This window comes from Chryseobacterium piperi (genome assembly GCF_002285635.2).
Lineage (GTDB): Bacteria > Bacteroidota > Bacteroidia > Flavobacteriales > Weeksellaceae > Chryseobacterium > Chryseobacterium piperi.
Genome location: NZ_CP023049.2, coordinates 4,383,025 through 4,440,695 on the forward strand (window position 1 = coordinate 4,383,025; position 57,671 = coordinate 4,440,695).

Annotated in this window: 55 protein-coding genes, 1 pseudogene and 1 riboswitch (1 of these 57 running past the window's edge); of the genes and pseudogenes, 22 read left to right on the forward strand and 34 right to left on the reverse strand. The window is 35.0% G+C overall.

The annotated features are described in order from the left end of the window. The 4 genes from CJF12_RS19225 to CJF12_RS19240 all read left to right on the forward strand — a co-directional run. A protein-coding gene (locus CJF12_RS19225; RefSeq protein ID WP_034685741.1) for an Mrp/NBP35 family ATP-binding protein crosses the window boundary here: on the forward strand, nt 1-465 show its 3' portion. The gene continues 645 nt to the left of window position 1, outside the view; the window shows 465 of its 1,110 coding nt (coding positions 646-1,110); the start codon falls outside the window, past its left edge; its stop codon occupies nt 463-465. Between the two features lie 46 nt (nt 466-511). After that, complete coding sequence (locus CJF12_RS19230) at nt 512-760, forward strand: NifU family protein (RefSeq protein WP_051887327.1); 249 nt, start codon at nt 512-514, stop codon at nt 758-760. A gap of 388 nt (nt 761-1,148) precedes the next feature. After that, on the forward strand, nt 1,149-1,394 hold the full coding sequence (locus tag CJF12_RS19235) for a hypothetical protein (protein ID WP_034685739.1): 246 nt from the start codon (nt 1,149-1,151) through the stop codon (nt 1,392-1,394). 5 nt (nt 1,395-1,399) lie between these two features. Then, entirely contained in the window at nt 1,400-2,014 is a 615-nt protein-coding gene (locus CJF12_RS19240; protein WP_034685736.1) for a response regulator transcription factor, read from the forward strand. A gap of 60 nt (nt 2,015-2,074) precedes the next feature. On the opposite strand, the gene CJF12_RS19245 is transcribed toward CJF12_RS19240, so the two are convergent. The 9 genes from CJF12_RS19245 to CJF12_RS19280 all read right to left on the reverse strand — a co-directional run bounded on the left by CJF12_RS19245 (nt 2,075) and on the right by CJF12_RS19280 (nt 14,307). Beyond that, nucleotides 2,075-5,110, reverse strand: coding sequence for a choice-of-anchor I family protein (locus tag CJF12_RS19245; RefSeq protein WP_034685735.1), 3,036 nt, complete (start codon nt 5,108-5,110; stop codon nt 2,075-2,077). A 169-nt stretch (nt 5,111-5,279) separates the two neighbouring features. Next, entirely contained in the window at nt 5,280-5,423 is a 144-nt protein-coding gene (locus tag CJF12_RS19995; RefSeq protein ID WP_157759875.1) for a hypothetical protein, read from the reverse strand. Between the two features lie 5 nt (nt 5,424-5,428). Next, nucleotides 5,429-6,088, reverse strand: coding sequence for an NAD-dependent epimerase/dehydratase family protein (locus CJF12_RS19250; RefSeq protein WP_034685733.1), 660 nt, complete (start codon nt 6,086-6,088; stop codon nt 5,429-5,431). Between the two features lie 297 nt (nt 6,089-6,385). Then, nucleotides 6,386-7,270: a Ppx/GppA phosphatase family protein gene (locus CJF12_RS19255; RefSeq protein ID WP_034685731.1), complete on the reverse strand. Its 885-nt coding sequence runs from the start codon at nt 7,268-7,270 to the stop codon at nt 6,386-6,388. Then, nucleotides 7,267-9,339: a polyphosphate kinase 1 gene (ppk1, locus tag CJF12_RS19260; RefSeq protein WP_034685729.1), complete on the reverse strand. Its 2,073-nt coding sequence runs from the start codon at nt 9,337-9,339 to the stop codon at nt 7,267-7,269. Before ppk1 ends, CJF12_RS19255 begins: the two co-directional genes overlap by 4 nt. A 204-nt stretch (nt 9,340-9,543) precedes the next feature. Then, entirely contained in the window at nt 9,544-11,481 is a 1,938-nt protein-coding gene (locus tag CJF12_RS19265; protein WP_034685727.1) for a hypothetical protein, read from the reverse strand. 579 nt (nt 11,482-12,060) lie between these two features. After that, the gene (locus CJF12_RS19270; RefSeq protein WP_131329554.1) at nt 12,061-12,570 is read right to left on the reverse strand and encodes a hypothetical protein; all 510 of its coding nucleotides are present in this window, start codon (nt 12,568-12,570) and stop codon (nt 12,061-12,063) included. 31 nt (nt 12,571-12,601) lie between these two features. Then, complete coding sequence (locus CJF12_RS19275; protein WP_034685725.1) at nt 12,602-13,030, reverse strand: hypothetical protein; 429 nt, start codon at nt 13,028-13,030, stop codon at nt 12,602-12,604. Further along, nucleotides 13,015-14,307: a hypothetical protein gene (locus CJF12_RS19280; RefSeq protein WP_034685723.1), complete on the reverse strand. Its 1,293-nt coding sequence runs from the start codon at nt 14,305-14,307 to the stop codon at nt 13,015-13,017. Before CJF12_RS19280 ends, CJF12_RS19275 begins: the two co-directional genes overlap by 16 nt. An 893-nt stretch (nt 14,308-15,200) precedes the next feature. Here CJF12_RS19280 and dnaK point away from each other — a divergent pair. Then, the gene (gene dnaK / locus CJF12_RS19285; RefSeq protein ID WP_034685722.1) at nt 15,201-17,096 is read left to right on the forward strand and encodes a molecular chaperone DnaK; all 1,896 of its coding nucleotides are present in this window, start codon (nt 15,201-15,203) and stop codon (nt 17,094-17,096) included. Nucleotides 17,097-17,177: 81 nt separating this feature from the next. Here dnaK and CJF12_RS19290 read toward each other — a convergent pair whose 3' ends face one another. Both CJF12_RS19290 and CJF12_RS19300 read right to left on the reverse strand, forming a co-directional pair. Next, nucleotides 17,178-17,531, reverse strand: a complete 354-nt coding sequence (locus tag CJF12_RS19290; RefSeq protein ID WP_034685720.1) for a cupin domain-containing protein — start codon at nt 17,529-17,531, stop codon at nt 17,178-17,180. A gap of 522 nt (nt 17,532-18,053) precedes the next feature. Further along, nucleotides 18,054-18,842, reverse strand: a complete 789-nt coding sequence (locus CJF12_RS19300) for a helix-turn-helix domain-containing protein (protein ID WP_034685717.1) — start codon at nt 18,840-18,842, stop codon at nt 18,054-18,056. 353 nt (nt 18,843-19,195) lie between these two features. On the opposite strand from CJF12_RS19300, the gene CJF12_RS19305 reads away from it, so the two are divergent. Together CJF12_RS19305 and CJF12_RS19310 are read left to right on the forward strand one after the other, a co-directional pair. After that, nucleotides 19,196-22,315: a M60 family metallopeptidase gene (locus CJF12_RS19305; RefSeq protein WP_084675662.1), complete on the forward strand. Its 3,120-nt coding sequence runs from the start codon at nt 19,196-19,198 to the stop codon at nt 22,313-22,315. Between the two features lie 108 nt (nt 22,316-22,423). Further along, complete coding sequence (locus CJF12_RS19310) at nt 22,424-22,945, forward strand: thioredoxin family protein (protein ID WP_034685712.1); 522 nt, start codon at nt 22,424-22,426, stop codon at nt 22,943-22,945. A gap of 61 nt (nt 22,946-23,006) precedes the next feature. On the opposite strand, the gene CJF12_RS19315 is transcribed toward CJF12_RS19310, so the two are convergent. The 4 genes from CJF12_RS19315 to CJF12_RS20050 all read right to left on the reverse strand — a co-directional run bounded on the left by CJF12_RS19315 (nt 23,007) and on the right by CJF12_RS20050 (nt 24,267). After that, nucleotides 23,007-23,420 carry a DUF7674 family protein gene (locus tag CJF12_RS19315; RefSeq protein ID WP_034685709.1) on the reverse strand — a complete coding sequence of 138 codons (414 nt, stop codon included), beginning with the start codon at nt 23,418-23,420 and terminating at the stop codon, nt 23,007-23,009. A 53-nt stretch (nt 23,421-23,473) separates the two neighbouring features. Beyond that, the gene (locus tag CJF12_RS20375; RefSeq protein ID WP_262483417.1) at nt 23,474-23,605 is read right to left on the reverse strand and encodes a hypothetical protein; all 132 of its coding nucleotides are present in this window, start codon (nt 23,603-23,605) and stop codon (nt 23,474-23,476) included. Nucleotides 23,606-23,738: 133 nt separating this feature from the next. After that, a complete protein-coding gene (locus CJF12_RS19320; RefSeq protein ID WP_034685705.1) occupies nt 23,739-24,095 on the reverse strand; it encodes a DUF7674 family protein in 357 nt (118 codons plus the stop codon). A gap of 7 nt (nt 24,096-24,102) precedes the next feature. Then, the gene (locus CJF12_RS20050) at nt 24,103-24,267 is read right to left on the reverse strand and encodes a hypothetical protein (protein ID WP_165569119.1); all 165 of its coding nucleotides are present in this window, start codon (nt 24,265-24,267) and stop codon (nt 24,103-24,105) included. Between the two features lie 205 nt (nt 24,268-24,472). On the opposite strand from CJF12_RS20050, the gene CJF12_RS19325 reads away from it, so the two are divergent. Next, the gene (locus tag CJF12_RS19325) at nt 24,473-25,486 is read left to right on the forward strand and encodes a nucleoid-associated protein (RefSeq protein WP_034685703.1); all 1,014 of its coding nucleotides are present in this window, start codon (nt 24,473-24,475) and stop codon (nt 25,484-25,486) included. 224 nt (nt 25,487-25,710) lie between these two features. Here CJF12_RS19325 and CJF12_RS19330 read toward each other — a convergent pair whose 3' ends face one another. The 6 genes from CJF12_RS19330 to CJF12_RS19355 all read right to left on the reverse strand — a co-directional run bounded on the left by CJF12_RS19330 (nt 25,711) and on the right by CJF12_RS19355 (nt 33,181). Then, nucleotides 25,711-27,048, reverse strand: a complete 1,338-nt coding sequence (locus CJF12_RS19330) for an IS1182 family transposase (protein ID WP_095591046.1) — start codon at nt 27,046-27,048, stop codon at nt 25,711-25,713. A 158-nt stretch (nt 27,049-27,206) separates the two neighbouring features. Further along, nucleotides 27,207-27,956: a succinate dehydrogenase/fumarate reductase iron-sulfur subunit gene (locus CJF12_RS19335; protein WP_034687103.1), complete on the reverse strand. Its 750-nt coding sequence runs from the start codon at nt 27,954-27,956 to the stop codon at nt 27,207-27,209. Between the two features lie 11 nt (nt 27,957-27,967). Next, nucleotides 27,968-29,884 (reverse strand): fumarate reductase/succinate dehydrogenase flavoprotein subunit, encoded by a 1,917-nt coding sequence (locus tag CJF12_RS19340; protein WP_034687110.1) that lies wholly within the window; start codon nt 29,882-29,884, stop codon nt 27,968-27,970. A 12-nt stretch (nt 29,885-29,896) separates the two neighbouring features. Then, nucleotides 29,897-30,553, reverse strand: coding sequence for a succinate dehydrogenase cytochrome b subunit (locus CJF12_RS19345; RefSeq protein ID WP_034687100.1), 657 nt, complete (start codon nt 30,551-30,553; stop codon nt 29,897-29,899). A gap of 17 nt (nt 30,554-30,570) precedes the next feature. Continuing rightward, on the reverse strand, nt 30,571-32,001 hold the full coding sequence (locus tag CJF12_RS19350; RefSeq protein ID WP_034687098.1) for an anion permease: 1,431 nt from the start codon (nt 31,999-32,001) through the stop codon (nt 30,571-30,573). A gap of 22 nt (nt 32,002-32,023) precedes the next feature. Then, a complete protein-coding gene (locus CJF12_RS19355) occupies nt 32,024-33,181 on the reverse strand; it encodes a porin (protein ID WP_034687096.1) in 1,158 nt (385 codons plus the stop codon). Nucleotides 33,182-33,643: 462 nt separating this feature from the next. Here CJF12_RS19355 and CJF12_RS19360 point away from each other — a divergent pair, with 462 nt between their 5' ends. The 3 genes from CJF12_RS19360 (at nt 33,644) to CJF12_RS19370 (ending at nt 37,476) form a co-directional block, all read left to right on the forward strand. Then, a complete protein-coding gene (locus CJF12_RS19360) occupies nt 33,644-35,833 on the forward strand; it encodes an ATP-binding protein (protein WP_034687094.1) in 2,190 nt (729 codons plus the stop codon). A gap of 26 nt (nt 35,834-35,859) precedes the next feature. Next, nucleotides 35,860-36,411 (forward strand): biliverdin-producing heme oxygenase, encoded by a 552-nt coding sequence (locus CJF12_RS19365; RefSeq protein WP_034687092.1) that lies wholly within the window; start codon nt 35,860-35,862, stop codon nt 36,409-36,411. 138 nt (nt 36,412-36,549) lie between these two features. After that, the gene (locus tag CJF12_RS19370; protein WP_034687090.1) at nt 36,550-37,476 is read left to right on the forward strand and encodes a malate dehydrogenase; all 927 of its coding nucleotides are present in this window, start codon (nt 36,550-36,552) and stop codon (nt 37,474-37,476) included. A 74-nt stretch (nt 37,477-37,550) separates the two neighbouring features. On the opposite strand, the gene CJF12_RS19375 is transcribed toward CJF12_RS19370, so the two are convergent. From CJF12_RS19375 to CJF12_RS19390, 4 genes are all read right to left on the reverse strand, one after another. After that, nucleotides 37,551-37,967: a VOC family protein gene (locus CJF12_RS19375; protein WP_034687088.1), complete on the reverse strand. Its 417-nt coding sequence runs from the start codon at nt 37,965-37,967 to the stop codon at nt 37,551-37,553. 137 nt (nt 37,968-38,104) lie between these two features. After that, entirely contained in the window at nt 38,105-39,019 is a 915-nt protein-coding gene (locus CJF12_RS19380; protein WP_034687086.1) for an alpha/beta fold hydrolase, read from the reverse strand. Between the two features lie 87 nt (nt 39,020-39,106). After that, nucleotides 39,107-39,658, reverse strand: coding sequence for a hypothetical protein (locus tag CJF12_RS19385; protein WP_034687085.1), 552 nt, complete (start codon nt 39,656-39,658; stop codon nt 39,107-39,109). Nucleotides 39,659-40,024: 366 nt separating this feature from the next. Continuing rightward, nucleotides 40,025-40,435 carry a DoxX family protein gene (locus CJF12_RS19390; protein ID WP_034687082.1) on the reverse strand — a complete coding sequence of 137 codons (411 nt, stop codon included), beginning with the start codon at nt 40,433-40,435 and terminating at the stop codon, nt 40,025-40,027. A gap of 117 nt (nt 40,436-40,552) precedes the next feature. On the opposite strand from CJF12_RS19390, the gene CJF12_RS19395 reads away from it, so the two are divergent. Continuing rightward, nucleotides 40,553-40,894 (forward strand): winged helix-turn-helix transcriptional regulator, encoded by a 342-nt coding sequence (locus CJF12_RS19395; RefSeq protein WP_034687079.1) that lies wholly within the window; start codon nt 40,553-40,555, stop codon nt 40,892-40,894. A gap of 8 nt (nt 40,895-40,902) precedes the next feature. On the opposite strand, the gene CJF12_RS19400 is transcribed toward CJF12_RS19395, so the two are convergent. Then, nucleotides 40,903-41,442, reverse strand: a complete 540-nt coding sequence (locus tag CJF12_RS19400) for a GNAT family N-acetyltransferase (protein WP_034687078.1) — start codon at nt 41,440-41,442, stop codon at nt 40,903-40,905. Nucleotides 41,443-41,612: 170 nt separating this feature from the next. Between CJF12_RS19400 and pafA the strand changes: the two genes are divergently transcribed. Continuing rightward, on the forward strand, nt 41,613-43,259 hold the full coding sequence (pafA, locus tag CJF12_RS19405) for an alkaline phosphatase PafA (protein ID WP_034687076.1): 1,647 nt from the start codon (nt 41,613-41,615) through the stop codon (nt 43,257-43,259). An 84-nt stretch (nt 43,260-43,343) separates the two neighbouring features. Here the strand turns inward: pafA and CJF12_RS19410 are convergent, their stop codons facing one another. From CJF12_RS19410 to CJF12_RS19435, 6 genes are all read right to left on the reverse strand, one after another. Further along, nucleotides 43,344-43,670: a barstar family protein gene (locus tag CJF12_RS19410; RefSeq protein WP_034687072.1), complete on the reverse strand. Its 327-nt coding sequence runs from the start codon at nt 43,668-43,670 to the stop codon at nt 43,344-43,346. Further along, the gene (locus tag CJF12_RS19415) at nt 43,667-44,281 is read right to left on the reverse strand and encodes a matrixin family metalloprotease (protein ID WP_034687071.1); all 615 of its coding nucleotides are present in this window, start codon (nt 44,279-44,281) and stop codon (nt 43,667-43,669) included. Before CJF12_RS19415 ends, CJF12_RS19410 begins: the two co-directional genes overlap by 4 nt. Next, a complete protein-coding gene (locus tag CJF12_RS19420; protein ID WP_084675681.1) occupies nt 44,268-44,771 on the reverse strand; it encodes a ribonuclease domain-containing protein in 504 nt (167 codons plus the stop codon). Before CJF12_RS19420 ends, CJF12_RS19415 begins: the two co-directional genes overlap by 14 nt. Before the next feature lie 82 nt (nt 44,772-44,853). After that, nucleotides 44,854-45,645 carry an NAD(+) synthase gene (gene nadE / locus CJF12_RS19425; protein WP_034687069.1) on the reverse strand — a complete coding sequence of 264 codons (792 nt, stop codon included), beginning with the start codon at nt 45,643-45,645 and terminating at the stop codon, nt 44,854-44,856. Nucleotides 45,646-45,656: 11 nt separating this feature from the next. Then, complete coding sequence (locus CJF12_RS19430) at nt 45,657-46,184, reverse strand: GNAT family N-acetyltransferase (protein WP_034687066.1); 528 nt, start codon at nt 46,182-46,184, stop codon at nt 45,657-45,659. After that, nucleotides 46,184-46,714, reverse strand: a complete 531-nt coding sequence (locus tag CJF12_RS19435) for a GNAT family N-acetyltransferase (RefSeq protein WP_034687064.1) — start codon at nt 46,712-46,714, stop codon at nt 46,184-46,186. The genes CJF12_RS19430 and CJF12_RS19435 overlap by 1 nt, the downstream gene beginning before the upstream one ends. Before the next feature lie 157 nt (nt 46,715-46,871). Here CJF12_RS19435 and gldB point away from each other — a divergent pair, with 157 nt between their 5' ends. The 9 genes and pseudogenes from gldB to CJF12_RS19480 all read left to right on the forward strand — a co-directional run bounded on the left by gldB (nt 46,872) and on the right by CJF12_RS19480 (nt 54,215). Continuing rightward, nucleotides 46,872-47,858 carry a gliding motility lipoprotein GldB gene (gene gldB, locus CJF12_RS19440; RefSeq protein WP_034687062.1) on the forward strand — a complete coding sequence of 329 codons (987 nt, stop codon included), beginning with the start codon at nt 46,872-46,874 and terminating at the stop codon, nt 47,856-47,858. 181 nt (nt 47,859-48,039) lie between these two features. Continuing rightward, on the forward strand, nt 48,040-48,366 hold the full coding sequence (gene gldC, locus CJF12_RS19445; protein ID WP_034687059.1) for a gliding motility protein GldC: 327 nt from the start codon (nt 48,040-48,042) through the stop codon (nt 48,364-48,366). A gap of 94 nt (nt 48,367-48,460) precedes the next feature. Continuing rightward, a complete protein-coding gene (locus CJF12_RS19450; protein ID WP_034687056.1) occupies nt 48,461-49,600 on the forward strand; it encodes a cystathionine gamma-synthase in 1,140 nt (379 codons plus the stop codon). A gap of 23 nt (nt 49,601-49,623) precedes the next feature. Continuing rightward, nucleotides 49,624-50,103: a nuclear transport factor 2 family protein gene (locus CJF12_RS19455; RefSeq protein ID WP_034687054.1), complete on the forward strand. Its 480-nt coding sequence runs from the start codon at nt 49,624-49,626 to the stop codon at nt 50,101-50,103. Nucleotides 50,104-50,114: 11 nt separating this feature from the next. Continuing rightward, on the forward strand, nt 50,115-50,567 hold the full coding sequence (locus CJF12_RS19460; RefSeq protein ID WP_034687052.1) for a GNAT family N-acetyltransferase: 453 nt from the start codon (nt 50,115-50,117) through the stop codon (nt 50,565-50,567). Between the two features lie 109 nt (nt 50,568-50,676). Then, nucleotides 50,677-51,183, forward strand: coding sequence for a DinB family protein (locus CJF12_RS19465; RefSeq protein WP_034687050.1), 507 nt, complete (start codon nt 50,677-50,679; stop codon nt 51,181-51,183). Nucleotides 51,184-51,408: 225 nt separating this feature from the next. Beyond that, nucleotides 51,409-51,830: pseudogene (gene tnpA, locus CJF12_RS19470) on the forward strand (IS200/IS605 family transposase). Nucleotides 51,831-52,107: 277 nt separating this feature from the next. Further along, nucleotides 52,108-52,656 carry an L-threonylcarbamoyladenylate synthase gene (locus tag CJF12_RS19475; protein ID WP_034687048.1) on the forward strand — a complete coding sequence of 183 codons (549 nt, stop codon included), beginning with the start codon at nt 52,108-52,110 and terminating at the stop codon, nt 52,654-52,656. Between the two features lie 140 nt (nt 52,657-52,796). Further along, nucleotides 52,797-54,215, forward strand: coding sequence for a CCA tRNA nucleotidyltransferase (locus CJF12_RS19480; protein WP_034687045.1), 1,419 nt, complete (start codon nt 52,797-52,799; stop codon nt 54,213-54,215). 162 nt (nt 54,216-54,377) lie between these two features. Here the strand turns inward: CJF12_RS19480 and CJF12_RS19485 are convergent, their stop codons facing one another. Together CJF12_RS19485 and CJF12_RS19490 are read right to left on the reverse strand one after the other, a co-directional pair. Then, entirely contained in the window at nt 54,378-55,418 is a 1,041-nt protein-coding gene (locus tag CJF12_RS19485) for a YncE family protein (protein ID WP_034687043.1), read from the reverse strand. Between the two features lie 11 nt (nt 55,419-55,429). Then, on the reverse strand, nt 55,430-57,277 hold the full coding sequence (locus CJF12_RS19490) for a TonB-dependent receptor plug domain-containing protein (protein ID WP_051887377.1): 1,848 nt from the start codon (nt 57,275-57,277) through the stop codon (nt 55,430-55,432). 32 nt (nt 57,278-57,309) lie between these two features. After that, nucleotides 57,310-57,486: riboswitch (cobalamin riboswitch) on the reverse strand. Nucleotides 57,487-57,671: the final 185 nt, after the last annotated feature.

Sequence of the window (57,671 nt, forward strand, 5' to 3'; positions counted from 1 at the left end):
GATATCCACTTATCCATTATTCAGGAAGTACCTGTAACTGGAGCCGTGATTGTAAGTACTCCACAACATGTAGCTTTAGCAGATGTGAGAAAAGGAATTGCGATGTTCCAAATGGAAAGTATTAATATTCCGGTTCTTGGATTAATCGAAAATATGGCGTATTTTACACCGGAAGAATTACCGGATAATAAATATTATATCTTTGGAAACCAGGGAGCACAATATTTGGCAGAAGACCTTGGAATTCCGGTACTGGGAGAGATTCCGCTGATCCAGAGCATAAGAGAAGCTGGAGACGTTGGAAGACCTGCCGCATTACAGGAAGGTTCGAAAATTGCTGAAATTTATACGGAAACAGCACGTAAAATGGTAGAAAGTCTTGTAGAAAGAAATAAACATCTTCCTCCGACAGAAGCTGTAAAAATTACAACAATGGCCGGATGCTCACCAAAAGCTAAAAAATAATATTTCAAATTAGATTTTTGAATAAACCGAATTGAACTGAAAAAATATGGAAACAAATATAACACACGAAGATACTGTAACAAGAGTAATGGAGGCTTTAGAAAGTATTCGTCCGTTTTTGAATAAAGATGGAGGGGATATTGAGCTTATTGATGTGAAAGATAGCTCGGTTTATGTAAAACTTTTAGGAAACTGTTCCGGATGTTCTTTGAATTTTTCAACCCTTAAACTGGGAGTGGAAAATACAATCAAACAACACGCTCCGGAAATATCAAAGGTAATAAGCGTAGAGTAGAAAGATAATTGTATTATAATAATTAAGACAGGTTTTTGAAACCTGTCTTTTTTTGTGATTTATATCTAAGTTAGAAACTGTGAAAAAATTAGAATTAATATTAAATTCATATAGAAATAATTCTATGTTTTTGTGAGTTTTATTAGTGTTACTTTTGTAAAAAATTTATTTACAACACTATATGATGTTTCCTTCCCTTCGACTATTTTTTTTCTTTTCATATCTTGATGTATGCAACCCTTCAATTTGGAATGAGGCCGAAGATGAAACTATTCATAATAGTGTAAGGGGAGTAGCAGATTTTATAAGATCACATGATCTCCATAAATACAAAACTATATAATTTAACGACTAAATACAATTAAAAAACAGGTGTAAGATATTATCAATGCAAAAGTGTAAAGAAACGTACAAGACTATCGAAATTACCGATCCAGGTTATGAATTTCCCCAAATACAGGTCAACTATTATAAAAATAAGGTAAAAAGGCTTTATAATAAAGAAATTTCTTTTGAAAAATACGGTCTCGGCCTACATGTTGTATTGAATTTTATGATAAAAATCGGAAGAGGAATTGCTTTCCGTAAGAAAGAGTCCAGCGAATTTCTTGTGGAAATTATGATTAAAAACTAAGAACTATGAAAAGAATACTCATTGCAGATGACCATTATATTGTGAGAACGGGGACGGCACTGCTGTTGGAATCAAAACTTCAATATCCTTGTGAAATAGATTTCGCTGAAAATTATATTGAAACAAAGGATAAAGTTTCTAAAAAACAATATGATCTGGTGATTCTCGACATTGATATGCCTGACAGTGTTTTTAAAGCGATGGTGAAGGAGCTTAAAAAGAAACAAGCTCAGCTTAAAATCATGATATTTTCCATTTATGATGAAAGTGTCGGAATACAATATATAGAAGAAGGGGCGGAAGGATTTCTTAATAAAGGAGCTTCGGAATTGGAAATTCTGAGAGGGATTACGGCAATATTTGAAGAAGGATATTATTATCCTTCAAAGATGGTTAGTAAACTTTTGGCTCATTCTAAAGATACCCATACGGTAGAAAAGCTTTCTAAAAGAGAATTTCAGATATTTAAACTTTTGGCCGAAGGAAACGGCAATATTGAGATTTCCAATATTTTAGACCTTAGAATGTCTACGATAAGTACCTATAAAAAGAAAATTTTTGAAAAACTGCAGGTTAAGAATGTGGTTGACCTGGTACGTATATATGATGATATGCACTAAAGAGAATAAAAAAAGCTTCAGGAATTCCTGAAGCTTTTTCGATCATTATAGATCAATATTTTATTTTACAATAAGCCTTTTGATTAAGCCTTCAGAAGTTTTAATAAGATAAACTCCTGTAGAAAGTCTCGAAGTATCTATTGTCAAAGCTTTTTTCTCTTTTCCAATTAATTTTCCTGACATATCATACAATTCATATCCCTGCTCTCTGTTAAAGTACAAAGGATTTCCTTTTGCAACCGGATTAGGGAATACATTGAACGTACCTTTCTCAGTATTTACTTCACCTGTTCCTAAAGTAGATTGTGCTATTTCATACATGGATAAGGTTCCACTTACTTCATTGGCAACAATGACATACCCTTTTCCAGTCGTTGTGTTTTCAGGGGCTATATAAATAACACCTTCAGGTCCGTTATCACCTCCGTACGCAGAAGTGGTGCGAGAGTTTTTATAATCGGTGAATGTTACATTATTTGGATCAGTAATATTATATACCATAACCCCTCCGGTTCTTTCCAGCGTGATAAATGCATAGGTTTGGCCGTTAATTGTGCCTAATGCAACACCTTCCGGTTCAGGTCCTTTTGCACGGCTTCTGTTTTTGGCTCCGTTAGACGCATTGTCTGCATTGAAAATTAAAGGATGATTAGCTGCTATATACCTCTCAAACTGATCACCGCTATCATATACTAGTTGTTTTGTATCTGCATTGAAAATGGAGAAGGAACGGGCTCCCAGAGCATTGATCTCTTCATATTCTGAATCTCCGTCAGTGTTTCCGTTGACAGTTGTTACCCTGAATCTTCCCAGATTATGAGAAGCCTTTAATATAGATGAATTAGGGAATATGGTGTTATCTAAAGTATAGCCGTTGGCCCCTACTGTTGTTCTTTCACTAAAGCCCGGCAGATCTTTTTCATCTCCTTCATTAGCAGTAACAATATAATGGGTATTCCCAATTTTGTAATTTTGTATGGCATCAGGAATATAAAATGCTTTTACAGGCCAGTTGGCAATTAAAATTTCTCCGTTGTTATCTGAAGCGTCAAATCCGTTTCCTGGCAGGCTCATATCTTTTTTACCCAATCCCCAGATGCTTGTAATTGTTTTTGTTGCAAGGTTAACCTCAGCAATTGCATTATTTTCCTGAAGAGTTACCCATGCCTTTTGGCTGTCTGAACTCACTGTAACATATTCTAGCTCGAGATCCTGAGCGAGTGTACTTGTGGCTTTTACCTTTCTTAACCCTGTTGTGAGCAATGCTGCTTCCTGGGAGTTAAAGCCAGTGAAATCTAGAGTAGTAACATGACCTTGTGTAAGATTGCTAACACCTCCCGAAATATCAATAATGCTTATGGATCCCTCAGGATCTATGGTGTAAGCATCATTAGGCTCACCTTCGTTGGCTGTGATTACTTTTGTTCCGTCCGGAGTGAATGTAATCATGTCGGGCAAAGCACCTACCGTTACCTGTTTCAGAAAGTTTCCATTAATATCAAAGAATATGACTGAACCATTTTGCTGTGGATTAGTATTAGGGGAAGCAACAGCTAAAATCTCATTTTTTACGGCAATGCTGGTGATACCTCCATAAGGTGCCATATTAACGGTTTTCGTAACAACGGGAGTTGTTGGATTACTGAAATCAATGATATCAAATACATCTGTTATTGAACTGATTGTAAACAGCTTTTGGCTCGTAGGATCGTGAACGACGATTTCTGTAGAGCTATTATTGTTACCTGAAGGATCAAAGCTTCCGATATAATTCAACTGAATTTGATTAGAAGGAACCGGAGCCGGTTTGTCATTGTCTACAATGTAAACTGTTGAAGAATGATCGCCACTGATGGTAGCACCTGCTGGGTTCTCAAGACTTAATACAAAATATTCAGCTTGCTGCTCCTGCTGGGTATCATCAATAATCGGAATGTTAACGGTATATGTAGTATTGTTTGGCGTTATATTAATGGTTTGATTACTGAAAGTAAAATCATTGTGATCAGCAGTGCTGAAAGGAGCCGATTTTACCACTAGATTGACACTTGAGGTTGAAGGGTTGCTTACATTAATTTTGAAAGCCAGATTGCCTGCATTTTCGTTGACTTTAATAAAGTTTTTATCTAAAGAAATTGTTGTTCCTACTGTAGTGAAAGTACTTGAAGTATTTGTGGTAATAGCGTTGTCGCTAAAATCTTCTATCAAGTTCGGCTTTAGGGCTAAATAATATGTTTGATTAGGAGTGAGGCCTGAAGCGGGAATTACTGAAATGGTATTGTTGGTGAAAGTTGTTGTAAAGGGAACTTGAGTACCTGTAGAACTCCCTAAACGAAGTTCAACAAGATTTTGTGCATTAGAATCGTTGATTGCTGAATTATCTATTAACCTCACATTTTCATTAAATAAAATGGTAGGATTGATTGTTGTAGAAGCATCATTTGTATTATTGGTGGGAAGGTAGGCAATGGAAGGTGGAGTAGTGTCTACGGTCCCTGACGTCGTTGCATCAACTGTAAAGTTATCAAAACGATTATTTCCTACATTTCCTCCTGATCCTGTTGAAAACTCCACTTTTAATTTAAAATTGGGATTGTTGGAAACGCCGGAAATATTTGAAAAATCAAACGTAATCAATTGTGGATTTCCATCTTGTGGAGTTACTGTTTGATACGTAGTAAAAGTTGTTCCGTCTGTAGAGTATGACCAGGTTTGTGTTCCTGCTCCGGACCCTGACCTTCTGGTAGTGAATTTTACAACTACATTCTGATATCCTGTTGTAGGCAAGGAGAATTGCAACCCACCTCCAATAGGATTATTAAACCTCAGATGAGTTCCTGACGGATCTCCATTTCTTGCGTTGAGATTTTCTATATTAAAGTTTTGTCCGGTTCCTCCGGATGCATCTATTGTACTGGTTCCTCCTGCAATAGCTGTAAGTGAGCCATTGATTAAAGTAGAGGTAGGTGTTGTAATCGTTGTCTGAGAAGCATTATTATTAAAATTCCAATAATGGATAAGTGTCTGGCTGAAAAAACTGCCATGAAGAAAAAAGGCAGCAATCACAGACCCTTTAAAAAAATAGTTTTTGATCATTTTTACTTGAGTTAGATTTATGCAAAAATGAACCTTCTAATTTCTAAATATTTTACGGGAATCTTAATAAATGTTTAACAATCTGTAATACATCATTCGATCATATTTCGTTTACAGTTTGATAGTTATCAGTAATTCCTTGTTAAGGAAAACAGGATAAAGTAGTTTTTTACAATTTCTTTACGGCCTTTTGTTGAATCAAATGTTTCTTTGTCATCGTTTTTTCTAATGGATGTTTTTGGGTATACAGAAACCCTGAAATTGCAGTTAATACCAATAGTACAAAAATGACAAGGACGATTCTTTTTAACATTTCTCTCATTTTGCCAGGTTTTTAATATCACGAATTTCTAAAACAGAGGATGGATATCCTTTCAAAACAGCATTTACCATTGCTTTCCCCACTTCATGTAATGTGAGCGATTTGGATGGTAAAAATATGGGAAAAAACCATATAAAAGGTTTGAAGAACCACTTGACATGGACCTGACCCTCAACAGGTTTCATAAACCCCGGACGAAAGTTATAAGTCCCTTTAAATCCTAATTTTTTTAAAACGTTTTCAGTCCTTCCTTTTACTCTTGCCCACATTACCTTTCCGCTTTCAGTACTGTCGGTTTGTGCTCCGGAAACATAAGTAAAAACCATGTCCGGATTCTGATTCAGTACAACTTGTGCAAAGTGGATTGTAGTATCATAGGTAATTCTCGTATAATCATCTTCCTTCATTCCCACACTGCTGATTCCTGCGCAGAAAAAACAAGCGTCATAACCCTTGAGGTTTTCATCATCTTTATTAAGCTTGAGAAAGTCTGAAACAATATACTCTTTTAAACGAGGGTGGATTCTTCCTGATGGTTTTCTGCTTACACTGAGAACTTCAGAGACATTAGGATTTTCAAGACATTCCAATAGAACACCTTCTCCTACCATTCCTGTAACTCCTGTGATGATTATTTTGATTGGGTTTAAGCTCATGTTTTCCAAGTTATACTTTTATAACGATTCGGCACTTAAAATTACTTTAAAAAAAATTAACTTTTTAAAATATTTTAAATAATTGGGTTGGTTTTTATCTTAACATAAAGGATAATGTATCAATATTTGTCGATATAGCGCTTCTTTTTTAGGAAAATGAATTGTTTAAAAATAATGTTAATTTAAGTTCATTTTAATAAATAGATTCTGTGTTGGTCTGTCTGAATGTTTAAAGTGAAATAAAAAACCAGCTGTGTTAATAGCTGGTTGTATCGTATGGATTATTCTTTATATGAGTTATTTCTGTTCCTGAAGCTGGCTGTAAATATTGTGGATTAAACCATCAGCAACAGATATTTTGGGAACAAAAATTCTGTTGATATCAGACCAGTCCATTACATTATTGAAAATTTTCAACGCATGAACCAAAACATCTGCTCTGTCTTCTCTCAGGTTGTGTTTGGTCATTCTTTCATCTACACTTAACTCATGGAACTCTTTGTGCACTTTTTTAAGATGGGAGAGTGTCATAGGTTTACCATCTTTTGTTTTACTCATTGAGAAAACTTTATTGATATTCCCTCCTGATCCAATAGCAACAATCGGTTTTTTACTGATGATATTTTTTTTAACCTCCTGCTTCATTTCATACCAATTGTCTGGAGTCACAAGATTATTCAAAAGCCGGATAGTTCCGATATTGAATGACTTTTCATATACCATTTTATCATTCTCGTAAAAAGTAAGCTCTGTAGAACCACCACCTACGTCTATGTAGAGATAGGCGAATTCTTTATCCAGTCCTTCTGCTACGTGATTTTCATAGATCAGGGTAGCTTCTTCATCCCCGGAAATAATTTCAATATTAATCCCGGAAGTTTCTTTCACCTGCTTGATGATGTCCTGGCCGTTTTTAGCATCTCGCATGGCACTGGTGGCACAAGCTCTATAATGATCTACTTTATAGATTTTCATTAAGTCGCTGAAAATTTTCATGGAATCAATGACCATTTTTTCTCTTTCTTTCCCAATTTCACCCAGGGTGAATACATCCATTCCCAGCCTTAAAGGGATTCTTAAAAGATTGAGCTTAATGAATTCCGGCTGTTTATTGTTGATTTTTACTTCATTGATTAAAAGTCTTGCTGCATTACTTCCTATATCTATTGCTGCAATTTTCATTTGGTAGTTGTTTTGGCTTTTAAATATTTATACGTTTCAATTTGAGAACGGCATTCCTGTTTGTCATTTCTTACATATTCGTTGCTCAGTTTTTTATCCAGGATTCTGGCTTTTACATTATCCTTCAATTGTATATCAAGAATATCTTTCAGCTCTTTTTTTAATTCCTTGTCGGTAATTTTAGCTGCTGCTTCAATCCTGTAATCAAGATTTCTGGTCATCCAGTCTGCAGAAGAAATATACAGATCTTCTGAACCTTTATTATAAAAATACATTACTCTTGCATGTTCCAGATATTCATCAACAATACTTATGGCTTTTATTTTTTCTTTGAAATCTTTTTGATTCACCGCACAGTAAATTCCTCTTACAATCATTTTTATGACGACTCCGGCTTGTGCAGCATCATATAGTTTTGTAATTAAAGCACGGTCACTCACAGAATTGGCCTTGACAATAATTTCAGCTTTTCTTCCTGCTTTCGCTTCCTCTATTTCTTTGTCAATATGGTGAACAATTTTTTCACGCATAAATTGAGGACAGACTAAGAGACTTTTGCAGGTTTTGAGAACAGAGATATAATCCTCTTTAGGCTTTTTCAAAACATTAAATACTTTATTGATGTCAGCCATAATGCCGCGATCTGCCGTCATTAAAAGGTGGTCACCATAAATTCTTGCTGTTTTTTCATTAAAGTTACCTGTACTCACAAAACCATATTGAATAGTTTTATTATGAGCCCTCTTCTTAATCACACAAAGCTTGGCATGAACTTTTTTATCCGGAATTCCTACTAAAACAGTAATTCCTTCCGGTTCCAGCATTTCCTTCCATTCCAAGTTGGATTCTTCATCAAATCTTGCCTGAAGCTCAAGCATTACCGTTACTTCTTTGCCATTTCTGGCGGCATAAATAAGGGCATTGATTATTTTTGAGCTGCTCGCCAGACGATAAGCCGTAATCTGTATTGATTTTACATCGGGATCCATTGCTGCTTCACGAAGAAGATCAATGACAGGATTGTATTTATGATAAGGAAAGGTAAGTAAAACATCATTCTTCAGAATAACATCAGTTATTCTTTCTCCATGTTCAAAAGCCTGATGGGTGAAAGAAGTTCTTTCCGCTGGTCTGGTATAGGTCTCAAAAACATCCGGAAAATCCATAAAATGTTTGAAGTTATGTATTTTTCCTCCCGGAATAATGCTGTCTTTTTTGGTCAGATTCAACTTTCGGATAAGTAATTCCAATAGCGCCTTGTCCATATCTTTATCAAAGACAAATCGTGTAGGTTTTCCTTTTCTACGGTTTTTAAGCCCTTTTTCTATTTTTTCAGCGAAATTGGTTCTGATATCATTATCCAAGTCCATTTCAGCATCTTTCGTTACTTTAAAAGCGTTCGCTGCAAATTCGTCATATCCGAAATAAGAGAAGATGTGAGGCAAATTAAAAGTAATGACATCCTCCAACAGCATCACGTTTTTTTCCTGTGGATCTTCTGTAGGTAAAAGAACAAACCGGCCAACAAATCTTGAAGGAATTTCTATAATAGCATAGTTACTCTGATACTGCCAGTCCTTTTTTCTCATGGCAACCCCCAGATAAAGACTTTTGTCTCTTAAATAAGGCATTGAGGTATTTTCGTGAAGCAAAATAGGAATGACATTAGATTCGACTACTTCGTCAAAATATTTTCTTACGAATTCTTTTTGTACTGCCGTTAAGTTTTTTGAGGTTTTTATGGAAACCTTATGTTCTGCCATTTCCCCCTGAATTTTTTTCCAGGTTTTGTCAAAGTTTTGCTGCTGTCTGATGACAATTTCATTGATACGCTGTAAGATTTTGGACGGGGGTTGGTAAAAAGATTCGGCAATTACTTTTTCCTTAAAATCCATGGCACGCTTTAATCCGGCTACACGTACTCTGAAAAATTCATCAAGATTATTAGAGAAGATTCCCAGAAAACGTATTCTTAAATGTAAGGGTACCTTTTCGTCCATGGCTTCCTGTAAAACCCTTTCATTAAAAGCTAACCATGTAATATCCCTTGGATTAAAATGTACTGACATATTTGTGCGTAAAATTTATCAAAAATAATGATTAATAAATATCTAATATCTATAAATTAGGTTAAAGTTTAATTAATAAATAATAGATGGGTTTTGAAACCTTTGTAGGTTAGTATTGGGATATCTTATATAGAAAAGAAGGCTGTCAGCAAATGACAACCTTCTTATTTTAATATTCAAAACAGTGATCTGTAAAATAATTATTTATTCTTTAGACAGCACATATTCTATGGCTTTCTGGAATATATTACAGAATAGTTTTGAATTATTATTTTGGGTGCAGCTGCTGTTTCCTCCGTAAAAACCGTCTGGCGAACTTCTGTTGATATACCAGTTAATATCTCCAATAATAATAAGATTATCATTAATAATACCAGTAGGTCTTCCTCCATCGGTATCCATAAAACGTGATGCAGAAGAAGGAGATGAGATTGCGCCTATATAACGATTAAATATAATTGTAGATCCTGATGGGATATTTCCAAAAACGCCATTTGTAGGGCCTATATTGGTAGCGGATATCCTGGCATTTCTATTGTTTGGAGTACTTTGAAAGGAGTATCCTGCAAAGCTTGAGAATGGAAAAAATCCAGAGCCACCATCAGCACCAAGGTAAAAGAATTTTTTCTTTTCGGCTATCTTTTGAGCTAGAATATTTCTTTTAGATTGAGGGAAATTTCTATTTGTAATATACCCCACCCATATAATATCTGCATTATCTATAGCATTACGGAAAGCCTGATCACTACTGTTTCTTACGTCGATGGTTGTATAGTTGAAACCTTGTACTTTTACCGATCCTGAAGGGCCAAAGTTAGCCGTGTTATTAAGTTTTGATCTGGCTGTACTGGTATAAGAATCTGTAGATAAATTTGATCTCCAAGCATCTGGTGTGATAGAAAGTATTGTCATTCTTCTGGCAGTTTTAGCCTGTACCATAATGTCGAAAGTACAGCTCTGCCCACCAAGATTAACAGTAAAGCTAGCGGTGCCCGATGTGTTGGGTGTGCCGGTAATATTGAATGTAATACTACCATTACCATTAGCAAGGGTTCCGGCTGGAGCTGTTGCAGTAAGGCCTGTCACACCTGTTGAAGCGATATTTATAGCTCCGTAAGGCCTTCCGTTTCCTCCTGTATAATTAACTACTTTAGTACCATTGCTTGTTGTACCTACGGTATATGTTCCTGTTAATGCTCCCCTAGAACAATCTAAGGTTGCTACAATAGGGCGATTGTTTCCTACGGTTACCGTAAAAGTACAAGATTTGCCACCAAGATTAACGGTAAAGCTGGCGGTACCCAATGTGTTGGGTGTACCGGTAATATTCAATGTAATACTACCATTACCATTAGCAAGGGTTCCGGCCGGAGCTGTTGCAGTAAGGCCTGTCACACCTGTTGAAGCGATACTTACAGCTCCGTAAGGCCTTCCGTTTCCTCCTGTATAATTAACTACTTTAGTGCCATTGCTTGCTGTACCTTCGGTATATGTTCCTGTTAATGTTCCCCTAGAACAATCTAAGGTTGCTACAACAGGGCCATTGTTTCCTACGGTTACCGTAAAAGTACAAGATTTGCCACCAAGATTAACAGTAAAGCTGGCGGTACCCGATGTGTTGGGTGTGCCGGTAATATTCAATGTAATACTTCCATTTCCATTGGCAAATGTTCCTGCAGGTGCTGAAGCTGTAAGTCCGGTTACACCTGTAGATGCAATGCTTATGGCTCCATAAGCCTGTCCATTTCCTCCAGTATAGTTAATAACCTTCGTTCCATTACTGGCTGTACCTTGGGTATATGTTCCTGTTAATGCTCCGTTGGCGCAATCTAATGTAGTTAATGGAATAACAGTGGTACCATCACAACTATCACAAAGACAATTAGACCAGCCCGTTGATTTAAATACTTTGACACAATCAGCTGTAGAGTCAAAGATCATAGTTCCTATGGCAACACTTCCTCCCATTGGATTTTTTATACTATCCTGACTGGCATTAGTTGGCAATACCAATCCATGTTTGTTCGTTGTAGGTCTGTTGATGTCAAGGGCTCCTCTGGGATTTGCGGTTCCCATACCTATTTGAGCGTTCACTGCTCCAAGCCATAGAGCCATGGAGAGAAATGTGATTTTTCTTTTCATTTGTGTGTTTATTTAGTTGTTAATGCAATAAGCCTATTTAAGGTAAGAGAAAACTCTTACTTTATTAATAGTAATAGTACATATTTGGGAATTGATATAACTAGTTCTAATGAAAGATTAAATATAAATAACGAAAGTTTTTATATTATAAATTTTTTTATTGCTGTTTTGAATATCTAGTTATGTATAATAATGTGGGAATAAAGTAATGGGGAAATTTGTAAAAAATCAATGGGTTTTTCATTATGTTGTGTTTATGCAAAAATACTAATATTTTGTGACTTACGATTAATTTTGATGCTAATATAGAATTGTTATTGATTAAAATAAGAGTAGTATATTGAGCTTAATGCGTGGTATAAAGGAGTGGAGGCATGTTAGATTTTTTTATTGGATCTGATAATAGTTTTTCAGAGAATATTACACAATTAAGAATGTCGAAATGTTATTTAAAATATGATATTTTTTTTCTATTACTTATCATTTATTAATGTAAAATTCATAGATCGAGTAATTTAGTATAAATAATTTGTGATGGACAATCAGACCATCACAAATTATAATCATTTATTTGATGTATTAAAAATTAGTCCATGTATTGCCATTCCATACTTTGACAAGGTTGGCATCGGAATCATACACTATTAATCCTGCGGGAGGGTTGAGCATCTTGAACTCTGGGCTGCCTACATTAGGTAAAACCAAAGCCTTGGTTTCTCCACTGTCTTTTCCTAATATAAGGATGCCGGGAGCGGAAGATTTAACGTCTCCTATAATGACTCCTTTGCTATTGTTATCAGAGGTTGTAATGTGACCTCCTGTTGCTCCACCAGATTTTGGGGTGCTCCAACCTGTGCTGTCTTTATAGAGAAAGCTTCCACTTTTTCCATCAAATATTATGGTGCCAGCAATAGCGTTGCTCATATTACCTACATTTTCTATTGGAGATAATCGTATGCCTCGGGCCTGTGGTCCAAATTCAAGTAAAGCGCTTTTTCCTAAATTATTGTTTTTATCAATGCCAACTTGAGCTTGTATGGTACCGAAGATGCTTATTGACATGATGCCTGTTAAAAATATTTTTCTCATTTTTTTGTTTTTAGTGAAGGTTATAATAATTTTAGTTACAGATCGAAGGTTCGTTAGCAGTATCAATTCGATCAAGCTCTCTCCAGTTTGTACCATTGGATACAAAAAATCGCCCAAGAGTGGTATCGTACACAAGCATTCCTTTTTGTTGGGTAATAGCATTTCTTGCAGTAGTAGTCAATCTGGTAACAACCATCCCAAGATTTTTTGCACGGAGTTCAAGGTAAGTATTAGGTGCTGTTGGCTTCCAACTATCGGAAGCTGTGCTAATTCCCATAGGGGAAGGGCTTGCTGTAGTATCAGTAATGGAATTACCTTGCAGGGTAACTAGCGTAAAGTAATTGCTGTTGCTATTAGGTTTAAAATTAACGGCAACGTCAATGCCTGAAGCGTTATAAGGAACTTTCTTTATTTTAGGGTTAACAGTGAAGTTGGCATCTTCTGCTATAATAAAGTACATGCTGGTGTTTGCTGCTGGTGCACTGATGGTATATTCCCTGAAACATTTGTTTTAAACCTGATATTGATACAATTCATATCCCCTGTATCCTGAGTTTTCCATACTCTGTTCATCCTGTTAAAAGTCTTTCCAAAGAGGTTAATAGGGCTTGAGAAGGAAGTAGATCCCCCATTATCGCCTATCATCGTGAATTGTTGATTGGTGGGAATATTTGCATGAGTCGTGTTACCTGCGGTAAAATTGGTGTCAGTAGAGATAACCAGGATGCTTTTGTTATTGGCATCGATTGAAGTGGAAATTCTTTGATGTAAGCCAGAGCTGTCATCTCTTCCAATTCCGAAAACATTATTTTGATAAGTAGTATCTCCGTTCCATACCACACCGGTTGAGGTGCTGGTACTAGTACTATTTAAATAATTTACGGGCAGACTGGTATCTCCCAGCGTGATTCCGTATTTTACTGCAAGGTAAGAGTTGATTTTTTGTCGTACTTGTGGGGTTTGGGTCTCAGAATATAGAATAAACTCTCCGATTCTGTCGCCTCCTATATTAGTACTCCCTCCTCTTGAATTATCCATTACCAGAACCATTCCGGGATAGTTACTTGTAGAGTTAGGAAGGGTCAAAGGAGGTCCAAAAGTAATGGCATTATTATCAAAAACATATTCCATATTGCCTCCAGATAGTTGATTATAAAAAGAGTAGATACTTGGAATTTCGGTACCTATAGAACTAATAGTCCGGGTTCCAAAAAAGCCCGAGCCACTTTCTTTTTGATTATAAATCCGTGGTCTGTCACCAGAAGTTCCAAACCATGGAGCTTGGCGTGCTCCTGCATTGGTGGTTGTGTTGGAGGTACGGGTTGTACCATTCATAACAAATGATACTCTGTAATTACCCGCAGTTTGGGTTCTTGTGTGATGGGTATAGGATGTTAAGGCATTGGTACTGTTATTGGGAAACCCTAAAGGGAACTTGTAGCCGGTAATGGTATTATTAGTGGATACAATTTCTATTGAAGGGTTGAAATTAAAATTAGGCGAACTTTCAGCAGTTCGGTAAATCGGTTTGGCATTGTTTGCTACTGGTGTTGCTTCACCATTAACTCCTCCAGATCTTTGATTTGTCCAATTGGCTACTATAGCATTATCGTTTGTAGTTCCTGTGCCTGCATCTGCTTTCACCCATATTTGAAGGTTATTGGTGATTCCGCCGGGAGCTTGGGCTGTTGCGAGTCCGGAGATTACAATAGCAATAGATAGAATGTTTTTTCTCATTTTTTCGTGTTTTTTTATGTATTTATTATAGAAATGACCACATCATATCATCTAACTTATAATATGTATTACAAGCTGTATGTGATTAATGAAAAGATGGTTTTATATTATTTGAATCATTGTTCAAATAATTGGAATCCTATATTCGTAAGTAGGTTTACCAATAGTATTAAAAAAGTAATGTTATTACAAATTATTAACGTTGGTATAGTTATCAATATGAAACTTTGAATAGATATTGAAATGGGAAAAATAAAAGAAATTAGTTGTGTTTTTCATCATGTGTGTTTTTTATAAAATAATATGTTGACATTAATTATCAATTGGTGTACCAAAGTGGATATATTATGTTTTGTTTTTATTTAAATTATCTTATTTAATCACTTGTTAATGAATTTTTTATATGTTGTTTTGCCTCTCTGTTAGCTGTTTTTTGTTATGTTCTTATTTTGTGTATAAAGTTTGAGTTATTTTTTTAATATTGATAAATAATATATCGAAAATTAAAAATTAGCAATTAATAATATTAACTCAAAGTGCTTTATTATTTGGATAATCGTTTTAATTGAAATAGCTACCTAAGTTTTTTTCATTTTTATATTCATTAGTTTAAATTTAAATAGACTAGGATATTTTTTATTGGTAATTGGTAGTGTGTTGGTATGTCAAAATAGATATAATTGGCATATCGTATTGAAAATTGAAAGTAAAATGAATTATTCCTAATTTATTGAATAATAGCATGATATTTTAAATTTGTAATCTGCTTGAACCTTGAATAGATCATTGTTTTTCTTGCTATGTGTCAATTTGTCATAAAATTTTGAATGGTACGAATATTGAGAAATGTAGAGTGTAAATCAAATTAAAAAATTAGAAAAAATAAAAATATTATGAGTAAAATAATTGGAATTGACTTAGGAACAACCAACTCATGTGTTGCTGTAATGGAGGGTAAAGACCCTGTTGTTATCCCGAACGCAGAAGGTAAAAGAACAACACCTTCTATTGTAGCGTTTACAGAAGACGGCGAAAGAAAAGTAGGAGATCCTGCAAAAAGACAAGCTGTAACGAATCCAAAAAATACAGTATATTCTATCAAAAGATTTATTGGAACTCATTTTAAAGATGATACAAGTGAAATCGCAAGAGTACCTTATGAAGTAGTAAAAGGTCCGAATGACACTGTAAAAGTAAAAATCGACAATAGAGAATATACACCACAGGAAATTTCTGCAATGATTCTTCAGAAAATGAAAAAAACTGCTGAAGATTATTTAGGACAGGAAGTAACAAGAGCGGTGATTACTGTTCCTGCTTACTTTAACGATGCACAAAGACAAGCTACTAAAGAAGCTGGTGAAATTGCAGGTCTTAAAGTAGAAAGAATTATCAACGAACCTACCGCTGCTGCATTGGCATATGGTATGGATAAAAGTCACAAAGATCAAAAAATTGCAGTATATGACCTTGGTGGTGGTACTTTTGACGTTTCAATCCTTGATTTAGGAGATGGAGTATTTGAAGTATTGGCTACAAATGGTGATACTCACTTAGGAGGTGACGATTTTGATGATGTTATTATCAATTGGTTAGCTGACGAATTCAAAGCTGAAGAAGGGGTAGATTTAAAATCTGATGCTATTGCATTACAAAGATTGAAAGAAGCTGCTGAAAAAGCTAAGATTGAATTATCTTCTTCATCACAAACTGAAATCAACTTACCTTATATTACTGCTACTGCTACAGGTCCTAAACACTTAGTGAAGACTTTAACAAGAGCTAAATTTGAGCAGTTATCTGCTGACTTGGTAAGAAGATCTATGGAGCCTTGTAAAAAAGCTCTTTCTGATGCAGGTCTTTCAGTATCTGATATTGACGAAGTAATCTTAGTAGGTGGTTCTACAAGAATCCCTATTATTCAGGAAGAAGTAGAAAAATTCTTCGGTAAAAAGCCATCTAAAGGAGTGAACCCGGATGAGGTAGTTGCTATTGGTGCAGCGATTCAAGGGGGAGTTTTAACAGGAGATGTAAAAGATGTATTACTTCTTGATGTTACTCCACTTTCTTTAGGTATCGAAACTATGGGTTCTGTATTTACTAAATTAATTGAAGCAAATACAACGATTCCGACTAAAAAATCTGAGACATTCTCTACAGCTTCTGATAACCAGCCAGCGGTAAGTATCAGAGTAGGACAAGGAGAGAGACCAATGTTCAACGATAATAAAGAAATTGGTAGATTCGACTTAACAGACATTCCACCAGCACCAAGAGGAGTTCCTCAGATCGAAGTAACCTTTGATATTGATGCGAATGGTATCCTTAGCGTTTCAGCTAAAGATAAAGGAACTGGTAAAGAGCAGTCTATTAAAATTCAGGCATCTTCAGGTCTTTCTGACGAAGAAATCGAAAGAATGAAAAAAGAAGCTCAGGAAAACTCTGCAGCAGATGCTAAGAAAAAAGAAGAAGTTGAGGTATTCAATAAAGCTGATGGATTGATCTTCCAAACTGAAAAACAATTGAAAGAGTTTGGTGATAAATTATCTGCTGACAAAAAAGCAGCGGTAGAAACAGCAGCAGCTGAATTAAAAACAGCATTCGAAGCGAAAAATACCGATGAAGTAAAAGCTAAAACAGAAGCTTTAGATGCAGCTTGGATGGCAGCTTCAGAAGAAATGTATGCAGCAGGGCAGCAAGCTCAGGGTGCAGATGCAGAAGCTCAAAATCCTGGAGGAAATGCAGGTGCAGATGATGTGCAGGATGCAGACTTCGAAGAAGTAAAATAAATACACGTAAGTAATACTTACTTATAATCATAGAACCGCAGTAAAACATTGTTTTACTGCGGTTTTTTTTATCAATATATTTTAAAGGATTTCCACTTCTTCAGGGATAATGAAAAGGATGACACAGCCTTTCTCAGATTTTACGGAATGTTTAAAGTTGGGTGGAGTATACAGATAATCTCCTTTGTTTAAATCGGCGCCGGCAATAAAAGCATCTCCTTCGATTATAAAAAGCTCTTCTCCGGCAGGGTGGTTATGGTAAGGATAGCTCGCGCCCGGTTCAAATTTTAAGAGAATAGTTGTAGATCTGTTTTTCTCAGGATCAAATTTTAAAGATTTTACAAAGATACCTTCATAATGAATTCCATTTTCTATCAAAGGTTGCCATTCTTTTTGTTTTGTTTTTACGATATAATCGTGAATGTTTGTGTTCATGATAATTTAAATGTATTGGTTTATAACTTGTTCTAAGGTCCACTTGTAACTAGGAAAAGTACTTAGTAAAAATGCTCCGGTACTGAATACAAAAACGGAATAATCCAACGGTTCTTTAAGACCGAAAGATAAAGTCATTGCGATTGCAAACAATAGTGTAAGAATAGATGCAACTAAAGCTGTAGGGATTACCTTGTATCCTATGAGCAGCAATATGCCGATAGAGAGTTCTGCAATAGTTGATAATACTGCAATCGCAGGTGTAAACGACCGAGGTAGGAATGAATTGATTTCAGCAGTATACTGTACAAAATTTTTCCAGCCCGAGGATTGGGCCCCCCAAAAGTTTAACTACTTGCCGTAGCGGATAAAAATCCGACGCTTATACTTATTCTCAATAAGAAAACAGCCAGATGTTGCTTTGTTTTCATACTTATAATATTGGGTTTGAATTACAAGTACAAAGTTCATTATAAGCTGATATCTAAAGAATAGACAATCCTGAAAAAAGCATATAATATTTCAGGTTTTTACATTTTTCTGATATTCTTTTGGGGATAACGATGTATGTTTTTTAAAAAAGTTGGAGAAGTAGAAAGGATCGTTAAACCCCAGCTGGTAAGCGATTTCTTTTACAGAAAGTTTTTCGTATAATAATAATCTCTTAGCTTCGGAAATCGTGAGACTATAGATGACGTTCTGTGCTGTTTTATTGGTGTGTTGTTTTGAAATTTCGTTTAATTTAGCTTCTGTAGTTCCTAGTATATGGGCGAACCGGGAAACCGGGTAGTTTTCAGAGAAATGAATACGGACGCTTTCCAGGAATTTTAGAAATAAAGCATCAGGTTTCCATATTTCATCTCCATTGGCAATTTTACTCCGGTTGATTTCTACGAGTACCAACTCGATAAGGGAATGAGTAGAGATTAGGTATTGGTAAGGTTTTTCGAGAGTTTCTTTGTCAATCATGTTGAGCATTTCTGTAATCAAGGTTGGTTGATAAATGGTGATCAGTTCATTCATTCCGAAATGACAGAATAATCCGTTGTGAAAGATCAGTTCAATATCGCTGTCGCTTTTACTGAAAAAATCAAGGGTGAACTCAAGAGCAGTTAGCTCACCATCAACCGATAATAGTTGATGAAACTGTCCTGAGGTAATGGTAACGATCTGACTGGTTTTTAAGGTAAATATTTTTTCGTCAATCAAAACTTCAGCGCTTCCGTTTTCACACCAGAATAAGGTATATTTAACCACTCTTGCTGGCTTTGGATATCCTGTTTGATTTGAATATTTTTTTATTTCAATCATGTTTATTTATCAATAGGATTACTAGCTTTACTTTAATCTAAATTACAAAAAATGTGAATGCAAAATGAAGGAGGCAAAGAAGAGTAATCTTAATGTGTTTAATTTTTTATAAAGTATGGTAAGCTCGTAATTTTGAAGGAGATACAAGAGGGAATATTTCCTGAAATACTTATTTTGAAGGTGTGAAATAATTGATTTAATTAAAAATATTACGAATAATTGGTTTTTAGACTAAAGTATTTGGATTTTATGTGTTAAAATACTGTGTGCTTTTAATCAATGCATGGTGAAGTACATGGTAATGTCTTAAAAATGAATAACTTTATTTAAGATACTAATCAAAATTTAACACAATGAAAAACAATTACTTTATTCTACTATTTTTTTTCTTATTCCAGTTGGGTTTTGCCCAGCAATATAAGATGCCCGCTACCTATGTTAGCTCATTACAGCCTGCTCAGCCGGGTTTTGAAGCGGGAATGGCTAATGATAATAATGTGAATACTATTTATCATTCCCGTTATAACTTAAGCACAGCAATGCCTGATCAGCTGAGCTTCAATTTTTCGAATCGGGTAAAAAGTATCAATAAATTAATCTATAAGCCAAGGGCAACGGGGCCCAATGGAATCTGGACAAGTGTGAAAATTTCATACTCTACACAGTCTGATCCGGGGACTTTCACAAATGCTACAGGAGTGATCTCTTTTGCGGCCGATAATACTGCTAAAACAATAGACCTGGCAACCGTCATTGTTAGTCCTGCAGTGATTAGGGTTGATGTTTTAAGTGCTCAGAATAATTTTTCAAGCTGCGCTGAGATGGAATTCTATTCTACGGAACCACTGGATCCTATTCAGAAAGATTGCTCACTTTCTGCTAATGAATTTTCAGCGTATATGGATATTCCTGTTCTGCCCCAGGTAACGGGATCTTCAGCCTCCAGTTTTCAGCCGGGAGAAAATATTGAAAAATCTTTTGATGGAGATATTACCACGCTTTATCATTCAGACTGGAACGGAACTGCAGCAATTTTTCCTGTTTCGTTAGTTTATAGATTTGACGGACAGACTCCAATAAATTATCTAAAATATACCCCAAGACAGGATGGGGGAGCAAATGGAAATTTCGGGAATGTAAAAATTAGTTATAATACCGCTTCCGATTCCAATTATATTGATCTTTCCACCCAAAATTTTGGACAGGCTAATACGATAAGAACAGTAGCTTTCCCTTCAGCGATTACCCCTTTAAATATAAAGATTGAAGTGCTTGACGGAAGAAATAATTTTGCAAGTTGTGCTGAAATGGAATTTTTTCAGACCAATCCAAACAGTTTTAATGCCTCTCTTTATTCTCATATATTTAATGATAGTATTTTTAGTACACTAAAATCTACTGTAACCCAGCAGGATATTGATGCTATTACATCGCCATTTATCAAAGGATTGGCTCAGTGTCTGTTCAATAATACCTATAATAAAAAATATAGAGTACAGACGTTTACAGCCTATAAAACTATTGAATCTATTAATACGGAGTATAAAATTGCAAATTACAATGGCTTTGAGAATCCTACTGGAATTGTTTTTGAGGAAAATACGACGGCTGCTGTTTTTGCAAAAGATATAACAAGTGCACATCCGGTTTACCTGAAAGTAAGAGATTTTGCCACTGAAGGATCTTCTCCTGAAAAAGTTTATGAACTGAAAAATGGATTGAATGCTCTTCCTATAACCAATAAAGGCTTAGGGTATATTTCATATTATACCGATGACGTTAATGCTGCTCCGATCTCTTTAAATGTTTCGGCGGGTATTATAAACGGGATATACAAAAGGGGAACGACCTCAGCAGAATGGATAGAAATGCAGAATAATGACGTGTATTCAAAAGTTGATATGGAAGGCTATTATACGAAATTGGTGATGGATAAGGTTGCGGTAAGTAACTTTCATTATTACGATGCACAGCCATTGATTGATCGATATGATGTCATTACAAAGTCAGAAAGAGAATTGATGGGATTTTTTAAATTTAATAAGAATTTAAAGAACAGACAGTTGGTGTACACGGAATTTCAAGGAGGATGGTTTGCCGGAGGTTTAGGTGCTCATTTAGATCTTACTTGGGGACTTTCAAATTCGGCTTCTGCAACGGGGCTTGATATCTGGGGTGTTGCTCATGAACTGGGACATATTAACCAGGTAAGACCAGGGGTCATGTGGATTGGAACAGTAGATGTAACTAATAATATTTATTCTTTATGGTCTTATTATAATATGTATACACCAACAGGTGCTAATAGATTTACAAGACTTGAAGGTGAGGCTGCAGGTAAAACTGTATTTCCTCAGGTTGCTGGAAATAGATTTGGAGAATTTATCATTCAGACACAGGTTGAAGGGAAAAGTTATGCAGATTTATGGAGAGCGGATTTTGTGAACCCTGTAGATAAACATTTTAGAACATTAATCCCATTCTGGCAGTTGAGCTTATATTATCAATTGGCAGGGGCTTCTAAAAATGCACCAACTCTTACTTTTGATCATGATATGTCTGATGAAGAAACAGCAAATCCAACAACTACTCCGGTAGGAGTAGATTATGCCCATTGGTATGCCAGTGTTGTAGATAAGGTTTTGAATACAAATGAATCACAGCTGACCCAGGGACAATTGGTCATGAATTTTGTGAAAAATACATGTGATGCAGTACAGGAAGATCTTACTGATTTCTTTACCAGTACGGGTTTCTTGGTGCCTATTAATGCTGTGATTGCAGATTACTCCAATGCACAACTTACCATTACGCAAAGCATGATTGATGACGTTAAAAATTATGTAATAGCTAAAGGATATGCTAAACCAGTATCTCCTGTAATTAGCTATCTTTCGGCAAATAGCCTGAATGCTTTTAAAAATCTTCTGCCTGTTTCGGGAATAACTGGAGTAGGAGTTCAGGTTACAACCAATGCTCAGGGTCGATTTTTAATAGTTGAAAATTCTAAGTGGGCCAATGCGGTGGCTTTTGAAACATATGATACGAATAACAAATTGATGAGTGTTTCTATTGTGGGTACCGGAGATACGACGTTGAATAAAACCTTTGTAGATTTTCCATCGGATGCTGAAAAGGTATATGCAGTAGGATATAACGGGCAGAAAATTCTTGTTTATCCGGCAACAACTTTATCCGTTGTAGATGTGAAAGGTAATAATAATGATTTTAAAGTTTATCCTAATCCTTTAAAAAATGGAGAGAGATTACAGATTAATATTAAAAATTCAAAAGGAAATCTAAATGCAGAGTTGCGTAATATGACGGGGCAATTGCTTATTTCTGCAAAAGGTTCATTATCTGAAATCAATCAACAGATGAATGATAAGATGCAGAGTGTGAAAACAGGAGTCTATATAATTTCAGTAAATGATGGAAAGGCTAAATATGAGTCTAAGATTATAAAAGAATAATGATTAATTATTAATAAGTGATTTATAAATCCCCGGTGAAATGCCGGGGATTTTGTTTTTTAAAGTAAAAATAAAAATACTTACATTCGTTTATCAAAAATATTGAAAATGAAATGTTCTAAAATAATACTGGTTCTTACTTTAATGATACTCCAATTTGGATTTGCCCAGGAAAAATCGGATGTTCTATTAAACAAAGCGCTTACTGAAGCTAAAAAAGAAAATAAAAATGCTCTTTTGGTTTTTCATGCTTCCTGGTGTCAATGGTGTAAGTTGATGGAGAAAAATATGAACCTTCCTGAAACAAAGCCGTTATTTGATAAGAGTTTTGTTACTGTTTATCTTGATGTTCAGGAAAGAGGAGAAAAGAAAGCACTTGAAAATCCTGGAGGCCAGGAATTGATGAATAAATACAAGGGAGAAAATGCAGGACTTCCTTTCTGGCTGGTATTAAACCCTAAAGGTGAAGTTCTTGTTGATTCTTTTAATGCAAAAGGTGAAAATCTGGGGTCGCCTGCAACTCCTGAAGAAGTAGATTTTTTTTTAACTAAATTGGAAAAGACTTCAAGGTTAAATAAAGCCGAGCTTCAAATTATTCAGAAAGTTTTTGTTAAGAGAAAAGCTCAATAAAAAAGCCTTAAAATAAAATCTCCCGGGATCAAAAGATTTCGGGAGATTTTTATCTGTCCAATTACTGTTTCTGTTTACAAAGCTTACAAAAGAATATCTCATCCTGTTGCTGCTGTTGCGAATATATTTCCTGAAATCTTACAGGCATATATTGGTACAATAGATCCCAATGTTGAACCTTAGAATGTTTTTTCATGCTTTCAAATGATCGTACAAAAAGGTTTTCAATAATGTCTTTCACATAAGAATTTCCATTTCTGTAAAGCCATTCCATCAGGCTGATATGATGGGCAATAATCGTGATTTTTGATTCCTGCAGCAGGTTTTTTAAATAATTTATGGTCGCCTGAATAATTCCTGCAAAATTGTCCTGCACTGCTAATTGGGTAATCTCACCTCTAAGAGTGGGATAGAAAAATTTTAAATACTCTACAGCTATTTTTTTGTTAATAGTTTGCATTGGTTCGTTCATCATAATAAATATTTTATTTTTCAAACACTTTTATCGCCGCTAAAACTGTACCAAACTTATAAACATGCAGCAAAAATAAATACACCTATAAGTAATGCGATATGGGTCACCCATATTTCAATATTGTGTCTGGAATTCGACTCTTTCCACTGTTTCCAGTCGAATTGTTTTCTGATTTTTGTTTTCATAATAGTCGTAATTTTGTAATGAAATCGTTGAAAAATGTAATAAAAAAATGAAGTGCCAGTCTTCGTCATGATTTTTTGTCGGAAAACCTGACGAAAAGGGCGAAATGTTTGTTTTTACACTAAATCGCTGACATTATAGCCCGTGAGTATAAATTTGTTTTGAATACAGCTTTTGTAAATCCTTGGAGATATGGTTGAAAATAGCTTTCCTATATTCTTCATTACAGAAAGTAGTCACATTATCCAATGAATAGATAAATGTATTCTCCACTGCATTTTTAAGCAATAAATCTCCGTTTTTATAGATCTTTCCCATTTTTTTTAAACTTTTAAATAAAAGAGTTCTTTCATTTTGGCGGATCATTCTTCTGATATGATCAGTAAAAGTCTGGATGACACTATAAGGAGTCTGTGTCTTGTTTTCGTTTAAATCATTTTGTATATCGGGAATCACTTCTGTAATTTCCTGAACAGCTTGTAAATAATTCATATTAAATTTAATTATGGGTTTGTTCTAATAATTTTATACATCCTCCAAAAATAAAGACCGTCATAAATGCAATGATCAGCAGATGATACGGTTTAAACCAATGGGGAGTTTTGGGTCCTCTACTTTTTAATCTTCTTAATGTATCGATTCTGTTTAAAGTTTTTAAGTCCATTTTGTTCTGCTTTGAACAGGATGATGCCAACGGTATTCCGTTATCTTTATTTTTATTTTAAGATGTTGTAATTTAGTTTGTTATATTAAATTTGTAAACGATGCAAATGAAAAAAGCATGTCAAAATGATAAGATTATTATCAGAATGAAATGATGTCTATTAATTTGAGATTATTAATATCTTTGCAGTCCATAAAAATCAAAAATGTTTTCAAAAATTATAGTACACAGAGTAGGTAATAAAATCAACGGGGAGTCTCTGACACTTTCCCAGGAGGAATTGCAATTGGATGAAGGAATGGCAGAATTGCTTGAAGATTATTTTCTAGGAGCTTTTAAAACCGAAGAAACCTATCAGTTTTACAGTGATTCCTATTTGGTAAATAATCCTATTTACAGTTCTGTATCAGAAATTTTTGATGATAAGGCAAAATTCCTTTGGGAGTCTGAGAATATTGCGAAACATCTTTTTGAAGCAGCTGAAAACCCAAGAGTTCAAGGAGGAGAATTATTTGTTGTTTTCTTTGAAGATGACAGGGAAGGGGACGAGAAAGTAGATAAAATAGGTATTTTCAAAACAGAGAAAAGAGAATCTTTTTTAAAAATATTTCCTCAGAACGAAACCTTCGAGCTGGAAAAAGATCAGGGAATTGGATTGTCGAAAATAGATAAGGCTGCATTGATCTATAATAACCATAAAGAAAGCGGATACATATTATCTGTTGTTGATAACAATAAGAATGGAGATATGTATTACTGGTTTGAAGATTTTTTAAAAGTAAAGCAACGTGATGATGAGTATTTCCATACTCAGGAAGCTCTAATGGTTTATAAAGACTATATCACCAAACAGCTTCCTCAGGAGTTTGAAGTTTCAAAGGCTGACCAGGCAGACTTTTTAAATAAATCGATCAACTTTTTCAAAGAAAAAGAGGAATTTAAAATGGATGAATTTGCAAGTGAAGTGTTGGGAGATGAGCATGTAATTGAAAGCTTTGTTAATTTTAAAACAGATTACGAACAGGATATGCAGATTAATATTGCTGAAGAATTTCCTATCAATGAAGCGGCAGTGAAAAAAACGCAAAGACATTTTAAAAGTATCATCAAATTAGATAAGAATTTCCACATCTATATTCATGGAGACCGAAAAATGCTGGAGCAGGGGCAGGATGAAAAGGGGAAGTTCTATATGCTGTATTTTGATAAAGAAGTGTAAGCTGAAGGGGGATTGAGAAAAGGCTAAAGGGCGAAACTGTAAAATCGCAAAATCGTTAATTCGTAAGACTGCCAATAATGGTTTACGGAAAGATATATAAGTAAAAAGAGGCTGTCTCAAAAGGACAGTCTCTTTTTAGTATTTCATTGAAAAAAGATTTCGATATTTTGAATAAAAAAAATATCTTGGAAAAAAGAAGATATAAGTCAAAAAAGCAGTCTGTTTTAGGCTGCTTTTGACATTTTCTTTAGATTGTGGGCAATTGCGAGTATGCCGATTTCTACCTCGACTTTATTTTTTCCCCGAAGCATGAATCGTTTAAAATTTTTGTTGTGTTTGAGCTCTGCAAAAACAGGTTCAACATCATGGGATCTTTGTTTTCTGAGTTTTATGCCCTTGCTGGTATTAAGAAGTTTGAAAACCTTTTCTCTGATTTTTGCCAATTTAGGATTGTTTTGTGAAGTGGTTATTTGTCCCGATTTCTGATCTTTTCTGAAGTAATTATATTTAACATAAGCTTTTATTTTCTTAGATTTTAACAAGTTGTAATTTTCTTCTGAGCCATAACCAGCATCAGCAACAAGCTCTTTGGGAGCTTTATGATAGCTTTCTTCAAAACCCAGTAAATGAGTCGCTAATGTTTTGGTGTCTGTTGGGTTGGGATGAATTGAATAATGTAAAATGAATTGTCTATGGGTAGAAATTTGTAGATTGTAAGCGGGTTTTAGTTGTCCGTTTCGCATATGATCCTCCTTCATTCGCATAAAAGTAGCGTCTGTATCGGTTTTGGAATAGTAATTTCTATCTTCTAATAATTCTTGCTGTTTTTTATATTTCTCTAAATTATCTGCCCAGTTTTTCTTAGCATAATTCAGTTTCTGACGAACTTTTGAAGCTACTTTTTTATCTTTCAAAACTTCATTGATCTTTTCGATGGTTTGAGTTACTTTTTCAGAATCTACTTCTTTAAAATCAATACTTTCTGTATTTTCAAGCTCGTCTTTGGCAACTGTTTCTGCATAGTTCCAAAGCTCTTCTAATTGCTCTGCAATCCTTTCTTTGTGTTTTTTGACAGCTCTTCCCCAAACAAAAGTATAGCGATTGGCATTGGCTTCTATCTTGGTGCCATCTACAAAAGTGGTTTTCAGACTTACCAAACCTTCCTTTTCCAAAAGAAGAACAATTTGTGTGAAAATAGCTTTAATCTCACCTTTCAATCGTTCACTACGGAACCTGTTTAAGGTGTTATGATCGGGACGGCTCATTGCAGAGAGCCACATAAAATGGATGTTTTCTTTCAAGGCCTGCTCCATTTTGCGGCTTGAATAGATATTGCTTAAATAGCCATAAATCAAAACTTTCAAAAGCATTTTCGGGTGGTAGCAAGATGTTCCGCCAGGTTTGTAGGTTTTAATTAAGCTTTTGATATCCAAGCCATCAATAATGTTTGAAACAATTTTCACAGGATGTCGCTCATCAATCAACTCCGATAAATTGGGAGGAAAAAGCAGATTTTCTTTGGGGGTGTAATCTTTAAAGACTACTTTTGACGTACTTAACACAATGCAAATTAATCAATTTGCAACTATTAGGAAAGCGAAAGCTTTCCTTTTTGCATAAAAAAGGCTATCTCTTTTGAGACAGCCTCTTTTATTTTTTCTGCCTTTTTCGCCTTTCAGCAGTTTTGCAAATTGACCATTTTACCTTTCAGCCTCTTCCATTATTTCTTTCTGAAAAATAAAGCCCTGCTGTATTCATAATTCATTCTCGCAATATTAAGTACTGAAATTCCTTGTGGGCATTCAACTTCACAGGCTTCCGTATTCGAGCAGTCTCCAAATAGTTCGCTGTCCATCTGTTGTACCATTTTAATAACACGTTCTTTTCTTTCTTCTTTTCCTTGAGGAAGTAATACCATATGAGTGATTTTGGCAGAGGTGAAAAGAGCTGCGCTTGCATTTTTACAGGTTGCCACGCATGCTCCACAACCGATGCAGGCTGCGAAATCGAAAGCTTCTTCGGCAACTTGATGCGTAACTGCTATGGTTGTAGCATCAGGAGCCTGGCCGGTATTTACCGATACAAAACCTCCTGAAGAAATAATCCTGTCAAAGGCCGAACGATCTACTTTTAAATCTCTTTTAATTGGAAAAGCCTCTGCACGGAAAGGTTCTATAACAATAGTTTCTCCATCCTTAAAAGAGCGCAGGTGCAGTTGGCAGGTCGTGGTATTTTCCAGAGGACCATGGGCTAAGCCATTGATCATCATTCCACACTGTCCACAGATGCCTTCACGACAATCGTGATCAAATTCTACAGGCTCATCTCCTTCGATAATCAGTTTTTCATTTAGGGTATCCAGCATTTCGAGGAAAGACATATGGGAGTTAAGTCCTTTTAAATCATAATTTACCAGCTTTCCTTCAGTCTTACGATCTTTCTGTCTCCATATTTTAAGGTGTAAATCCATAATTTTTGTTTTTATTTATAACTTCTTACGGTTGGTTGTATCTCTTCAAATACAAGCGGTTCTTTAATTAATTCCGGTTCATTGTTCTCTCCTGTCCATGCCCATGCAGAGATAAACTGGAACTCGGAATCGTTTCTCAATGCTTCTCCGTCTGGAGTCTGATATTCTTCACGGAAGTGAGCACCACAGGATTCATTTCTGGTTAAAGCATCATAGCACATCAGTTCTCCAATTTCAAAATAATCGGCTACACGGCCCGCTTTTTCGAGTTCGGTATTCATATGATCTTTATCTCCTGAAACCCGAACATTTTTGTAAAACTCTTCTTTTAACAGGCGTATTTCTTTAATGGCATATTTCAATCCTTCTTCATTTCTTGCCAGTCCACAATAATCATACAGTAGTTTTCCTAATATCTTATGATAATAGTCGACTGTTTTCGTTCCCTGAATGTTGATTAAACCTATGATCTGTTGCTTAACGGCATTTTCAGCCTTTTCAAACTCAGGATGATCTGTGGAAATTTTACCGGTATGAATTTCACCGGAAAGATAATTGGCAATGGTGTAGGGAGCAATGAAGTACCCGTCAACAGAAGCTTGAAGCAGGGAATTGGCTCCTAGTCTGTTGGCTCCATGATCTGCAAAATTAGCTTCCCCCAGAGCAAATAATCCCGGAATTGTTGTCATCAGCTCATAATCGACCCATAGGCCACCCATTGAAAAATGTGCTGAAGGAGAGATCATCATAGGTTCTTTGTAGGCATTGTATCCTGTAATTTTAAGATACATGTCAAATAGATTTCCATATTTTTCCTGGATCTTTTCTTTTCCCTGTTCTTTTATAGCTTTGGAAAAATCCAGATATACTGCATTTTTTAAAGGACCTATGCCAAATCCGGCATCAATTCTTTCCTTGGCTGCCCGGGAAGAAATATCTCTGGGTGCTAGATTTCCAAAAGCTGGGTATCTTCTTTCCAGGTAATAATCTCTTTCATTTTCGGGAATGTCGTTAGGAGTCCTGGTTTCATTTTCTTTCAATGGAACCCATATTCTCCCGTCATTGCGAAGAGATTCCGACATAAGCGTTAGCTTGGACTGGTAATCTCCTGATTGTGGTAATGAAGTAGGGTGTACCTGAATCCAGCTTGGAGAAGCCATGAGAGCTCCTTTTTTATGTGCTCTCCAGATCGCAGAACCATTGCATCCCATTGCCAGGGTTGACAAATAATAAATCTTACCATATCCACCTGTTGCTAAAATAACAGCATGAGCGGCATGTCGTTCAATTTCTCCGGTATCCAGATTTCTTACGATGATTCCTCTGGCTTTACCATCAATCATTACCAGGTCGAGCATTTCATGCCTTGAAAAAAGTTCCACGGTTTTTTTACTAACCTGTCTCATTAAAGCCTGATATGCTCCCAAAAGCAGCTGTTGTCCGGTTTGTCCTCTTGCGTAAAAAGTCCGGCTCACCTGAACACCACCAAAAGAACGGTTGTTGAGGTAACCTCCATACTCTCTTCCGAAAGGCACTCCTTGTGCTACAGCCTGATCGATGAGGTTTAAAGAACATTCTGCCATTCGGTATACATTGGATTCACGAGCCCGGAAATCACCTCCTTTTAAAGTGTCTACGAACATTCTGTATACGCTGTCACCATCATTTTTATAATTCTTAGCAGCATTAACACCGCCTTGGGCAGCAACTGAATGTGCCCTTCTCGGGCTGTCCTGAAAACAGAAAGATTTGACATTATAGCCCATTTCTCCTAAAGAGGCAGCAATTGAGCTCCCGGCTAATCCGGTTCCAACCACGATAACGTCTAGTTTTTTACGGTTGGCCGGGTTAACGAGTTTTGCTGTTTTTTTATAATTAGACCATTTTTGTTCTAACGGCCCTTGAGGTATTTTAGAATCTAGCATCATCATTTTTTTTATTTAATTGGCGGTGAAGAAAACGTAAATTGGCATTAGGGCAAATCCCAGACTGATAATTACCGAATAGGCGATTCCTATGGTTTTAAACCATTTGACAAATTTAGGATGGTACAATCCCAGCGTCCTGATTGCACTGTATATGCCATGAATAAGATGATAACATAGGGCAATCATGGACAGGATATAAATAAGTACATACCACCATTCCTTAAAGACTGTTATGACGAGGATATATAAATCTTTATTTCCATTTTCATCCAGTGGAGGAGTGCCGAATTTATAAACGTACCAGAAATTCTGAAAATGAATGACCAGAAAGATTAATAATAAAGTTCCTAATATGCCCATATTACGGGAATACCATTTACTGGCTCTCCCTCTTCTGTCAGATTGGTAGTTTCCTCCTGATTTTTTATTTTTTAATGTGATAATTAAGCCATCTAATGCATGAAGAGCAATACTGATGTAGAGGACATAGGAAACAATTTTTATTACAATATTTCCTGATAAAAAATGAGAGTAAGCATTAAATTGCAGATGAGCCTGCTCCTGAGGTAAAAACAGCTGAAGGTTTCCAAGGAAGTGAATCAGCAGAAAGAAGCTTAGGAAAAGTCCTGTAAGGCACATCAGCATTTTTCTTGACAATGTAGTCAGCATAATTTTTTATTTTTTTATTAATAATAACCTAAGATTTTCATCCAAAGACCTCCGACAACCATGTAGATAATAAGCAATACAATTCCTATTTCCAGACCACGAAGCCACCAGGCTTTCAATTCTACATAGCCACTTCCGAAAAATACAGGAGCTGGGCCATGGCCATAATGGGTAAGAACTCCGTAGATGGATCCTAAGAAACCCAACATCATAGCTAAAAGCATCGGGGGAATTCCAACTGCAACTCCTACACCCAATAATGCAGCATACATTGCAGCAACATGAGCTGTTGCACTAGCGAAAATATAGTGGCTGAAAAAGTACACGACTATAATTACAGGAAAGGCTACCTGCCAGCTTAATCCACCAATTTTAACTTTGATGAGATCACTAAACCAACCAATGAATCCCAGTTCATTTAATGAGCTTGCCATCATAACCAATACTGCAAACCAAACGATAGTATCCCATGCTCCTTTTTCAGCTTTTACATCCTCCCAGGTTAGTACAGATGTTAATAACAATAGGGTTAATCCAATAAAAGCAGTAGTTGTAGCATCAATAGAAAGAGCTCCGCCAAAAATCCAAAGAGCCAGCAGAATAAAGAATGCCAATAACATCAGCCACTCGTTTCGGGAAATAGGCCCCATTTCCTTTAGTTTTTCAGCTGCCATTTTAGGAGCATTTCCTGTTTTTTTCAATTCCGGCGGGTATAATTTGTATAAGACCAAAGGAACGACAAAGAAGGCAACGAGTCCTGGCAGAAATCCTGCTGCAGCCCATGACATCCAGGTGATATTAATTCCAAGGTTAGCAGCGAATTTCTGACACATTGGATTGCTGGCAGTCCCGGTTAAGAACATAGATGAGGAAATCAGATTCATATAGTAACTATTCAGTGTTAAGAATGAACCTAATTTTCTGTGGGTTTCAGGTTTCTCAGGGACGGAATCGAAACTGATAGCCATCGATTTCATAATAGGATAGATAATTCCGCCACCTCTTGCTGTATTGCTGGGTATAGCCGGTGCAAGACAAACGTCTGCAAGTCCTAAACCATAAGCTAAGCCTAAAGAACTTTTACCGAAAATTCTGATAAACAGAAAGGCAATACGGTTTCCAAGTCCTGTTTTAATAAATCCACGGGCAATAAAGAACGAGATTCCAATAAGCCAAATAACTTTATCTCCAAAACCAGAAAGTGCTTTTGTAATTGATTTTCCTGCATCTCCGGGAGCTACCACCTGCGTAAGTGCTGTAAATCCAACAGCCATCATACACATGGTACCCATTGGAGCAGCTTTAAGAATAATTCCTAAAATAGTTGCTGCAAAAATTGCAAATAAGTGCCACGCATCGGGAGTAACACCGTCGGGTACAGGAATGAACCAGATAATAAGGGCAACAGCAAAAGTAATTGCCACATTTTTGATATTAATTTCTTTCATAATAGTAAAATGATATTAATGATTAGAATCTACTCTGTACCTGAACAATGAATAGATTGTTGTTATATTGAGAAGTGTTGACAACCTGTTTTTTGTAACGGTCGAACTGAACACCGAGCTGGATTCTGGCTCCATAATTTTTAAGAAATTCTAAGCCAACCATAGGGGTGATGGTTTGCCGTGGGTTGGAATTCATTCTGAAATTGGTATCCAGATATTCATACCGGCAGGATAATTCAAAAGCGCTGAGATTTTTGTGATTAATCTCGTATCTAAGGTTAGGTAGAAAATAAATGCCGCGAATCAAATAGTTGTCCGGATTAGAAGGCCTTTGCTCCGGATCTATAGAATTGTATAATACATGATTGGTAGCTTGTTTGGCCTCCAGCTGCATGTCGAGACTCCATCTGGGGTCAAAAGTAACCAATGAGCTGAGATCAACCCCCAGAGCATATACTTTTTTACCGAATACTTCGCCGATACCACCATTTAACCCTACGTTAAAATTATATTTTTTGGCAAGACCGAATACTAACCTCGTTGAGTACTGTTTACCATTGTCATTATCATTAATCTGGTTTTTCCCGTTTCCATTAACTACAGAAACTGCGTATTGAAATGGGATTTCTCCCAGTTGAAGCTGACCGGTTGCAGACATTCCTATCTGAAAACTAGTCCATCCCAGTTTTCCAAATTCTGTATACTGGTTAGACCAGTCCAGGGATTTGATGATATCTATAGGATAAGTTTCTTCAATACCAAACCATGGACGAAACTGCCCAACAGTAATAGCTAGTTTTGGGTTGAAAGTATATTTTAAAAAAGCATTTTCTAGAACCCTGCTTTTGGGATCATTTTTGAAGTCTGCTAAATTTGCCAATAGAACAACCTCTGTACGTTTACTGATCTGTGCCCGAACCTGTACTCTCATATATTTGAGCATGAAATTATTATCGGTTCCAGAGCCATCTTCATGATGGAGACCGTTCACGTCCACATCTTTGGTCATGCCTACAAGATAACGTGCCTGAAAAAGTCCCTTGATCTGAAGTACGGGATATTTAACAGGATCTTCTTCCTGTTTGGCTTGAATGGTGTCTTTTACCTGTCCGGTCAATGATAAGGAGAATAACAAGAAGCAAAATAATTGCTTGCTTTTTTTTATTGAAAAAAAAGTCATAGTGCTTTATATTGGGTTAAATGATTGATGAGGTCTTCTAAAGTTTGCTCACTTTTGATGTACTTTAGAGAAATTCAGAAGTTTTAAGCTTAGGCAAAAACTGAAGATGATCGATGGGAAATTTTTCATGCTGATGTATTTGATTATTAGAGAAATAAATATTGAATAATTGGTTAAATAATTCAATATTTATCATTATATTCATGTTTTGGTGATATAAATTTACTAATTTTAGCTTAATTAACAGAATTATTATATTTTAATATTGGATAAATGCGAATAATCATTTATGAGGTTTTTTAAGAAAAATGACTTGTTTTTTTAGTGAATTTTTCTTATAATATAAATGAAAAAGGAATCTTTAAACAGGCCTGGTAATGAACGGACTATCTCCGAAAATTAGGTACCACAAAGTAATATAGCTCCGAAAAAATCGTTATATTTGATTGTTTTTTGAATATTATGAATTTTGTAGAATGTCATGAAGAGCCCATACATATTCCGGGGTATATACAAAGTTTTGGATACCTGATTGGCATTAATGCAGAATCTCACACCATTGCTTTTTTCAGTGAAAATATCAGGGATATATTTACTGTCGAGAATGTAAGATCAATTTTCGATAAGAAGATTACTGACATTCCTGAAAGCTTCCAAAGTATTATTGAATCAGAAATTTATACTTCACTGGATCAGTTCACCAGAAGAGAAAATGAGACCCATTTTGATAAAATATTTATCAATGGAAAAGAATATCATTTTTCCGTTTTTCGAAACGGAGACCATATCTTTTTAGAATTTGAAGCGGTATTAGAAAATCCTAATAAGCGGATATCTAATAAGTATGATAATTTCTATATTATTGACAATGCCCAAGATATTTGGGATCAGTTACTCAATACACTTTCCAAAATTGTGAATTATGACCGGATGATGGTGTATAAATTTATGGCAGATGGTTCAGGGAAAGTGGTGGCTGAAAAGAGAAATGAAAATATGCAAAGTTACCTTGGTCTGCATTATCCCGAAACGGATATTCCAATGCAGGCAAGAAGGCTGTATATGAAAAAAAGAAAACGGATTTTCAGTAATGTATATGCTGAAACAGTTCCCCTGATGAGTAAGACTGAAGATAAAATTGATCTTACCTTTGCTGCTTCAAGGGGAATGTCCCCGATTCATGGGCTGTATATTAAAAACTCAGGAGCTTCTTCAAGCTTCAGTGTTTCCATTATTATTGATGATAAGCTGTGGGGGTTGGTTACCTGTCAAAATTCTGAACCGAAACATATAGATCTTGAAGATAGGGTACAGGCAGGAATTTTCACTGCCTTGGCATCAAATGCCTACTCGTCATTTAAGACTAAGAATGAGCTTAAATATCGACTGGATTTAGATGAGCAGTCATCTTATTTAAAAACAGAATTTCTAAAATACAATTCTTTATTCGATTCTTTGGTTGAAAGCAGGATGGAAATTAAAGATTTACCGGAAGCCGATGGTCTGGCTATTATTTCTGATGAAAATATAGTAACTATAGGGATTACCCCTGTGCATGATGTGATCCGGAAAGTGGTAGACTGGGCCTATGAAAATACCGATAAAAGTATTTATATAAACCGCAGTTTCCTAAAGGAACATGCGGATGATTTACCCTTAGATAAAAATACAGCGGGCATTATCATTTATTTTATTGACAGGAGTAAAAATGAAATGCTGATGTGGTTTCGTAAAGAGTTTGATGAGCATATTCATTGGGCTGGAAACCCGGAAAAAAAGATAGAAATCTTCGTACAGGATGGACAGGAGAAGCAGGTGGTGTCTCCAAGAACTTCTTTTGAGGTTTTTGCAGAAAATATCAAAGGAAATTCAAAAAGATGGAATTCTAGAAATATCAGCGCAGTACATGCTATCCGGAATGTAATTTTAGAAACTTCCCACAAACAGTATAATATCATTAAACACCTGAACGATCAGTTGAAAAAAGTAAATGAAGAATTAGATAGTTTTTCCTATACAATTTCGCACGACTTGGGAACTCCCCTTACCGTTATGAAACTTAATGCTCAGATGCTGCTTGCCAATTTTGAAAATTCTGAAAAAAACACCAATAAGCTGAAGTCTATTATTGAAGAGATTGATAATATGGCTATAATGATGCATGATGTATTGCAGTTAAGCCGAGCTAAACACAGTGAAATAGAGCTGGAGAGTCTGCCGACCATGAATGCCATTAAAAAGATTTCGGAAAATGCGAAAATAACCTTTGATAGTCCCCGAAGTGAAATCATTGTTAAGGATTGTCCTGAGGTATTGGCAGATAAAACCATGCTCCATCAGGTATTTTTGAATATCATTAATAATGCTGTTAAGTACTCTTCACAACAAGACCGTCCAACTGTTGAAATTCATGGAACAGAAGATGATGAATTTGTAGTATATAGAATTTCAGATAACGGGATAGGAATTCCCAGTGAAGATAAACATAAAATGTTTAAAATTTTCAACAGGATGGATAATGCGAAAAAATTTAAAGGAAATGGAGTAGGTTTATCTATCGTTCATCGTATTATGAAAAGAATTGGTGGAAATGTAGATTATGAGAGTAATAAAGATGGTACTTCTTTCATTTTAACGTTTAAAAAGCCTTAAATTTGAGGAACTATTAAACTGTTATTATGGTATCAGAATATCTTAAAAAAAATACAGCAGAATATCATGACGCTGCTGAAAAGCTTTTTAACTCTGAAAAGATTTTCAATAAGACTTTTACTTTAGAAGACTACAAAAAAATCATCAATACCAATTACTTAATGCTTTTGCATTCTGAAGATAAAATATTCAAAAGTCTTTCTGAAAACTTTAAAGAAAAGCTTCAGCTGGATCAAAGAAAAAAGCTTTCTCTTATTGAAAAAGACCTGGAAAGCCTTGAATTGGAAAATCAAGTAGCTTCTCATCCTCTTGAAATCAAAAATGAACATGAGGCATTAGGAATGATGTATGTCATCGAGGGCTCTACATTAGGCGGTAATGTGATTGCCAAGCAACTTTCTAAAACGGAAGGCTTCGATGAGGTTACCTTTAATTTCTTTGGATGTTATCAGGAAAACACGGGACCGATGTGGAAAAATTTTAAAGAAGTCTTGGACACTGAGGTGACGGAAAATAATTACAGTGAAGTATTATCAGGGGCTAAAAAATTATATACGTTTTTACTAAACGTAAACTAAACACCCTTATCAATCTAAATATATCCTTTGCAGATAATTAAATTTCTGAAAGATTGCTCAATTTTTCAGGAATTATTAAATTTGGGAGTCAAATTTTTAGACTGAACTAAAAATAAATAATTTTAAAAAGTATACATTATGAAAGTAACTGTAGTAGGTGCAGGCGCTGTAGGAGCAAGCTGTGCGGAATACATCGCTATGAAAAACTTCTGTTCAGAAGTAGTTTTAGTAGACATTAAAGAAGGTTTTGCTGAAGGGAAGGCAATGGATTTGATGCAGACAGCATCGCTTAACGGTTTTTATACCAAAATTACTGGAACGACAGGAGATTACAGCAAAACTGCAGGTTCTCATGTAGCAGTAATCACTTCAGGAATTCCAAGAAAACCAGGAATGACAAGAGAAGAGTTGATTGGGATCAATGCCGGAATTGTAAAGGATGTTACTGCAAATCTTGTAAAACATTCTCCTGACGTTATTATCATCGTGGTTTCTAACCCTATGGATACAATGGCTTATTTGGTACACAAAACTTCTGGTCTTCCGAAAAATAAAATTATCGGAATGGGAGGAGCACTGGATTCTGCCAGATTTAAATACAGATTGGCTGAAGCATTAGAAAGTCCAATCTCTGATGTAGACGGAATGGTAATCGCTGCTCACAGTGATACGGGAATGCTTCCTTTATTAAGCAAAGCAACGAGAAACGGAGTTCCTGTAACTGAATTCCTTGATGCAGATCAACAAAAGTACGTTATTGAAGAAACTACAGTTGGAGGAGCTACATTAACTAAATTATTAGGAACTTCTGCTTGGTATGCACCGGGTGCTGCAGTTTCTGTAATGGTTCATGCAATTGCATGTGATCAAAAGAAAATGATTCCTTGTTCTTTAATGTTAGAAGGAGAATACAATCAAAACGATATCTGTCTGGGAGTTCCTGCTATTATCGGGAAAAATGGGGTAGAGAAGATCGTAAATATTACTCTTACTGCAGAAGAACAACTGAAGTTTGCTGAAGCTGCTAAAGCGGTAAGAGAAGTAAACGGAGATCTAAAGTTTTAATCTGATTAAACTTATATATAGAAAACGCGCCCTTCGGGCGCGTTTTTTTGTTACTTAAATATGCACGTAATAGATTATTTTTCTGCGTGAAGGCCGATTCTATTGCCTTCCGTATCTATGATGACCGCAATGTATCCTGCGTTCATCTGCATAGGGGGGCTAATTATTTTTCCACCTGCAGGTTCTACTTTATCCAGGACCTTTTGAATTTCGGGATAGGCGTTGATATAGACCAAAGTACCTTTTCCGGAAGGTTGATTGTTCTCAGATTTTGATAAAACTCCGGTAATTCTTCCTGAGGTTGCTTGTACAATGTTAGGATCATAAGGAAAGAATGTAAGTTCTTCATTCGTTTCGGGAATAGAGCGGGTGGTCATTTTAATATCTAAAATAGTTTCATAAAATGCTTTTGCTCTGCCTGTATCACTGACCGGGATTTCAAACCAAGTAATGACGTTGGTGTTTTCGTCGATTTTTTTTAATGTTTTCATAGCTCAATATTTATAGGTGTAAAGTCGGAGCATCCAATACAATACCAACCATGATGATCGTCATATAATTACTGAGTAAGTCTATGTTTTTTTATTCTGTTCAATTAAAAAAATGTGTAGTAAATAAATAGATGTTGTTATTTCTCTTTGCGTACAAAGTCCCAAACTGAATGGATAAATTCCGGATTTTTCTCATAATATAAAAGATGCCCACCGTTAATTTGTACTATTTTTTTATTGATAAACCGAAATGATTCATAATGTCTGGTACCTACTGCCTTGTCTCTCTTTCCAGTAATGATAAGGGTTGGGACTTTAATCTCCCTGGTCAATGGAGTATAATCCATATAATATTCGGAAAACTCTTTGGGCTTTGTAATAACAGCCATTCCAAAATCAATAATTCTTGGATTTAATGAGTCTATTTTATCCATTTCCTTAATAGTCTCAATGTCATCGGTCAAAAACCTATATCCCATTCTTTTAGCTCTCAATAATTTACTTAATTTAGAAAGCTCCGAAGAAAGACTGTCTTTTTCTATATTTTTGTTTTCCTGATGGAGAAGCTGATTAGCATATTCAATCTGTTCTTTAACAGATTTTTCATTTAGAAAATGTAAAGTCACATTGGCTAAAATAATACCTTTTACATGTTGTGGATACTTCTTTGCATAGTTTACCGCAATAATTCCACCGAACGAATGAGCCATTAGGAAAACCTTTTCTAATTTTAGATATTGCCGTAATTCTTCAATATCCTGGACCATTTTATCTAAGTGATAACTATCGGACTGGGCTGATTTTCCCGAGCCTCTTTGATCCATATAAATCATTTTGATATTTTTCTCCAGTTGATTTCCACCCAAGAGCTCAAATGAAGCATATCCCTGACCTGGCCCTCCGGGAATGTAAATACATGGCTCACCGACTCCAGAGACTTTGTAGTGTATTTTTACATGATCAGAAGTCTGGAAAAAGTCTTCGGAAGAGGACGTGTTTTGTGCAACGAGATTACTCACAATAAACAAAAACAGAAAGAGAAAAGTTTTCATATGCGGTATTATTTACACTAATAACAGTTTAATGTATCTATTTATTACACCACAGATATTTATTATTAACGCTCTTTAAGCTTTAGACTAATCATGTACGGTTTTTTTAGGTACTTTAAATAATATAATGACTGCCCATATTTGAAGGACGGTTTGAGTGATATTGATGACTCCAAGCACAGGGTTGCTTCGCAGAGTCATTAGTATTATCGGCAAAGCAAACAACCCTAAACCCAGGATTACCAGAAGAACATATTTTACCCAATCTGTTCCTTTTCCAGCTAAATAGCCCATTCCAAAAATAAATGAAAGAGTGATCAGTACTATAAATACAGCCATGGCTGATGTAAGAGATTCATAAGTCCAGATGATGTTTGCAACAGCTAACGCACCTGAAAGATATATTAAGTTAGCTGCCTTGGTATGATAGGGATGAATCATCACTTCTGTATTATTCTGCTTTTCTGCAATCAAAGTATTCTTTTTTTCAATCTCTTCAGGACTGAAAACTCTACCTCTTGCCTCTAATATTTCAAACGCATATTCAATAGCCTGAGGCATAAATCTACTGTCTGGTTTGATGTATTTTTCAAGCTCAGCACTTGACATTTTTTCTAGGATATTTTTATTTACACTCATTGATGATTCAATAATCTTTTGACGGGCAAATTTAATAAAAGCAGGAATACTTTGAGCTTTTTTGTAATCTGTTTTCGTATAGAAAGAGCAATTGGATGAATCATATCATAAAATTTTCAAATGGTATAATAAAATTTGTTGCTGATATTACTAAACAATGATTAAATTTTTTAATGACTATTTATTTGATCTGTAATAAAAATTAATTTTGAGTTGTCTATATAATAAACAGTCTCAGAGATTGAGTTTTCTTTTATAAGCACTAAAGAAAAGTATATAAGTTCATTCATATTCATGAGAATGTATTAATTGTTAGAGTGTGATTCTAAGATAAAACGCATCCAAAAGATGCGTTTTATTATATCTTTAATCGGTTCTTTCAATTGAATTCATATGCTTCAACTGCTTTTTTTTGCCCCAGGTGATATACAAAGCGATGAACAGAAATAAAATATTAATGCCAATTTGCGAAGTCTCTCCCCGGAAAATATGAAAAAGAGAAGCTGAAATCATTAATATGATTATTCCATAAGCAGTGTATGTGGTAAGTTTTGTTCTAGGGCTGATTATATTCGGAAGTAAGAGCCCGATAGCAGCTAATACATCTATAATTCCGGTAAAAATTACCAACTCTCTATTTTTTGCTGTCCATGGCCACATTTCAGCAAGCTGGTCAATAGGTTGAAATAGTTTCATAGCGGATGCCCAAAATAATGAAACAGATAGAAAGATCTGTGCGATCCAAAGTGAGATGCTTAAAATTCTTGAAGTTTTCATTTGTAATTATGTATTGTATTGATCAATCAAAATTACTTACTTTTGTTATCCGAGCAGGATTACTTTCCTGAGAGATAGTGCTATCTGGTCGGAAAGTAATATTGAAATCAATGAGTTATGCTAGCAAACGGAGGATGCCCTAAAACGATGCTTTCCATTAAGGATGCTTTGGAAGCTGTAGAAGGAAAGTGGAAATTACTGATTCTTTTTTCGTTATCCGAAAAGCCCAAAAGGTTTAACGAGCTTTCAAAAGAAGTAATTGGAATTACAGATAAAATGTTATCCAAAGAATTAAAGCTTTTGGAAATGAATAAGCTTATAAAGAGAGAAGCGTTTGACGCTGTTCCACCGAAAGTAGAATACTCTATTACAGAACATGGGATGTCTCTTGAAAAGGTACTGGATGAACTGCATTTCTGGGGATTATCTCACAGGTCAAGAATTCTGAGTGACTGGTAAATATTATATTACAGAACATCAAAGCTCATGTATATGGCCGTTTCTGTAGAATCTTTATATAATTTGGTATTAATACCCGTAAAATTAAATCCTGCCCGCTGATAGAATTTTATAGCTGAATAATTGGTGTTTTGCGTTTCCAATTCTACTATTCTGCAACGTAAATTTCGGGCTTCTCTACTGGCCATTTTGATTAGTTGCTTTCCAATGGCTTGCCCCCTTAGCTTTTCACTGATTAAAATGTTTTCTATATAAAAGCTGTTGTTCCATTCCCTATGCTCAGCGATGAGCCAGCCAACCAGCTTATCTCCGTCAAAGGCTCCAAAAGAATGTCCTTTCTCAATAATTTCATTGAGTTCGCTCATCTCATCGGAGTTTGTTTCCCAGACCTTTTTATAATGTTGTTTTTTCTCTCTTAATGAAAATTCAAATGTATGTGGCATTTCTATAGCGGATACTACAAATATAGTGTCCGTCTCATATCCGTTGAGCCCCCAATCTACCGTAGGGTTATTCCTGAGCTTTCCTAATTTTTTAATTTCTATCATAGTAAGTAAAAAGGGGTATTTGTTATTTTTTACAATGTGTATATTATCGATATAAATTATGAATCTGTAACGAGAAAAAGATTATTTATTCAGATTTTCAAATTTAAATAAAATTTCATACTACAAAACTTTGAAAACCCTTAAATTTGCTTTCAATAAAAATTTACTAGATGCTTAGGAAAATTTCAATTGCGGCACTTACCTTGTTGTCCGTAGTTACAATTGATGCTCAGAAGAACAAAAATTCTCAATTAGAAAGACCCAAATTAGTTGTAGGCTTAGTAGTAGACCAGATGCGTTGGGATTATTTGTATCGTTTTTACAACAAGTATGGAAATGATGGTTTCAAGAGGTTGCTGAACACCGGATATGCTTTAAATAATGTTCATATTCCTTATGTTCCTACGATCACAGCTTTAGGACACACTTGTATTTATACAGGGTCGGTTCCGGCAATTCATGGAATCGCGGGTAATGACTGGACAGATAAAGAAACAGGAAAGAATGTGTATTGTACTGCAGACGGAAGCGTACAACCTGTTGGAACTACCAATACGAAAACGGGAAGTCATTCTCCGAAAAACCTTTGGTCAACAACGGTTACGGATGAATTGAGATTAGCTACTAATTTCCAGGCAAAGGTAATTGGGGTATCTTTAAAAGACCGTGCTTCGATTCTTCCCGCAGGACATACGCCAAACGGTGCATTCTGGTTTGATGATTCTACAGGAAACTTTATTACCAGCAGCTGGTATATGAATGATTTACCACAGTGGTTGAAATCTTTTAACTCTCAGAACTTACCGGAAAAACTAGTAGCGAATGGATGGAATACCTTATTGCCAATCAATCAGTATACAGAAAGTGCTCCTGATAACTCTTCCTGGGAAGGGCTTTTGGGAAGCTCCAAAACTCCAACATTCCCATATAGTAATTTAGCCAAAGATTATAAAGATAAAAGAGATAATATCCGTTATACGCCTTTTGGAAATACATTGACCTTAAAATTGGCAGAAGCTTCTGTAGAAGGTGAAAAGCTGGGAGGTGATGATATTACGGATTTCCTTGCAATCAATTTAGCTTCTACGGATTATGCAGGCCATAAATTTGGTCCGAATTCTATAGAAGTAGAAGACGTTTACTTAAGGCTGGATAAAGATCTTGCAGAATTCTTCAATTATCTTGATTCTAAAGTAGGAAAGGGAGAGTATACGGTTTTCTTATCTGCTGACCATGGAGGAGCTCATTCTGTAGGATTTTTACAGGAACATAAAATTCCAACAGGTTTCTTTGGAGAAAACAGCCAGAAAGATATCAACCAAAAGCTGAAAGAAAAATTTGGCGTAGACAAGTTGATCAATGCGGTTGATAATTACCAGATTTATTTTGATAGAAAATTGTTACAAGACAATAAAATCGAATTAAATGATGTAAGAGATTTTACTATTCAGGAACTTGAAAAAGATCCTACTGTTTTATATGCAGTTTCTGTGAAAGAAGTTCAGGAAGCAACAATTCCGGAGCCTATCAAACAGAGAATTATCAACGGGATAAACAGACAAAGAAGTGGGGATATACAGCTTATCTCTCATGATTCTATGCTTCCATCTTATGCTAAAACAGGAACAACACATAGTGTATGGAATTCTTATGATTCTCATATTCCATTATTATTTATGGGGTGGGGGATTCAGCATGGAGAAAGCAATAAGGCGTACCATATGACAGATATCGCACCTACCGTTTCTTCTTTACTGAAAATTCAGTTTCCAAGTGGAAATGTAGGAAATCCTATTACAGAAGTAATTGGTAAATAACATTCACACGATATAACTAAAAAAGCATTCCAAAAGGAATGCTTTTTTAGTTATTATAAAATTTAAGAGATTTAATTTTCAGAATTATTCCTGATCTTCAGTCTCGTCTTCTTCATCCTCGTCCTCATCCTCATCCTCATATTGTTCAAGATAATAGCTGAATGTAAAGTCTTCTAATTCTTCGTCTGCATCTTCGAGAGTGGTAAGCAGATCTTCGAAAGTTTCAAGTTGGTCGACAGTCATGTTCACAAATTCAAGGTGAAGTGGCATTTCCAGGTCGCCGGTTATAACATCATAAAGTGCATCAAGGTTATCCCCAAAATATTCAGGAAGGGTGATTTTTTCTTTCAGCTGAGCATAAAAGTCCTCATAATCTCCTATGTTCGTAAAATCTATATATATTGTTTTCATATTGAGTTGAATTTCCAATTTTTATTCTTTAAAAAAGTCTTGCATTTCTGGCAAAAATCAATTTCTTCATCAGTAGGATTCTTACCTTCTGCACTTCTCATAAAACATGTTTTTTCTGGACAATGTTTCAGTCCTTGTGTGTGGCCAAGTTCATGAATAGCAATCTTAAAAAACTGTTCGTCTATTTTTTTATGGTTTAATCTGAAATTTGAAGCAACACAAGCTTTTCCTGGCCTGTAGCCTAAGCCCATTATTCCAAAATCTTTTATTTTACCTTTCGTAGTACTGATGTCTTTAGAGGTTAATCCAATTGTTATAAAACCATCTTCTGTCTTTTCACTTAAAAATTTGATTATAGAATCAGCCTTATAGCGTTTTCTTTCCTTGTAATATGCATTTTCGGGTAGATCTATAGCATCTAAAATTTTTATGTTTGGATAAATCTTTTTAATCTCAGCAGTTACGAACCTTACTCTTTCAGGTTTTATATCATTGAATGGTTGAATTAGTATTACTATTTCTTTCTTTTCTTTCTTTGATTTTTTTGGTGTGTCTGAACAGGAAAATAAAAGAATTAAAAATATAAGTAAAAAGTAATTACTGCTTTTCAAAACTTTTATAATGATTTTTGGTCAGGTAAACATCACCATTTTTAGTAAAGATAATGCGGTCCGCATTTCTGTTTCCACAGTTATAATTAACGTCTGCTTCAAAATATTGATTTCCTTTTGGTAGATTACCCTCTCTGTTTCCAAATCGGTCACCACCAAGAGCCCGTCCCGGTAATACTTGACAAAGGTTTCCCTGAGAGGGATTCCAACCTTGCTTTCTGGCCTCATTTTTTGTTATATAATAATCAGGAAGTCGATGATTTTGTTTTACATAACTAATCACTGTTTTTTCAGCAGTGAGTTGATCAATAGGCTGCTGATTCTGATTATTTACGGCTGATTTATCAGCGGTACTGCTATATTCAATATTGGGTTTGCCTGAGTCTCCGTCCTTTTTAGTCTCTGTAAATTTGTTAAAAACGTACATAACAAACATTCCGAAGAGAAGTCCAAGGCAGGCAAAAAATAAAGGTCTGGTTTTATTGTTCATAATATTTTATAATTTATCAATATAACAATATACCAGTTTACCAATGGTTTTAGTTGTTATATTGATTCATTGTTACATTATTTTAGGATCTCCATTCTTCAGGAATATCACAGACAGGGATAGGATTCATTTTATGTTGTGCTGCCTTATGCATTCTGTCAAAAATTAAAAATACTTCTTTATCGCGTCCCCCATAATCCTCAGCTGTTTTGGTTCCGTATTCTTTTTGAATTTTCTCCAATTCCGGATAAGTGGCACCAATTTGTTGTTCATCTGTTCTGTCAACATCCCAAAGTCCATCCGTAGGAATAGCCTCCTGAATATTTTTTACCAGATTCAATGCCCTGGCAAGCGTATATACTTCTGTTTTGTAAAGATCAGCAATAGGAGAAACATCTACACCTCCATCTCCATATTTAGTGTAAAATCCGATTCCAAAATCCTCCACTTTATTTCCTGTTCCACAAACTAATAGACCATTGATTTGTCCGTAATAGTATAAAGTAAGCATTCTTAAACGTGCTCTGGTATTGGCGAAAGCTAACTTCTCATTAGGATATAAATCTTCCTGTACGTTAAAGGTTTTATAGAGTTCTTCAAAAGCTGGTGTTAGGTTAACCGACATTGCCTCTACATTGGAAAACTTGGATTTCAGATCGTTCATATGTTCCCATGCCCGGTTCACCTGATCCTCTTTCTGACGAATTGGCATTTCAATTAATAGAGTTTTAAGACCTGTCATTGCAGCCAAGGTAGAAACAACTCCTGAATCTACACCTCCTGAAACGCCAATAACATAGCCGTTTACTTTTGATTTTTCAGCATAATCTTTTAACCAGCTTACAATATGATCTATTACTTTTTGTGTCTGCATTATTTATATTTTTATTCAATTCCAAATTCTTTAGGGTATTCTACTACACCTTTAATATTTTTTAATCCATCTTGGATCAGTTCTATAGCCATCCCATTCTCTTCGGGAAGATCAAAAGGAAAATATATGCCAAAATCACTGGTTTTAACATACCCAAACTTAGGATAATAATTTTCGTGACCGATTAAAATAACCGATTGATATCCCAATTCTTTTGCAACCGTATGGCCGTGATTGATTAACTGACTTCCGATTCCTTTACCCTGATATTCCGGTTGTACAGAAACCGGGGCCAAAGCTAAGGATGTAAAGGTTTCTAAACCATTTTTAATATTAAGTTTTGTAAATAAAATATGGCCAACAACTTCATCATTGATCTCTGCAACAATTGATAACTCCGGAATGAAAGCTTCAGATTTCCTTAGCTTTTCCAATAAAAATTGTTCCTGATGGTCACTGTGTTCAGCATCTTTAAATGCCTGTTCCACAACTTTGAAAACTTGTGGATAATCCGTTTCACGTTCTTGTCTTAAAATCATTATTTTGAATCGTATTTTTCACGTTTTAATTCATACCAGAAGCACAGTCCGTCCGGTTCTTCAAATTCTCCTGTTTTTTCAAATCCTAATTTCCTCAGAATATGATTGGAACCGTCATTTTCACAATGAGCACATGCATAAATAGTTTTTGCATGGAGATCATTAAATCCGAAATCCAGAGAAGCCTTTGCAGACTCTACGGCATAACCCTTGCCCCAAAATTCAGGAATGAAGCGATAGCCTAATTCGTATACATTTTTATAGCCATTTATTTCTTTTGTGAGTAGTTTTAATCCACTCCAGCCAATTAATAATCCACTTTCCTTCTCAACAACCGCAAGTCTACCAAGCCCATTATCTTTATATTGCTGCTGAATCATTTTGATCATTTTTTCAGATTCTTTGATATCTTTTGCTGGAGGACTACCTACATATTTGACTACTTCGGGGTTAGAATCGAGAAGAAAAAGCCGTTCAGTATCATTCTCGTCCAGTTCTCTTAAAATTAATCTTTCAGTTTCCAGTTGCATGAGTAGTTTTTTTAAGTTAATATATTCTAAAAAACAGAAATAGCCTGAGATAATGAAAAAGTAAACATATTGTAACAAACAAGCGTTTATTTTATTTTTCATTATAACATTATGTTTAAATCCGTATTTTCGTACACTTAAATTTCATGTAAAAATAATGAAGATTTTTAGAACTATTGCGCTTTCTTCAATTTTAGTTTTGGGTCTGTATTCTTGTAAAAAAGAATCTCAGAACCCTTGGAAAATTGAATTGAAAGAACCCGTAGAAAAAATTGAGCTGACTGATATTTCCAAACAATTTTATGATCAGGCTATTCCTTTAAGCCAGTTTAAAACTGAATTTCCATGGTTTCAGGGAACAGTTTCTGATTCAGATTTCGCAAAAAGAAGAACAGATACTGAGGAAATAAAGATCTATAAGGAAGCGATTTCTAAGATAGATGGGCAAAAGCTTCAAAAAGAGCTTCAAGAGTTATTTGCACGCATCAAGTATTATTTTCCTAAATTCAAAAGACCCAAAGTATATTTATTTTCATCTGCCTTACAGATGATCCAGGATCCTATTTTTTATGATGAGAAAGGGAATCTTTTATTTATCGATATAACAGGATTTATGGGGGATAAAAATCCTAATTATAAGGGATTGGAATTGTATTTTCAAAAATCGATGAATCCTAATAATATTGTTCCTAAAGTGTCCAGGATGTTTGCAGAGAACATTGTTCCTTTTTCTGCAGATCATCAAAAGTTTATTGATCAGCTGATGTTTAATGGAAAAGTGATGATTCTTCAGGATGCATTTTTACCTGATACTCCGGATTATCTGAAAATAAATTATACGAAACAACAGTATGACTGGGCAGCAGCTAATGAGGCCAATATCTGGAATTATTTTGTTGAAAGTAATTTGATATTTGGTGATGATCCAAGATTGGTAGAACGATTTATTGCTCCCGGACCGTTTTCTAAATTCTACACAGAAATCGATAATGAATCTTCTCCCCAGATAGGAATTTTTACTGGATGGCAAGTGTGTAAAAAATATCTGCAAGAGAAGCCTGAAAAAAAGCTTACTGATTTCCTGAAAATGGATGCTACGGAAATTTTTAACCAGTCTGGTTATAAGCCGAGTGTAACAAAATAGATGTTCCTTCAACTTATATAGGACCTTCTGCATTTGCAAAAGGTCTTTTTTGTTGTATACATTTTAATGTAAGAGGTTTGGAAAATTTAACCTTCATATTCCATTTCCTGACGAAGATAACTTCGTAGAAATTTTAGATAAGCTCAAGAAGTATTAACTTTGTGAAAAATTTAAAATTGATATGAGAAAGACTCAGATAACGATAGACGTTGAATTAGATGAAAACCATATTCCGGAAACCATTACGTGGAATGCTCAGGATGGAGGAATTGAAAAAGAAGAAACTAAGGCAACGATGATTTCTGTTTGGGATGAAAAAGCAATGGAGGCTTTAAGAATCGATCTTTGGACGAAAGAAATGCCGGTTGATCAGATGAAAATGTTTATTCACCAGATCTTGGTTTCGTTAGGAAATACCTATCAGAGAGCAACAGGAGAAGAAGACGTGGCACAATGGATCGAGCAAATGGCAGAAGAATTTGCTGTAAAATCTGCAATAAAAATGTAATAAAATAATATAACAATGTATCAGTATAACAATGTAACAATTAAAAAACATTGGTAAACTGATACATTGTTATATTGGTAAATTATAAAATATTATGAATTTTAATACGAAAGTTATACATGGCGGACAACATCATGAGTCCGCAACAGGTTCTGTAAATGTTCCGGTATTTTTAACATCTACTTTTGCACAAAAAAGTCCGGGCGTACACTCCGGATACGAATATTCAAGAGCTGCTAACCCTACAAGACAAGCGTTGGAAGACTCGTTGGCAAGTATTGAAAACGGAGCAAGAGGGCTTGCTTTCGGTTCAGGTCTTGCTGCCATCGATTGTGTTTTAAAATTATTAAACCCGGGTGATGAGGTGATTGCTGTAGATGATCTTTACGGAGGTACTTACAGAATGTTTACCAGACTTTTCGAAAAATATCAGCTGAAATTTACGTTTGTTAACTTTGATGATGTTTCAAAAATTGCTGATGTTATTACTGATAAAACAAAGCTGATTTGGGTAGAAACACCAACAAACCCATTGATGAAACTGGTTGATATTAAGGCTGTTGTTGATATTGCTAAAGGAAAAGATATTTTAGTAGCAGTAGATAATACTTTTGCTACACCTTATATCCAAAGACCGATCGATTTAGGAGCTGATATCGTTATGCATTCTGCTACAAAATACCTGGGAGGACATTCTGATGTTATTGCAGGTGCACTTGTTGCTAAAGATGCCGAATTAGGAGAAAAACTTCACTTTATACAATTTGCTAGTGGTGGTATTTTAGGACCACATGACTCTTATCTAGTATTAAGAGGAATCAAAACATTAGCATTGAGAATGCAAAGACATTCTGATAATGGTCTTGCCGTTGCAAAATATCTTGAAACTCATCCGGCTGTTGATAAAGTGATCTATCCAGGATTGGAATCTCATCCACAATATGAATTGGCAAAATCTCAAATGAAGGAATCGGGAGGAATGGTTTCATTTACTTTTAAATCTGGAAAAAAAGAAGATGCCATTAAGTTCTTAGAAAAAGTAAAAGTTTTCACATTGGCAGAATCTTTAGGTGGGGTAGAATCTTTAGCGAATCATCCTGCTTTGATGACTCATGCTTCTATTCCTGCTGAAAAACGTGCTGAACTAGGAATTACCGATGATTTGGTTCGTTTAAGTGTTGGAATTGAAGACGCAGAAGATCTTATCGCAGATCTGGAAAGAGCATTTTCTTAATTCAGATTAATAAATATAAAATAATGAGAAGGGCTAGCATTATATTTTTCCTGGGCATTTTTAGTCAGACGTTGTATTCACAGGTTAAAACGACGGATGAATTGTACCAGACAGCTAAAAAGCTGGACAGCCTGGTTTTCAATGAAGGATTTAATAAATGTGATCCTTCTCATTATAATACAATTATAAGCAATGACCTCGAATTCTATCATGATGTTGGAGGAATTACAAACGGGAAAGAAGCTTTTGTTGCCTCAATAAAAAACAATATTTGTAGTGTTCCCGGAAAAGTTAAACGGGAATTGGTTCCCGGAAGTATGAAAATATATCCTTTGTACAAGGATAAAGTTTTGTATGGATTCATTCAGGAAGGAGATCATGAATTTTTTCATCATAACAATGGAAAATGGGAAAAATCCGGACGTGCAAAATTTACCCATCTATGGATTTCAGAAGACCAACAATGGAAGCTTAAAAGGGTACTGAGTTTTGATCACCATTAAGTATATATTGAATGAAAAAAACAAGAAAAGCAACCGTTCAGGATTTGTCACAGCTATCTAAACTGTTTGACCAATACAGGATTTTTTATCATAAAGAATCCGATATTCCAGGCGCCGAAAGTTTCTTGAAAGACAGGCTTGAACATAAAGATTCTGAAATTTTTGTTGCAGAAGAAAATGAACAATTGACAGGTTTTGTACAATTGTATCCAATTTTTTCATCCACAAGAATGAAAAGATACTGGTTACTGAATGATTTGTACGTTAATAAGAATCATAGAGGAAAAGGTTATTCTAAAGAACTCATTGAAGAATCTAAAGAATTATGTAAATCCTCAAAAGCTTGTGGGCTTTTGCTGGAAACAGGGAAAAGTAACGATATAGGAAATCAGCTATATCCAGCCAGCGGTTTTGAATTATATGATTCCGCTAACTTCTATGAATGGACCAACCCAGAACAATAATCATAAGTAATGAGTAATAAGTGACAAGTAATTATATCGATTGATTATTTTCATTACCCATTACCCATTACCCATTACCCATTACTAATACTAATAGCATACTCATCACATGACAGATTTTCAAAAATACATCCAAAGATATCTGGATCTTATCCCATCCGAAAACTGGTTGGAAGAACTCAATAGATCAGGAGAAAAAACGATAGATGTTTTTTCTAAATTAACAGAAGGACAATCTCACTTTGCTTATGCAGAAGGAAAATGGACCTTGAAAGAAATGTTACTGCACTTATCAGATACAGAAAGAGTTTTTCAATACAGGGTTTTAGCCGTTGCAAGAGGCGAAAAAAAAGACCTTCCAGGCTTTGATGAAAATGATTATGCCAATAATTCTTTTGCCAATGAAAGGAGTTTACAATCCTTGATTGAGGAGTATAAAATTGTGAGAAAATCCTCTAAAATGTTATTGGAAAGCCTTCATCCAACTGCTTTAGCCACTATAGGAAATGCAAATGGAAATGAGATTTCAGTTGAAACAATAGGAAAGCTTATTGTAGGGCATAATTATCATCATCTGAACATTATTGATGAAAGGTATTTGCCGAATTTAAAATAATAGATCATTGTATTTTTTCAGAATACAGACAGATATAAGAACGGGCTTTTAGCCCGTTTTTTTATAGGTTTTGGCTAAAGCCAAATTGGATTTGATTTTAAAAGAATTGAATCCTTAAATAGTAGCCTTTGTATGTTGTACTATTCAACTAACACAAATATTATCAATAGAGATGGGCTTTAGCCAAAACCTATTATAAAATTTTTTATTTTTGATAAAAATACAATGTCATTTATCAATATTTACATTCATCTCATATTCTCCACGAAGAATAGAGTTCCTTATTTGAACAGTTTAGACTTAAGAATAAAGGTATGGAAGCATATAAAAGAAAATGCCTCTGAAAAAGGTATTTATCTGGATATGGTTAATGGCTATTCGGATCACTGCCATTGTTTAATTTCTTTAGGTTCCGGACAAAATATTGAGAAAATAGTACAATTAATAAAAGGCGAATCTTCCTATTGGATTAATAGAAATAAGCTAACCATAGAAAATTTGCATGGCAGGATGAGTATTTTGCAGTTTCTGTTTCAGAATCAAAAATTGATGTGGTTAGAAATTATATAAAAGACCAGGAAAGCCATCACACGAGAAAAAGTTTTACAGAAGAATATCAGAAATTTATTGAAAAATATAATTTTTAAGGGCTAAGTTTTGGCTAAAGCCAAATTTGATTTGATTTTAAAAGAGTAAACGGGCTATAGCCCGTTCCTATTGAATAGCTAGTTTACCCTTTCATATTTTATACCATTCAATTCAATGGCTATCAATAGAGATGGGCTTTAGCCCATCTGCACAAGGTTAAATGCCTATTGGCTTTAGCCAAAACCTACAATAAAATTCCTATTTTTGCAAGAGACAAACATAATCAAAAGGCAATGACCAATTTTTTTCATGTTTCTATTCATCTAAAAAATTAAAATGGAAAACATCATCAATATATTAAAATCAGGAGGGACGATTCTTTATCCTACAGATACTATTTGGGGGATAGGTTGTGATGCAACTAATATAGAGGCAGTCAATAAAATCTTTGACATTAAGAAGCGGGAAAAGAACAAATCTATGATCATTCTGGTAGAGTCAGAAAAAAGGCTCCAGGATTTGGTTGATGTACCTGAAATGGCCTGGGAAATTATTGATCTCAGTGAGAAACCTGTAACCATTGTTTATGAAAACCCCAAAGGTTTGCCAAAAGAATTGTTAGCTGAAGATGGGAGCATTGGAATCCGTTTGGTAAAAAACGATTTCTGTAAAAAGCTTATCTCAAAATTAAATAAACCTCTAGTTTCTACTTCGGCTAATTTTAGCGGTGATAAAAGCCCATTAAAATTTTCAGATATTTCTTCTGAGATCATTAATTTAGTTGATTATGCTGTAGAAGAAGACCGTGAAAAAGTTTCAAAATACTCAGGTTCTTCCGTTATAAAAATATGGAGTGATAACAGAATAAAAGTACTTAGGGAATAAAAAACAAGATTTTAATTATCTTTGCAAAATCATTTAACCATTAGGAGATTGAGAAGGATGAGGGTTGTTTAAGTAATATTTAAATTTAAACGGCTTCTTTACTATTTGATTTCCTAGTGGTTTTACATTAAATAATAAATATGTTCATCAATCTTAGTCAAAATAAAAATCTAAAACTTTTCAAAATAATTTCTGAGGTGGCCTCAAGAAATAATCAATCAGTATACATTGTGGGCGGATATGTTCGGGATTTGCTGATGAAGAGAAAAGCGTCTACGGATATTGATTTTGTTACTGAACAGAGTGGGATTGAATTAGCACAAAGTGTAGCCCGGGAAATTGATCCTAAATTAAAAGTTTCCGTTTTTAAAACTTATGGAACGGCAATGATTAAATACAAAGATCTTGAGCTTGAATTTGTAGGAGCAAGAAAAGAGAGTTATACTGAAAACAGCAGAAAGCCTGAAGTAGAGGGAGGAACTTTGGAAGATGATCAGAAGAGGAGAGACTTTACGATTAATGCAATGGCTATTTCTTTGAATAAGGATAATTTTGGAGAACTTATTGACCCTTTTAACGGGGTTGAAGATCTGGAAAATAAAATACTGAGAACACCATTAGAGCCTGCTCAGACCTATTCTGATGATCCTTTGAGAATGATGAGAGCGGTTCGTTTTGCTTCTACCTTACAATTTACCATAGAAGAGAATTCATTATCTGCAATCAATCAGGAAGCTGAACGAATCAAAATTGTTTCCATGGAAAGAATTATGGTAGAGTTTAATAAGATAATGCTTTCGGAAAAGCCATCTATAGGATTAAGACTATTGGAACAAACAGGACTTTTACACTATATTATTCCTGAATTAATTGAGCTGAAAGGAGTAGAAGAGGTAGAAGGGCAGACTCATAAAGATAACTTTTACCATACTTTAGAAGTGGTCGATAATATTTCAATCCATACTGATAAGCTTTGGTTGCGTTGGGCTGCGTTGCTTCATGATATAGGAAAAGCACCAACCAAAAAATTTGTAGAAGGAACAGGATGGACATTCCACGGACATGAATTTTTAGGTTCAAAAATGGCCAAAACACTTTTTCAGAGACTAAAGTTGCCGTTAGGCCCCGATTTGAAATATGTACAAAAAATGGTAAAGCTTTCATCGCGTCCGATTGCATTAATTACGGATGATGCTTCAGATTCTGCGCTAAGAAGACTTTTGTTTGATGCTGGAGAAGATATGGAGGATCTGTTTACGCTTTGTAAAGCTGATATTACGACAAAAAACTCTAAAAAGCAGGAGAAATTCAAAAGGAATTTTGAATACGTTGCAGTAAAGATAAAAGAGGTTGAAGAGAAAGATCATGTCAGAAATTTCCAACCTCCTATCTCTGGGGAAGAAATCATGGGAATGTTTAATCTTAAACCAGGGCGGGAAATTGGAATTTTAAAAGAGAAAGTAAAAGAAGCTATCCTAGAAGGTGAAATTTTAAATGACCATGAAGAAGCCCGTAAGTTTGTCATTGCTGAAGCAGAGAAACTGGGGTTAGGAATCTGAGCTGAATAAAAATAAAAAAATCAATGAGAGATCGGGAATAATTTTTCCGGTCTCTTTTTTTTAATACAATTAAAAAAAGAAATCCGGGCTGCCCCAAAGGGCAGCCCGGAAAAAAACACAAATGATGAAAAAAAATATATAATATACCGAAGTATATGTTTCTTAGTTTAAATAAACGCCATTAGTTCCTTTACCTGTTGTGAAGGACTTAATTTTAGTTCCTAAAGTGTTATAAACAGTAACTTCACTATCTTCAGTAAAGCCTTTAACGTCAGATGTGAAAATTTTACCATCTACAACGCTGAATCCATACAATGTATAAAACTGACCACCATCTACTGCCGTAATAATAGGCGCTGTAGGAACTGTCGTAGTATTCATATCCATTGAATATACTTTATTGGCTGAAGAGAAGAAATATTTTCCGCCTTCAATCTGAAGATTCGTAGCATTGGCAATACCTGTTAGTTTTGTCGTTTTGGTAATATTTCCTGTACCTGAAATCTGGTAGATGTAAGAATCTGTAGTTGTTGAAGCAATAACATAGACATTTGAGTTGTAGGAAATTGTTCTGTTAATATTTCCGTTGGGTAATGTTATTGTAGACTGTACTGTATTACTGGAAGTATTGATGTATGTAATTTTATTTCCAAAACCAAAGCTTGCATTCTGAATAAAAATATTTCCTCCTGCTTCTACAATTCTTTCAACATTCTCTGTGAAAGCTATTTTTTTTACAAACGATAAATCCGAAGTTTTATAGATACTTAGATATTTTGCTGCTTGGTATTGATCATTGGTTACATAAACATTATTATTAGCAACAGCAATATAACGGGGATAATTAATCTGATTGGTAATTTCGCCTACACTTTTAAAAGTATAGCGGTTAACTACCTGGATTTTATTTGAATTGTTTAATAACAAATAAGCTTTATCTCCACTGAATGCAGCAGCTTGTAGAACATCTCCTAGCTGGCTTCCATTATTATTTTTAGAAAAAATATTGTTTTGGCTAAAAGTTAAATCTCTGGAAACAAAAGTTACCTCGGCATTAGGTTTTCCATAATTCCCTTCATTGGTAATTAGAAACCCATTTTCATATGTAATTTCGGGAAGAGTGAAACTACTGTCGGTACTACACGAAATATTGAATAATAATACGGTGGCAAATAAAAGCTGTAAAAGTCTAGTTATTTTCATGTTATTTTTTATTAAAAATTTATAGTGGCAGAAATACTGTAGTTGCGTTTAGGCATCGGATAAAACGATACAGTCTCGTAAACAGTATTGGTTAAATTATTGACTTTAAATCCTAAAGTGTATTTTTTGAGAAGTGTTGCTGAAACTCCTGTATTTAAAACAAAATACGGATCCAATGCATCTTCTCTTTTTTCATCTGTTGTGGTATATGTAATTCCGTTAAACATTCCCTGAACGTAGAATTTTAAGAAGGTATATTGATAATCAAAATTTCCAAAAACTTTATGAAGAGGGACATACATCATTTGCTTTTTGGTTTCTTTATTGATAGATTTAGCAAAGGTGTATCCAATATTAAATCTCAAATGATGGTCATTAAATTTTTTATCGAAAGTAATTTGTGATTCCACACCATACGATTCAACTTTGTTGATATTAACCGGAGACCAATATCCATATGCCGTAGGAAGCCAGACAATATTATCGGTTATACTCATGTAATAAGGGCTTACTGTTAGTTTAAAAGCGTTCAGTTTGAATTCATGGTCCATATCCATCTGATAAGATTTTTCCGGCCTTAGATTAAGGTTTCCTCCAGGATTCCAATATAAGTCATTGAAAGTAGGAAATCTGAAATTTTTGGATGCGTTCAATCCTATGCTATACCAGGATAAAGGATTCCATTTCCCTGATAATGAATAAAGAACAGGTGAGCTGATATCTTCAACGAAATCTTTTTTTACTCCTGCCTCAAAACGTAAATTTTTTGTGGGGAAATAGCGAAGAAGTCCTGCTAAAGAGCCTACATTTCTGCTTACATTTCCAATGCTCTCTGTATTTTCTGCTGAGGTTCTGGGCTGATATCCTTCTCCTTTATTTACCTGAAATTCTGTAATAACATTCAGATTAAGTTTAGGGAGAATGAAATAATTAAAATCATTTTTGAATATATAGTTTTTTCCTGTCGATCCACTTGTTTTTGGAGTATTATAAATTCCAAAATATTGAAAATTTTCTTCAGTATAAGCTGCTTTTAAACTATTGGATAGCTTCCCTTTATTAATGTCCCAGGAAATTAAACTTCTGATACTTTGTGTTTCATACTTTGTTTTATTCCCATTCTCTGTAAAAATAGGATAGTTTTGTGACGAATCAAAAAACTGACTTTGCCATGAAATTGTCTGATGTTGAGCTATTTTATAAGAAGCGCCAAGATTAAAAGTAGTGTTATAATATCTGCCGTTTCTGTTCAGGTAGTTCTTTTCTTCAACCTCATAATCATTTTGACTATTGATATGGTTTCCTGAAACTTTGAAGCTGAACTTATCATTACTGTATGCCGCTTGTGCAAAATTAATAAAGGTACTAAAAGAGGCTACTTCAGAATATAGAGAGGCCTTAAGGCCTTTATTAAAACTTAAATCATTATTTAAATGGATGCTTCCGCCAATCGCACCACTTCCATAGATAACACTTCCACCACCGGCTTTTACTTCCATCTGGTCATATCCGAATAAAGGCATATTATTAATATCACCCTGTCCTAAAAAATTAGAATTGATATTAATTCCGTTCCAGACAAAAGCGGTCTGCTGTGCACTCGTCCCCCTAAATGAGGGAGAAGAGACCATTCCACGCCCATTTTCTTTAATATAAACGGAAGACTGAAAGCGTAATACTTCAGATAAGTTGGAAGAGTTCTTTTGAATATCACTTGGAGTAAGTGTATTGACCTTATGAAACAGTTTTACCCGATTCATTTGGTTGTCAAAAATATAAACGGTATCAATTGCTTTCTCTTGTCCTAAACAAAGAAGATAAGCAGATGACGATAAAAGTAGTATTAAAGTTTTTTTCATACTATTTTACTTTTCCTCCGAAAGCAATATATTTTTGAGTTATCATTTTGGCAGGTCTCCTGACTTTCACTTTTCTATACCTTCCCGTTTTCACAGTGGTTTGTTATAGAAATAATTATTGCGATTTACAGTTGCGGGGACAGTTTGGGATTTTCACCCAATTCCCTATTATTTTCAATAGCTTGAAAACCAAAGTTTTGCAAAGATAAGTTTTTAAAAAGAACCAGCAATTTATTGTTAAAATTAAACAAGATAATCTCATGCGAAATAATGAAGACATTGGTATACAGGATTATTTTGAAAGCATCCAAGACTTCCACATATAGAGAATAAGTGTCTACGTAACCTGCCAGAATATATGACAAAACCCGTATGGATGGTTTTATTAAACAGA

Excerpts from the sequence above, each read along its gene's own strand:
- CJF12_RS19230 (WP_051887327.1), top strand. The coding sequence starts at position 512 with ATGGAAACAAATATAACACACGAAGATACTGTAACAAGAGTAATGGAG.
- CJF12_RS19235 (WP_034685739.1), top strand. The coding sequence starts at position 1,149 with ATGCAAAAGTGTAAAGAAACGTACAAGACTATCGAAATTACCGATCCA.
- CJF12_RS19240 (WP_034685736.1), top strand. The coding sequence starts at position 1,400 with ATGAAAAGAATACTCATTGCAGATGACCATTATATTGTGAGAACGGGG.
- CJF12_RS19245 (WP_034685735.1), bottom strand. The coding sequence starts at position 5,110 with ATGATCAAAAACTATTTTTTTAAAGGGTCTGTGATTGCTGCCTTTTTT.
- CJF12_RS19995 (WP_157759875.1), bottom strand. The coding sequence starts at position 5,423 with ATGTTAAAAAGAATCGTCCTTGTCATTTTTGTACTATTGGTATTAACT.
- CJF12_RS19250 (WP_034685733.1), bottom strand. The coding sequence starts at position 6,088 with ATGAGCTTAAACCCAATCAAAATAATCATCACAGGAGTTACAGGAATG.
- CJF12_RS19255 (WP_034685731.1), bottom strand. The coding sequence starts at position 7,270 with ATGAAAATTGCAGCAATAGATATAGGAAGTAATGCAGCAAGACTTTTA.
- ppk1 (WP_034685729.1), bottom strand. The coding sequence starts at position 9,339 with ATGTCAGTACATTTTAATCCAAGGGATATTACATGGTTAGCTTTTAAT.
- CJF12_RS19265 (WP_034685727.1), bottom strand. The coding sequence starts at position 11,481 with ATGAAAAGAAAAATCACATTTCTCTCCATGGCTCTATGGCTTGGAGCA.
- CJF12_RS19270 (WP_131329554.1), bottom strand. The coding sequence starts at position 12,570 with ATGAGAAAAATATTTTTAACAGGCATCATGTCAATAAGCATCTTCGGT.
- CJF12_RS19275 (WP_034685725.1), bottom strand. The coding sequence starts at position 13,030 with ATGTACTTTATTATAGCAGAAGATGCCAACTTCACTGTTAACCCTAAA.
- CJF12_RS19280 (WP_034685723.1), bottom strand. The coding sequence starts at position 14,307 with ATGAGAAAAAACATTCTATCTATTGCTATTGTAATCTCCGGACTCGCA.
- dnaK (WP_034685722.1), top strand. The coding sequence starts at position 15,201 with ATGAGTAAAATAATTGGAATTGACTTAGGAACAACCAACTCATGTGTT.
- CJF12_RS19290 (WP_034685720.1), bottom strand. The coding sequence starts at position 17,531 with ATGAACACAAACATTCACGATTATATCGTAAAAACAAAACAAAAAGAA.
- CJF12_RS19300 (WP_034685717.1), bottom strand. The coding sequence starts at position 18,842 with ATGATTGAAATAAAAAAATATTCAAATCAAACAGGATATCCAAAGCCA.
- CJF12_RS19305 (WP_084675662.1), top strand. The coding sequence starts at position 19,196 with ATGAAAAACAATTACTTTATTCTACTATTTTTTTTCTTATTCCAGTTG.
- CJF12_RS19310 (WP_034685712.1), top strand. The coding sequence starts at position 22,424 with ATGAAATGTTCTAAAATAATACTGGTTCTTACTTTAATGATACTCCAA.
- CJF12_RS19315 (WP_034685709.1), bottom strand. The coding sequence starts at position 23,420 with ATGATGAACGAACCAATGCAAACTATTAACAAAAAAATAGCTGTAGAG.
- CJF12_RS20375 (WP_262483417.1), bottom strand. The coding sequence starts at position 23,605 with ATGAAAACAAAAATCAGAAAACAATTCGACTGGAAACAGTGGAAAGAG.
- CJF12_RS19320 (WP_034685705.1), bottom strand. The coding sequence starts at position 24,095 with ATGAATTATTTACAAGCTGTTCAGGAAATTACAGAAGTGATTCCCGAT.
- CJF12_RS20050 (WP_165569119.1), bottom strand. The coding sequence starts at position 24,267 with ATGGACTTAAAAACTTTAAACAGAATCGATACATTAAGAAGATTAAAA.
- CJF12_RS19325 (WP_034685703.1), top strand. The coding sequence starts at position 24,473 with ATGTTTTCAAAAATTATAGTACACAGAGTAGGTAATAAAATCAACGGG.
- CJF12_RS19335 (WP_034687103.1), bottom strand. The coding sequence starts at position 27,956 with ATGGATTTACACCTTAAAATATGGAGACAGAAAGATCGTAAGACTGAA.
- CJF12_RS19340 (WP_034687110.1), bottom strand. The coding sequence starts at position 29,884 with ATGATGCTAGATTCTAAAATACCTCAAGGGCCGTTAGAACAAAAATGG.
- CJF12_RS19345 (WP_034687100.1), bottom strand. The coding sequence starts at position 30,553 with ATGCTGACTACATTGTCAAGAAAAATGCTGATGTGCCTTACAGGACTT.
- CJF12_RS19350 (WP_034687098.1), bottom strand. The coding sequence starts at position 32,001 with ATGAAAGAAATTAATATCAAAAATGTGGCAATTACTTTTGCTGTTGCC.
- CJF12_RS19355 (WP_034687096.1), bottom strand. The coding sequence starts at position 33,181 with ATGACTTTTTTTTCAATAAAAAAAAGCAAGCAATTATTTTGCTTCTTG.
- CJF12_RS19360 (WP_034687094.1), top strand. The coding sequence starts at position 33,644 with ATGAATTTTGTAGAATGTCATGAAGAGCCCATACATATTCCGGGGTAT.
- CJF12_RS19365 (WP_034687092.1), top strand. The coding sequence starts at position 35,860 with ATGGTATCAGAATATCTTAAAAAAAATACAGCAGAATATCATGACGCT.
- CJF12_RS19370 (WP_034687090.1), top strand. The coding sequence starts at position 36,550 with ATGAAAGTAACTGTAGTAGGTGCAGGCGCTGTAGGAGCAAGCTGTGCG.
- CJF12_RS19375 (WP_034687088.1), bottom strand. The coding sequence starts at position 37,967 with ATGAAAACATTAAAAAAAATCGACGAAAACACCAACGTCATTACTTGG.
- CJF12_RS19380 (WP_034687086.1), bottom strand. The coding sequence starts at position 39,019 with ATGAAAACTTTTCTCTTTCTGTTTTTGTTTATTGTGAGTAATCTCGTT.
- CJF12_RS19385 (WP_034687085.1), bottom strand. The coding sequence starts at position 39,658 with ATGAGTGTAAATAAAAATATCCTAGAAAAAATGTCAAGTGCTGAGCTT.
- CJF12_RS19390 (WP_034687082.1), bottom strand. The coding sequence starts at position 40,435 with ATGAAAACTTCAAGAATTTTAAGCATCTCACTTTGGATCGCACAGATC.
- CJF12_RS19395 (WP_034687079.1), top strand. The coding sequence starts at position 40,553 with ATGCTAGCAAACGGAGGATGCCCTAAAACGATGCTTTCCATTAAGGAT.
- CJF12_RS19400 (WP_034687078.1), bottom strand. The coding sequence starts at position 41,442 with ATGATAGAAATTAAAAAATTAGGAAAGCTCAGGAATAACCCTACGGTA.
- pafA (WP_034687076.1), top strand. The coding sequence starts at position 41,613 with ATGCTTAGGAAAATTTCAATTGCGGCACTTACCTTGTTGTCCGTAGTT.
- CJF12_RS19410 (WP_034687072.1), bottom strand. The coding sequence starts at position 43,670 with ATGAAAACAATATATATAGATTTTACGAACATAGGAGATTATGAGGAC.
- CJF12_RS19420 (WP_084675681.1), bottom strand. The coding sequence starts at position 44,771 with ATGAACAATAAAACCAGACCTTTATTTTTTGCCTGCCTTGGACTTCTC.
- nadE (WP_034687069.1), bottom strand. The coding sequence starts at position 45,645 with ATGCAGACACAAAAAGTAATAGATCATATTGTAAGCTGGTTAAAAGAT.
- CJF12_RS19430 (WP_034687066.1), bottom strand. The coding sequence starts at position 46,184 with ATGATTTTAAGACAAGAACGTGAAACGGATTATCCACAAGTTTTCAAA.
- CJF12_RS19435 (WP_034687064.1), bottom strand. The coding sequence starts at position 46,714 with ATGCAACTGGAAACTGAAAGATTAATTTTAAGAGAACTGGACGAGAAT.
- gldB (WP_034687062.1), top strand. The coding sequence starts at position 46,872 with ATGAAGATTTTTAGAACTATTGCGCTTTCTTCAATTTTAGTTTTGGGT.
- gldC (WP_034687059.1), top strand. The coding sequence starts at position 48,040 with ATGAGAAAGACTCAGATAACGATAGACGTTGAATTAGATGAAAACCAT.
- CJF12_RS19450 (WP_034687056.1), top strand. The coding sequence starts at position 48,461 with ATGAATTTTAATACGAAAGTTATACATGGCGGACAACATCATGAGTCC.
- CJF12_RS19455 (WP_034687054.1), top strand. The coding sequence starts at position 49,624 with ATGAGAAGGGCTAGCATTATATTTTTCCTGGGCATTTTTAGTCAGACG.
- CJF12_RS19460 (WP_034687052.1), top strand. The coding sequence starts at position 50,115 with ATGAAAAAAACAAGAAAAGCAACCGTTCAGGATTTGTCACAGCTATCT.
- CJF12_RS19465 (WP_034687050.1), top strand. The coding sequence starts at position 50,677 with ATGACAGATTTTCAAAAATACATCCAAAGATATCTGGATCTTATCCCA.
- CJF12_RS19475 (WP_034687048.1), top strand. The coding sequence starts at position 52,108 with ATGGAAAACATCATCAATATATTAAAATCAGGAGGGACGATTCTTTAT.
- CJF12_RS19480 (WP_034687045.1), top strand. The coding sequence starts at position 52,797 with ATGTTCATCAATCTTAGTCAAAATAAAAATCTAAAACTTTTCAAAATA.
- CJF12_RS19485 (WP_034687043.1), bottom strand. The coding sequence starts at position 55,418 with ATGAAAATAACTAGACTTTTACAGCTTTTATTTGCCACCGTATTATTA.
- CJF12_RS19490 (WP_051887377.1), bottom strand. The coding sequence starts at position 57,277 with ATGAAAAAAACTTTAATACTACTTTTATCGTCATCTGCTTATCTTCTT.